Annotated in this window: 46 protein-coding genes (2 of these 46 cut by a window edge); 15 read left to right on the forward strand and 31 right to left on the reverse strand. The window is 57.8% G+C overall.

Annotated elements, in window-relative coordinates; all coding sequences use genetic code 11:
- The 11 genes from MUN82_RS11945 to MUN82_RS11995 all read right to left on the reverse strand — a co-directional run.
- A protein-coding gene (locus MUN82_RS11945; protein WP_245090591.1) for an Ig-like domain-containing protein crosses the window boundary here: on the reverse strand, positions 1-446 show its 5' end (the start). The gene continues 2,857 nt to the left of window position 1, outside the view; only the first 446 of its 3,303 coding nucleotides appear in the window; the start codon lies at positions 444-446; its stop codon lies off the left edge, out of view.
- Between the two features lie 736 nt (positions 447-1,182).
- Positions 1,183-2,361 carry a hypothetical protein gene (locus tag MUN82_RS11950; protein ID WP_245090593.1) on the reverse strand — a complete coding sequence of 393 codons (1,179 nt, stop codon included), beginning with the start codon at positions 2,359-2,361 and terminating at the stop codon, positions 1,183-1,185.
- A gap of 61 nt (positions 2,362-2,422) precedes the next feature.
- Positions 2,423-3,262 (reverse strand): glycosyltransferase family 2 protein, encoded by an 840-nt coding sequence (locus MUN82_RS11955; protein ID WP_245090595.1) that lies wholly within the window; start codon positions 3,260-3,262, stop codon positions 2,423-2,425.
- Between the two features lie 137 nt (positions 3,263-3,399).
- Positions 3,400-4,653 carry a glycosyltransferase family 4 protein gene (locus MUN82_RS11960; protein ID WP_245090597.1) on the reverse strand — a complete coding sequence of 418 codons (1,254 nt, stop codon included), beginning with the start codon at positions 4,651-4,653 and terminating at the stop codon, positions 3,400-3,402.
- The gene (locus MUN82_RS11965; RefSeq protein ID WP_245090599.1) at positions 4,650-5,687 is read right to left on the reverse strand and encodes a nucleotide-diphospho-sugar transferase; all 1,038 of its coding nucleotides are present in this window, start codon (positions 5,685-5,687) and stop codon (positions 4,650-4,652) included. The genes MUN82_RS11960 and MUN82_RS11965 overlap by 4 nt, the downstream gene beginning before the upstream one ends.
- A gap of 53 nt (positions 5,688-5,740) precedes the next feature.
- Positions 5,741-6,949 (reverse strand): glycosyltransferase family 4 protein, encoded by a 1,209-nt coding sequence (locus tag MUN82_RS11970; protein WP_245090601.1) that lies wholly within the window; start codon positions 6,947-6,949, stop codon positions 5,741-5,743.
- 30 nt (positions 6,950-6,979) lie between these two features.
- Positions 6,980-8,272 (reverse strand): O-antigen ligase family protein, encoded by a 1,293-nt coding sequence (locus MUN82_RS11975; protein ID WP_245090603.1) that lies wholly within the window; start codon positions 8,270-8,272, stop codon positions 6,980-6,982.
- A gap of 24 nt (positions 8,273-8,296) precedes the next feature.
- On the reverse strand, positions 8,297-9,523 hold the full coding sequence (locus MUN82_RS11980) for a glycosyltransferase family 4 protein (protein ID WP_245090605.1): 1,227 nt from the start codon (positions 9,521-9,523) through the stop codon (positions 8,297-8,299).
- The gene (locus MUN82_RS11985; protein ID WP_245090606.1) at positions 9,520-11,100 is read right to left on the reverse strand and encodes a lipopolysaccharide biosynthesis protein; all 1,581 of its coding nucleotides are present in this window, start codon (positions 11,098-11,100) and stop codon (positions 9,520-9,522) included. The genes MUN82_RS11980 and MUN82_RS11985 overlap by 4 nt, the downstream gene beginning before the upstream one ends.
- A gap of 92 nt (positions 11,101-11,192) precedes the next feature.
- Complete coding sequence (locus MUN82_RS11990; RefSeq protein WP_245090608.1) at positions 11,193-13,580, reverse strand: polysaccharide biosynthesis tyrosine autokinase; 2,388 nt, start codon at positions 13,578-13,580, stop codon at positions 11,193-11,195.
- Between the two features lie 56 nt (positions 13,581-13,636).
- On the reverse strand, positions 13,637-14,419 hold the full coding sequence (locus tag MUN82_RS11995) for a polysaccharide biosynthesis/export family protein (protein WP_245090610.1): 783 nt from the start codon (positions 14,417-14,419) through the stop codon (positions 13,637-13,639).
- 523 nt (positions 14,420-14,942) lie between these two features.
- Between MUN82_RS11995 and MUN82_RS12000 the strand changes: the two genes are divergently transcribed.
- Complete coding sequence (locus MUN82_RS12000; RefSeq protein WP_262922817.1) at positions 14,943-16,220, forward strand: flavin monoamine oxidase family protein; 1,278 nt, start codon at positions 14,943-14,945, stop codon at positions 16,218-16,220.
- A gap of 9 nt (positions 16,221-16,229) precedes the next feature.
- Here the strand turns inward: MUN82_RS12000 and MUN82_RS12005 are convergent, their stop codons facing one another.
- The 3 genes from MUN82_RS12005 to MUN82_RS12015 form a co-directional block, all read right to left on the reverse strand.
- A complete protein-coding gene (locus MUN82_RS12005) occupies positions 16,230-16,652 on the reverse strand; it encodes a hypothetical protein (RefSeq protein WP_245090613.1) in 423 nt (140 codons plus the stop codon).
- Between the two features lie 99 nt (positions 16,653-16,751).
- Positions 16,752-17,198 carry a hypothetical protein gene (locus MUN82_RS12010; RefSeq protein ID WP_245090615.1) on the reverse strand — a complete coding sequence of 149 codons (447 nt, stop codon included), beginning with the start codon at positions 17,196-17,198 and terminating at the stop codon, positions 16,752-16,754.
- A 107-nt stretch (positions 17,199-17,305) separates the two neighbouring features.
- Positions 17,306-18,025, reverse strand: a complete 720-nt coding sequence (locus MUN82_RS12015) for a PD-(D/E)XK nuclease-like domain-containing protein (RefSeq protein ID WP_245090618.1) — start codon at positions 18,023-18,025, stop codon at positions 17,306-17,308.
- Positions 18,026-18,237: 212 nt separating this feature from the next.
- Between MUN82_RS12015 and lysA the strand changes: the two genes are divergently transcribed.
- Positions 18,238-19,386 carry a diaminopimelate decarboxylase gene (gene lysA / locus MUN82_RS12020; protein ID WP_245090625.1) on the forward strand — a complete coding sequence of 383 codons (1,149 nt, stop codon included), beginning with the start codon at positions 18,238-18,240 and terminating at the stop codon, positions 19,384-19,386.
- 153 nt (positions 19,387-19,539) lie between these two features.
- Here the strand turns inward: lysA and MUN82_RS12025 are convergent, their stop codons facing one another.
- The 3 genes from MUN82_RS12025 to MUN82_RS12035 all read right to left on the reverse strand — a co-directional run bounded on the left by MUN82_RS12025 (position 19,540) and on the right by MUN82_RS12035 (position 26,290).
- Positions 19,540-21,069, reverse strand: a complete 1,530-nt coding sequence (locus tag MUN82_RS12025; protein WP_245090628.1) for a SusD/RagB family nutrient-binding outer membrane lipoprotein — start codon at positions 21,067-21,069, stop codon at positions 19,540-19,542.
- A 29-nt stretch (positions 21,070-21,098) separates the two neighbouring features.
- Positions 21,099-24,092 carry a SusC/RagA family TonB-linked outer membrane protein gene (locus MUN82_RS12030; RefSeq protein WP_245090631.1) on the reverse strand — a complete coding sequence of 998 codons (2,994 nt, stop codon included), beginning with the start codon at positions 24,090-24,092 and terminating at the stop codon, positions 21,099-21,101.
- 545 nt (positions 24,093-24,637) lie between these two features.
- Positions 24,638-26,290, reverse strand: coding sequence for an ArnT family glycosyltransferase (locus tag MUN82_RS12035; RefSeq protein WP_245090634.1), 1,653 nt, complete (start codon positions 26,288-26,290; stop codon positions 24,638-24,640).
- Positions 26,291-26,459: 169 nt separating this feature from the next.
- On the opposite strand from MUN82_RS12035, the gene MUN82_RS12040 reads away from it, so the two are divergent.
- From MUN82_RS12040 to MUN82_RS12050, 3 genes are all read left to right on the forward strand, one after another.
- On the forward strand, positions 26,460-27,959 hold the full coding sequence (locus tag MUN82_RS12040; protein ID WP_245090637.1) for an SDR family oxidoreductase: 1,500 nt from the start codon (positions 26,460-26,462) through the stop codon (positions 27,957-27,959).
- Positions 27,960-28,298: 339 nt separating this feature from the next.
- Positions 28,299-30,179: a prolipoprotein diacylglyceryl transferase gene (locus tag MUN82_RS12045; RefSeq protein WP_245090640.1), complete on the forward strand. Its 1,881-nt coding sequence runs from the start codon at positions 28,299-28,301 to the stop codon at positions 30,177-30,179.
- A gap of 178 nt (positions 30,180-30,357) precedes the next feature.
- Positions 30,358-31,476, forward strand: a complete 1,119-nt coding sequence (locus MUN82_RS12050) for a mechanosensitive ion channel family protein (protein ID WP_245090642.1) — start codon at positions 30,358-30,360, stop codon at positions 31,474-31,476.
- 143 nt (positions 31,477-31,619) lie between these two features.
- Here MUN82_RS12050 and MUN82_RS12055 read toward each other — a convergent pair whose 3' ends face one another.
- From MUN82_RS12055 to MUN82_RS12065, 3 genes are all read right to left on the reverse strand, one after another.
- Positions 31,620-31,889, reverse strand: a complete 270-nt coding sequence (locus tag MUN82_RS12055) for a hypothetical protein (protein ID WP_245090644.1) — start codon at positions 31,887-31,889, stop codon at positions 31,620-31,622.
- A gap of 44 nt (positions 31,890-31,933) precedes the next feature.
- Positions 31,934-32,572 carry a sce7726 family protein gene (locus MUN82_RS12060; protein ID WP_245090646.1) on the reverse strand — a complete coding sequence of 213 codons (639 nt, stop codon included), beginning with the start codon at positions 32,570-32,572 and terminating at the stop codon, positions 31,934-31,936.
- A gap of 93 nt (positions 32,573-32,665) precedes the next feature.
- The gene (locus tag MUN82_RS12065) at positions 32,666-35,200 is read right to left on the reverse strand and encodes a type IA DNA topoisomerase (protein WP_245090648.1); all 2,535 of its coding nucleotides are present in this window, start codon (positions 35,198-35,200) and stop codon (positions 32,666-32,668) included.
- A gap of 237 nt (positions 35,201-35,437) precedes the next feature.
- Here MUN82_RS12065 and MUN82_RS12070 point away from each other — a divergent pair, with 237 nt between their 5' ends.
- The 4 genes from MUN82_RS12070 to MUN82_RS12085 all read left to right on the forward strand — a co-directional run bounded on the left by MUN82_RS12070 (position 35,438) and on the right by MUN82_RS12085 (position 38,524).
- Positions 35,438-35,935: a glycine-rich domain-containing protein gene (locus MUN82_RS12070; RefSeq protein WP_245090650.1), complete on the forward strand. Its 498-nt coding sequence runs from the start codon at positions 35,438-35,440 to the stop codon at positions 35,933-35,935.
- A complete protein-coding gene (locus tag MUN82_RS12075; protein WP_245090652.1) occupies positions 35,932-36,762 on the forward strand; it encodes a hypothetical protein in 831 nt (276 codons plus the stop codon). Before MUN82_RS12070 ends, MUN82_RS12075 begins: the two co-directional genes overlap by 4 nt.
- Before the next feature lie 121 nt (positions 36,763-36,883).
- A complete protein-coding gene (locus tag MUN82_RS12080) occupies positions 36,884-37,504 on the forward strand; it encodes an alpha/beta hydrolase (protein WP_245090654.1) in 621 nt (206 codons plus the stop codon).
- An 84-nt stretch (positions 37,505-37,588) separates the two neighbouring features.
- A complete protein-coding gene (locus MUN82_RS12085) occupies positions 37,589-38,524 on the forward strand; it encodes a ring-cleaving dioxygenase (RefSeq protein WP_245090656.1) in 936 nt (311 codons plus the stop codon).
- Positions 38,525-38,607: 83 nt separating this feature from the next.
- On the opposite strand, the gene MUN82_RS12090 is transcribed toward MUN82_RS12085, so the two are convergent.
- Together MUN82_RS12090 and MUN82_RS12095 are read right to left on the reverse strand one after the other, a co-directional pair.
- A complete protein-coding gene (locus MUN82_RS12090) occupies positions 38,608-38,889 on the reverse strand; it encodes a hypothetical protein (RefSeq protein ID WP_245090659.1) in 282 nt (93 codons plus the stop codon).
- A gap of 154 nt (positions 38,890-39,043) precedes the next feature.
- Entirely contained in the window at positions 39,044-39,415 is a 372-nt protein-coding gene (locus MUN82_RS12095) for an SPW repeat domain-containing protein (protein WP_245090661.1), read from the reverse strand.
- A 330-nt stretch (positions 39,416-39,745) separates the two neighbouring features.
- Here MUN82_RS12095 and allE point away from each other — a divergent pair, with 330 nt between their 5' ends.
- Complete coding sequence (gene allE / locus MUN82_RS12100) at positions 39,746-40,492, forward strand: (S)-ureidoglycine aminohydrolase (protein WP_245090663.1); 747 nt, start codon at positions 39,746-39,748, stop codon at positions 40,490-40,492.
- Between the two features lie 61 nt (positions 40,493-40,553).
- Here the strand turns inward: allE and MUN82_RS12105 are convergent, their stop codons facing one another.
- The 3 genes from MUN82_RS12105 to MUN82_RS12115 form a co-directional block, all read right to left on the reverse strand.
- Positions 40,554-41,498, reverse strand: a complete 945-nt coding sequence (locus MUN82_RS12105; protein WP_245090665.1) for an NADP-dependent oxidoreductase — start codon at positions 41,496-41,498, stop codon at positions 40,554-40,556.
- 546 nt (positions 41,499-42,044) lie between these two features.
- Positions 42,045-43,442 (reverse strand): HAMP domain-containing sensor histidine kinase, encoded by a 1,398-nt coding sequence (locus tag MUN82_RS12110; protein ID WP_245090666.1) that lies wholly within the window; start codon positions 43,440-43,442, stop codon positions 42,045-42,047.
- Positions 43,443-43,629: 187 nt separating this feature from the next.
- Complete coding sequence (locus MUN82_RS12115) at positions 43,630-44,310, reverse strand: response regulator (RefSeq protein ID WP_245090668.1); 681 nt, start codon at positions 44,308-44,310, stop codon at positions 43,630-43,632.
- Between the two features lie 73 nt (positions 44,311-44,383).
- On the opposite strand from MUN82_RS12115, the gene MUN82_RS12120 reads away from it, so the two are divergent.
- Positions 44,384-44,812 carry a BLUF domain-containing protein gene (locus tag MUN82_RS12120; RefSeq protein ID WP_245090670.1) on the forward strand — a complete coding sequence of 143 codons (429 nt, stop codon included), beginning with the start codon at positions 44,384-44,386 and terminating at the stop codon, positions 44,810-44,812.
- A gap of 3 nt (positions 44,813-44,815) precedes the next feature.
- Here the strand turns inward: MUN82_RS12120 and MUN82_RS12125 are convergent, their stop codons facing one another.
- A complete protein-coding gene (locus MUN82_RS12125; RefSeq protein ID WP_245090673.1) occupies positions 44,816-45,373 on the reverse strand; it encodes an RNA polymerase sigma factor in 558 nt (185 codons plus the stop codon).
- Between the two features lie 111 nt (positions 45,374-45,484).
- On the reverse strand, positions 45,485-45,910 hold the full coding sequence (locus MUN82_RS12130; RefSeq protein WP_245090675.1) for an STAS/SEC14 domain-containing protein: 426 nt from the start codon (positions 45,908-45,910) through the stop codon (positions 45,485-45,487).
- A gap of 388 nt (positions 45,911-46,298) precedes the next feature.
- Between MUN82_RS12130 and MUN82_RS12135 the strand changes: the two genes are divergently transcribed.
- Complete coding sequence (locus MUN82_RS12135; RefSeq protein ID WP_245090687.1) at positions 46,299-46,673, forward strand: 4-fold beta flower protein; 375 nt, start codon at positions 46,299-46,301, stop codon at positions 46,671-46,673.
- An 18-nt stretch (positions 46,674-46,691) separates the two neighbouring features.
- Here the strand turns inward: MUN82_RS12135 and MUN82_RS12140 are convergent, their stop codons facing one another.
- The 3 genes from MUN82_RS12140 to MUN82_RS12150 form a co-directional block, all read right to left on the reverse strand.
- Positions 46,692-49,169: a glutaminase family protein gene (locus MUN82_RS12140; RefSeq protein WP_245090690.1), complete on the reverse strand. Its 2,478-nt coding sequence runs from the start codon at positions 49,167-49,169 to the stop codon at positions 46,692-46,694.
- A gap of 189 nt (positions 49,170-49,358) precedes the next feature.
- Entirely contained in the window at positions 49,359-50,948 is a 1,590-nt protein-coding gene (locus tag MUN82_RS12145; RefSeq protein WP_245090693.1) for a family 43 glycosylhydrolase, read from the reverse strand.
- Between the two features lie 112 nt (positions 50,949-51,060).
- Complete coding sequence (locus MUN82_RS12150; RefSeq protein ID WP_245090696.1) at positions 51,061-52,164, reverse strand: LacI family DNA-binding transcriptional regulator; 1,104 nt, start codon at positions 52,162-52,164, stop codon at positions 51,061-51,063.
- Positions 52,165-52,451: 287 nt separating this feature from the next.
- On the opposite strand from MUN82_RS12150, the gene MUN82_RS12155 reads away from it, so the two are divergent.
- The 3 genes from MUN82_RS12155 to MUN82_RS12165 all read left to right on the forward strand — a co-directional run bounded on the left by MUN82_RS12155 (position 52,452) and on the right by MUN82_RS12165 (position 56,100).
- Complete coding sequence (locus MUN82_RS12155; RefSeq protein WP_245090698.1) at positions 52,452-53,429, forward strand: arabinan endo-1,5-alpha-L-arabinosidase; 978 nt, start codon at positions 52,452-52,454, stop codon at positions 53,427-53,429.
- Between the two features lie 127 nt (positions 53,430-53,556).
- A complete protein-coding gene (locus MUN82_RS12160; RefSeq protein ID WP_311136398.1) occupies positions 53,557-55,107 on the forward strand; it encodes an alpha-N-arabinofuranosidase in 1,551 nt (516 codons plus the stop codon).
- Positions 55,108-55,128: 21 nt separating this feature from the next.
- Positions 55,129-56,100 carry a glycoside hydrolase family 43 protein gene (locus MUN82_RS12165; RefSeq protein ID WP_245090701.1) on the forward strand — a complete coding sequence of 324 codons (972 nt, stop codon included), beginning with the start codon at positions 55,129-55,131 and terminating at the stop codon, positions 56,098-56,100.
- Positions 56,101-56,369: 269 nt separating this feature from the next.
- Here MUN82_RS12165 and MUN82_RS12170 read toward each other — a convergent pair whose 3' ends face one another.
- Positions 56,370-57,671, reverse strand: partial view of a glycoside hydrolase family 32 protein gene (locus tag MUN82_RS12170; RefSeq protein WP_245090703.1) — the 3' portion only. It continues 288 nt past the right edge of the window; only the last 1,302 of its 1,590 coding nucleotides appear in the window; the start codon falls outside the window, past its right edge — the gene reads right to left on this strand; it ends in the stop codon at positions 56,370-56,372.

Genomic DNA, 57,671 nt, shown 5'->3' on the forward strand with positions numbered 1-57,671 from the left:
TAGCGCACCAGCAGGGGCTGGCTCACCCCCGACACGCCCGCGCTCTGGCTCCAACGGTCGATGTTGAGCCCGCTGGTCTGCTCGAAGTAGTTGTGCTCGATCCACAGGCGCCGGGCCCGGAAGCTGTTCACGAACCGGCCCCGGCCCACGCCCGTGCGGCTGGGCTCCAGCCCGTAGCCACGAGAGTTGCGCACGACCAGGTCCGCCCCCTCGCCCGAGACGATCAAGTCGCCCGCCCCGGCCAGCGTGCAGTTCACCAGCTGCACGGGCTCGGTGGTGGCAATGCGAATGCACGGCACCGAGCTGTCCAAGCTCCGGTATGACCCACTGTACACGCCGCCCTTCGTGATTGTAATAGGACTGCTATATGTTATATTCGGAGCTTGTGCCTGTGCTGCTGCTGGCAGCAACGTCATACAGGTGATGATGGCCAAGCCTAGCGACATCAATTGAGTGGACCAGCTCTTAAGGCTTCTTTGTTTGGCAGAGAAAGTAAATTGCTTTCGCATCTGTCAAGTATAAAGTTCAACAAGTGTAGAATCTTAAATAAATTATATTATTCAGCTTCTACAATTGTAAAGATAGTGCTGGAGATGTTATTTGTATAAATCTAAAACATAGCAATAGATATATATCGAGGAGAAACGCGAGGCATTTAGACTAAGTATTTCACGCATAATAATTCCTTAATAAGGGCGACTTATATATAAATAAAACCTAATATTCAAAAATGTATCTACATCTAAAAACAGCCAAATAGGTGATGTTGACGCAGTAAGTACCATCTTTTGCGACGGCAGGGAACTTATTTTTGCAAAATAAAAATCAGTAAAATCTAAAATATAATTGCACTATTACCTGTTGACCTTTTGAGAAAAGTCGGCTTTTTGAACGTGTTTTTTGGAGAAATCACCCTCTCCAAATGACCAAATTTTATTACTAACTATTTCGTCCATTAAACCGTAGCGAGTCGATAATTAGGCAATTGATATGCGTAAATCCGAATACAACAGTTTGCACTGAGCACGGTAATTTATTATCTAATCCTGCACTTATTATATTCTTCAAAAAACGGTAAGGCCCTACCCTATTTTATGAAGACCATTAGCTTATCACCTATAAGCCTAATGAGATAGGTTGCACAACCTGTAACGAGCACTATCTATACCGTATATATACAGCTTATTGGCTACCCTTTTCTGGTCCGATAGTGATGCCATTTTGTTGCAGCTTTTGCTGCCAGCGCACGTCCTCGGCCCGCTCCGTGTCCACCGTCACCGGGTTGGGCAAGGCCTGCACCGAGCAGCTCGCACACGCCCCCGGGCTCATGTCCAGCCGCCCGTTCTGCCCCCCCTTGCTCATGTAGCCCACCACCGTGCGCTCCACCCGGTTGTTGAAGAACACGTTGCCCGGCAGCTTGTAGTAGTTGAAGATAGAAGTCGCCGCCCACGTGCTCGGCAACCGCGTGCCGTCGGCCAAGAGCCCGCTGGTGACCAGCCGGTTGTCGTGGTAGTAGATGTCGTGCCCGGCGGCAATGTTCATGGCCGCGTTGCAGGTGCTAATGAACTGATTCTCGTAGGCCTCCACGTACGCCGTCACCTCCGAGGCGTTACCGTTGCCGTCCGTGGTCATGCCCGTGCCCGTGTAGCCCGTGGCCGTGGCCGGGAAGGGGTAGGCCCCGAACACAAAGTTGTTGTGCACCCGGATCGGGCTGCCGCTCGTGCCCGAGCTGGCGTACAGGTTGATGTTGTCCTCCACCAGGCTCTGGTTGGCCGTGTTGCGCACCTCGTTGTAGCTGATCTCTACCCCCGGCAGGCTGCGCACCGTGTTCAGGATCACAAAGCTGGCGCGCGTGCTGCCCTGGTTGCCGCGCCAGCGCCCGTCGATGTTGCGCGCCTGGTTGTAGCGCACCAGCAAGGGCTGGCTCACCCCCGACACGCCCGCGCTCTGGCTCCAGCGGTCGATGTTGAGCCCGCTGGTCTGCTCGAAGTAGTTGTGCTCGATCCACAGGCGCCGGGCCCGGAAGCTGTTCACGAACCGGCCCCGGCCCACGCCCGTGCGGCTGGGCTCCAGCCCGTAGCCACGAGAGTTGCGCACGACCAGGTCCGCCCCCTCACCCGAGACAATCAAGTCGCCCGCCCCGGCCAGCGTGCAGTTTACCAGCTGCACGGGCTCGGTGGTGGCGATGCGAATGCACGGCACCGAGCTGTCCAAGCTCCGGTATGACCCACTGTACACGCCACCTTGGGTTATGACCAGGACCTTTTCTTCCCTATCCTTGCTAGCCGAGCTTTGGCAGCGCGCCAGCAGCAGGCTGCAGCTCACGGCAAAAAGTAGGCGTTGTAGGCGTAGGTAGGACATGAGCGAGTAGATCAACTAGCAAAAAAAGAAGGGATGGTGCTACCATCCCTTCTCTACTCTTTTAATGGAGGAAGTACCCTACCACCCGCCGAGCATAGCCATTAAGCAGGAAATATGGCAGGTAGGGTGCTGGGCAGTTTTTTAGGGCAAAGTGCGTAAAATTCACCATGTTGCCCCCGCCCCTGATACCAAATAGGTGTTGGTAATACCCTTTCAGGCTGCGGTGCTTGCGCGTGAGCGTCTGGCCGCTTTCTTCGGGGTAGGTGCTCAGGATGGCGTTGTAGTTGAGGTAGTTCGGAAAGCCGTTGCGGCGCGCTACGCTGGTGTAGTCAAAGTCGGCCAGATAGTGGGGTAGGCGCTTTTCGTCGAACAGACCTATTTTGTCGATGACAGCCTTCGGAATCAGCAGGCCGCGACCGGGCAGGTAAGTTACCTCGTGCAGGCCGGTACGCTTTTCAGGAGGAAGCACTTCTAGCAGGTCACGGCGCATGTTAGTGCGGAAGTTCAGTGTTTCGCCGCCATAGATAGGCTCACCGGTAGCGGCGTCCAGCTCTAGCGCACCCAGTACAGCGTTGGGGTTGCGCTCGGCATCGAGCAACATCTGCTCCACAAAGCGCGGGTCGGTCACCACATCATTGTTGAGGGTCATGACGCGAGTAGCGCCCAGCTCCAGCGCCCGCCGGATGCCTAGGTTTACACCCGCCGTCCAGAACAAATTCCCGTCGCCCTTTACTACTATCACTTCCGGAAACTCCTCAGCCAGCATCTGGTCGGTGCCATCCGTCGAGCCATCGTCCACCACAATGGTACGGAAGGACTGGTTGGTTTGAGCCCGCAACGAGAGCAGGCACTCGCGCGTGTATTCTTTGCGGTTGAAAACGGGTATAACGATGTAAAGCATTGCAAGAGGGGTAGTAAGCAGTAAGGAAAATAGCTACGCTTTGGGCAGCTTCTGGATAGACAGCCGCATAGCTGTTGGGCCGAAGAACTTCGGCGGCGCAGGTTTTATATTCGTCTTGAGAAGCTGAGCGTCCTAGATCAGGCTTTCTGTAGTACCGTTGCATGAGGCACTGCCTCTTCAATCAGGTGCAACATGCGTTGGCTCCGGGCCGGCCAGCTTTGGGTGCGGGCGAAAGCGTAACCAGCCCGGCCCATGGCCAAGCGACGCTCCGGGTGGTCGTAGCACTCCTCGACAGCGCGGGCCAGCGCCGCCACGGTTTCATCAGGAGTCGTGACGGGTACCTTAATGGCAGCCTCGGCGGGTATAAAGTCGCGGGCGCCTTGGTGATTGAGCGTGATGATGGGTAGGCCGGCGCCCATGGCCTCCAGAAACTGCGAGGCGAAGGAGTCGCGCAGACTGGCAAACAAGAATGCGTCGTGCGTCAGAAACACCTCCCGCACTTCGGCCCAGGGCAGGCTGCCGCGCCAGGTCACGCGGTCTGTTAGGCCGCGCTGCCGTAGCAGTTCAGGTAGCTCTGCTCCTACTGGCCCATCGCCCACAATGGTTAGATGAAAGGGCACCCGCGCCGCTACCTTCGTCAGGGCATCGAGCACCAGGGGTAGGGCTTTGCGGTGAATCAGTCGGCCCAGCCACAGCAGACGCAACTGATCAGCTGGCTCGCGCACCGGAAACTCAGCGGGCAAAAAAGACTCCGGCAGCCCCGAATCCAGAAACAGCTCTACCCGCCGGGCACCCAGCGCCCGGACTTTCGCGGCAGTTTCCTGGTTAGTAGTCAGCACCAGCGCTGCGTGGCGGATGCTATGGCGCACGTTCCGGTCTCCGGCCATCAGCACCCGGCTGATGGTATTACGCATGGTTTCCGATTTGAACCAGTCGGGAATGTAGGACTGGAACGAACGGGGCGTTTGCTGACCACCGCCCAACGGACCGATAATCAACGGCTTGCCTACACGCCACAGCCACGATGCCATTTGCAGACTGCCGTAGGTAGCGTGGTGTATCAGATCGAACCCAACCGTAGCCTCCAGCTTACGCGCTGCACGCCACGCCTGGTACTGCCACACCATATAGTGTAAGTACACGCCAAACTGCCACCGGTAGAGGTAGTCTACCCAGCCGGGCACGGCTACGTACACAAAATGCAGCTTAGCCCGCCCTTCGGGCGAAACGTGCTCAGCCAAGTAGGCTTCTATGTCAGCCCGCTCATCGGGGCGTGTGAAGCACCACACCTCATGGCCATGTTGCAGCCACTCTTGTGTCCAGCTATAGCCAATGCCGCTTTCCCCGCCTTTCGTGGGATTGCAGGCATACGCGGAGAGCAGCACCTTCATGACGACAGCGAATTGGCGGGCACTACCTCCGGCGCTGATGCCGCCGTTTTTGTTTTAGGGCTTTGCAAACCCGAAGCCACTGGCTTCTGCCCGGCAAACACCCGCCGCACGATGGCCGACAAGCGGCTGCGCAGAAACTCGTTGAAGCGCTTCCGGTCGCGGGGCCGGTCGAGGCGCACGTAGGCGGGGTGGCGCAATGGGAAGCTCAGCTCCTGCGCGGGTAGGGCGCCCATCATGTCGCCGTCGTCGTGGGTGTGAGTGGAGTTGTTGCCGAAGCCAATATTGCCCACCAGGTTCACGGCCGGCACAATATACAGGCCCGAGTTCATAGCAATGGTGTACTCCCACTGGTAGTCCCACACATCAGGCGGCGAGGGTAGGGCCAGTACGCCGCGCATCTTACCCAAGCGGTAGCGCCGTTCCAGGGAGCTGCTGAACACGCCATCGAAAGCGCCACTGGCAACGGCCTCCCGGAAACCCGAAAGATGGTAATCGTACATGTCCCAAGCACGGCGCCAAGTGGCCCAACCCCAGCTGTTGCGTTGCTCCGAGAAGTAGTAAGAAGGCGCGTCGGGCCCCAGCGGTCGTTGCGCTTCGGAGCCAAAGTTGTTGCCGCCAATGTGCATCACGCGGGTATCGTCGCGGTAGCGGGCCAGCAATTCCTGGCAAAACTGGAAGAAGCTGGGCGAGGGCACGCAGTCGTCTTCCAGAATAATGCCTTCCGTTTCGTGGCTAAAAAACCAGTTGATGGCCGTGACGGGCCCTACCCCACAGTTCAGGTTTTTCTCTTGAAACAACGTGAATACTTCACACGGCCAATCCACTTCCTCCACAATGGCGCGGGTTTCGGCGCAACGCACAGCGTCGGTAGGGTGGTTGGGGCGCGGGCCGTCGGCGGCCACGTAGAGCCGGGTAGGCCGCGCCTGGCGGATGGTATCAAACACGCGCCGGGTGGTGTCGGGCCGGCTGAAAATCAGCAGCAGCACCGGCGTATCTAAGGCCGTAGCAGCAGACAGGGTAGCAGAGGGGGTCATAGTAGATCAAATAGCAATGGCAGCTGCCCTTAGCAGAGCGACGTCGGCAGTAGTTAGGCGGTGGCCGCTACGGCAGGCGCAGCGGCGGCCGTTGGTACCGAGTCGCGTACGGCCTCGTACATGGCCAGGGTACGCTGAATAATAGTATCGGGGTTATGCCGCTCGCGGGCTACGGCTTGTGCCTGGGTGACAACTCGCTGGTATAGGGCCGGGTCGTGATAGAGACGCAGGGTCTGACGAGCCAGGCTGGCGGGCGTCAGGTCGCAAAGCAGGCCGGTTTCGCCTTCGGTGATGAGGGAGGCTACCCCACCTACGTCGGATGCCACTACGGGTAGGCCCATTAGCTGAGCCTCGCACACGCTATTGGGGCTGTTGTCGATATACGACGGGTGCAGCAGACAGAACGACTCGCGGCACAAGCGGGCCAGGCCGGCACCTGTCTGGAACGGACGGCACTCCACGTGCTCGGGGCCGATGTGCTGTAAGTTGTATTTAGCAGCCACGGCAGCTACGTCGGCGGGCTCCAAGCGGCCTACAATCACGAGGCGCATGTCGGGGGCTTGCTGGCGAATGAGGTCGAAGCCCATCAGCATTTCCTTGAAACCCTTGATTTCCTGCTTGCCCCCTACAAACAGCGCCTGCGGGCGGGCGGGTTGCGTCGGCGCGGGCTTATCAGCCTCCTCGAAAAACTCGGGCCGAATCGTCTCCCAGTTGTGGAAGATGCGGGCGCCGGGGCTCAGGCGCTTCGTGTGGAACTTGTCCCAATCGGTACGACAGGAGAAGTTGTGCACTGTGGGCAGGTAGCGCTTCTCATAGAAGCCCGCCAGCGTCCACAGAAACTTCAGCATCGAAAACTTCTGGGGCACTACCCTGGCGTACTCCGATACGATACCCTGCACTGATAGCACCATAGGTGCGGGTAGGCTGGCCGTCATGGCGGGTAGTTGCAGCTCCGAGCCGTGCAGGTGCAGCACGTCGTACTCTTTGTAATGCTGCCGCAGGTACTTCTTCACAATGGCAATGCGCCACTGGTAAAGCGTCAGAATATCGGTGCGCACCTTAGGCACTTTCAGGTAGATGAAGTGCATGCCATCGCGGTCAAACTCATCCACGGGCTTGTCGATGCGGTGCGTCCAGTTCAGGATGGTTAGCTCCACGCCGGGCTGCTGGCGCAGCAACTCTGCCAGCGTGCCTACCCACGGAACGGGGTGCGCCGCGGGCTCAGAAGGGTGAGGATAAGGGGCAAGCCAGAGAATTTTCATATAGAGCTAAATAACAGGCAGACAGCAGAGTTAGATAGGCAACGCCGGAGCCGATACCCGGCGCGCGTGTGCCGCAGACCGCGGCTGTAGTAGGAAGGGGTCTGTCATGGGCTCGGCCAGGGCGGCCAGCATCAGGCCAATCAGGCCATAGTGGTAGGTAGACCAGTCGTAGGATGTGCCGAACACAATCAGACTGATGAAGAAGGCGACTAAAGCAGCCGTATCGGCATCGAGGAAACGTGAGCGAAGCAACCGCCGCGTAACCAACACAATCGGCACTAACACCACCAGCAGAATGCCCAAAATGCCAAAGTAGAAAGCCCGGTCGAGGTAGAAGTTGTGGAAGTGGTGGCCGGTGCGGTCTTTCCACATAGGCATGTCGCTGCTGGGGTCGTAGAACTGCATGGGCACTTCGAAACCTTCGAGGCGCCAGCCAGCTACGGGGCGTTCTTCTACCAACGGTAGGTAGGATTCGATCTGCTTGAGACGCCAGCTACCGGTGCCTTGCTTGTCGGCGTTGGCAATGTCGTCGATACTCTGCTCGAAGCGGGTGACTACCTGCGGATTATCCAGCACCAGCATAGTCACGCCCAACGACCCTAGGATGAAGGGAATGACCAAAAGCATTACCATTTTTACAGGTGAGAAGCGTGCCAGCCGTGCCCGACGCAACAGCAGCACGTCAATCGGAATGGCAATGAACATGGCAATCCACACCGAGCGGTGTTGCAGAAAAATCACCAGCGGCATGCACACAAACACGATTAGCAGGGAAGTAAGCGAATTGCGCAGCAGGTAGTTGTTCAGGCTAAGCAGGATGACCAGCACAAACAGGTAGGCTGAAGCGGCGTTGAAGCCTCGCGTATTTTCCACGAAGGCGCTCAGGCTCAACGATTCCCGGTGAAATAGTAGTAGGTTGCCCACGGACACTAGTAGAATAACCGTACTCAGCTGCTGCATAGGCGGCAGCCCGTGCCGCCGGTAGAAGCCATAGATGCCGAAAATGGTGAGCAGCACAAACAGCTTGTTGAATACGTGAGCGTATTCCAGTACGGAGCCCCACTCGGCATACGATTCCAGCATCATCCCTCCTATCACCAGCAACACCGCTATCAACCACTTGCGCATCAATGGCTCGAAGTAGCGCCAGTAGAACCAGATGCTAGCCAGCGAGCCAGCCAGCAAGGCATACACCAGAAACTTCAGCTCACCTGGCTCCTGGTCTACCCGATCAGCCCCGAACGCAAACTCCCAGAAGGCTTTACTGGTAGCCAGTATCGCCAGGAAGGGAATGAGCGCCAGAAAGTTCAGCTTGATTTTCATGAAATGCGGGAGTATACCGGCGGTTTAGCGCGCTTGCATAGCGGGTTGGGGTCGCGCCGGGGTAGGCACCCTTGCCGGGTGGGTAGGCGTTGGGGCAGGCAGTTGCCGGGCCTGCTCGAAGAAAGCCAGCGTATTCGCCAGCATCACGTGGGCATCGAAGTGCGTGCGCCCGAAGGCGTGCTGCCGCTGCCGCAGCTGCTCCACTCGTGTCGGAGTTGTGAGGAGTTCTTGTAGATAGTCTGCCAGCTCGACTGGTGGCGTAGCAACTGGTATCAGTGCTTCGGGGGTAGGCGCCAGTAGCTCCGGGATGCCGCCCACTGCCAGCGCCACGGCTGGGCACTCGGTGGCCATAGCTTCGAGCAACACCAGTGGGCAGTTTTCGCGGGTGGCGGCGTGCACGTAGAGGTTGGCGGTGCGCAGCAGGGCCATTATCTCGCGGTGGTAGCCTAGCAGCACCACGTGCTGTTCCAAGCCGGCCGCGGCAATTTGCTGGCGCAGATGCTCCTCGTCTTCGCCCTTACCTACTAGCACCAACACAAAATCAGTGTATTGTTGCCGGAGCGCGGCGGCTACCTGTACTAGGTACCGCTGATTTTTGCGCGGCTCCAATTGCCCTACGTTTAACACGATAGTCCGATTAGGAAACATCGCCCGCAGATCGGGTACGCTGGCTGGGAGAGTAGGCTCAGCGGGAGGCGTCATGTCCACGCCGTTGTATACAACGGTTGATTGGGCATCGGCCGGTAGCCAGGGTAGGGTGCGTTGCAGCACGTAATCCGATACCCCAATGAAAAACTGCGTTTTGCGCAGCAGAAACGTGTACCAACGGTGCAGAAAGCGCGCCGACAGGCCTGAAAGGTGCAGTTGATGCACCAGTTCCTCGGCCGGGTGGTCGTTGAAGTGGCCGGTTACGATTACGGGTGCCTGGTCGCGCAGGGCTAGCCGGGCAGCCCAGCCACTACTTACGTCCTGTGCATTCACCACATCGTAGCGGGCGGTGCGGTCGATGGCAAAATATATCTCAGCTACGAAGCCTAGTTCTATCCCTATGCGCGTACCCGATTGGCCAAATAGGCCTAGGGCACGACGGAAAACTCCAATGGCGCGTCGTACCATTGGCCGCAAGCTGGCCTGCGTGATTACCGTCACGGTATGGCCTTCGCGCTGAAGTTGCTCGGCCAGTCGCTCGTAGTGCACGCGCACCCCAGAAGGGGCACCCGGAACCATTAAGGAGGTCAGCAGGATGTTCATGGCGTGAGGGAGCTAGTCAGTGGCTCAAAAGAAGGAAACAGCGGCTGTCGGCGCTCCAGAAAAGCAGCATAGCGGGCCAGGCTGGCATGCAACGGGGTAGGCAGGCCCGCTACCTTGCGTAGGCGGTTTAGTCCCTGCTGCAAGTGCGGGTGCAACTCGCTAGAAGGCCAGCGTAGCACCACAACGCCCAGAGCCAGGCCACCCATAGCAATCTGCGCCACAAGGGTAAGCAGGGCCGGACTGCCTACGGAGCGTAGACCCAGCGACACGGCCATAATCCCTACCCCTACAGCGGCGGCGTTCAGAAGACCTGGTAGGTACATAGCTAGCAGCTGCCGGTACCGAATACCAATGTCGTTGTGAGTGATGCGCATGTATAAGAAGGTGCGCACCACCTCGCCCGTGCCGATAGCGGCCGCAATACCCAGCAGGCCATAGTCGCGCAGCAGCCAGAACAAGCTGGTCAGCAGCACCATGAACTCCAGGTTCAAAATCACTTTCTGGCGCAAATTTGCCCGTGCATCAGCCACAATACCAGCAAACATAGTGGTCATACTCAGCGGAATAGCGAAGCACAGCATCCGCAGAATCGGAACCGAGTCCATCCACTTGGGCCCAAGTAGCACCTGCACCATCTCGGGGGCTGCCACAGCAACGCCGGCGCACATAGGCAGGATGACGGTAGCTACCAGCGTGCTGCTTTTCAGGTAGAGCGCCCGTACGCGCGGCACATCTTCCTGAATTTTGCTAAATGCTGGGAAGGCCACCCGCGCCAAACTATTAGTCAGGAAATACATGGGCAGGTACAGCAGCATGTAAGCACGGTTGTAGATACCCAGCAGCGTACTCCCCAACAGGCGCCCGATCAGCAATGTGTCGAGGTTGCCATTCACAAACTCCAGGAAACTGATAACCGATACCTTGCTCCCGTAGCCAAGCAACTTGGCATATGGCTCGCGGCTGAAGATGAGCTGAATAGAGTGGCGTACCAGCGCGTAACTCATCAGGGTTGCAAACAACTGCTGCGCCAGACTGGCCAGAATTAGGCTCCACACGCCCATACCAGCCCAAGCCATGGTGATGCCTACCCCGCCATAGCCCAGAATATAGGCTAGCACATCTATTTTGGCAATGGAGTCGAAGCGCATTTCGCGCCGGAGCAGGCTGGCGGCGGTAGTACCGATGCCCACCAGCACAAAGCCTAGGGCTTGCATTCGCACGATGGGTACCACCGCTTCATTTTTCAGGAAGAATACTGACAGTGGCGCCAACAGCCAAGCTAACCCAGCCACCACAATGCTCAGCCCAATGCTGGCCGTGAAAGCCGCTCGAATATCCGTTTTACTGATTTCTGGTCGCTGCACCAGCGCGTGGCCCAGGCCCATTTCGGCGAAATAGCTACCGAAGCGCAACACCACGCCCGACATGGCCACCAGACCAAACGCGGCAGGGTCCAGCAAACGCGCCATCACCGCCGTGTAGCCAATCTGCATCAGTGCATTTGCCACGGTGGCAGCGGTAGTCCACTGCACCCCGCGCACAGCGGCCGATGCTACATTGCTAGAGGTTACTGCCATTTAGTTGTGCGTTAAATAGTTGTCAGTTAGTAGCTACCTATTGGGAGTTGCCATTAAAATCAGACAACTCCCAATGGGCAGCTACTAACTCACTAGCTGCCGTAATTATAGGCTTTGGTTTTATAGCGGTACTCGTAGGTATTGGCGAAGTGCACGTCGTTGATGACAGTGTACAATTGCTTCACCTTCTGGTCGCGATACAGCTCGTCGATTTGCCCTACCATTTCGCGGTCGGTGTAGTTTTGGCGCACTACATATAGGTTAGCATCCAGGTGCTGGAGCAGCACAAAGAACTCTGATACATAGCCCATGGGCGGAATATCTACCATCAGGTAGTCATACTCCTCCTTGAGTAGCATAATCAGGTCTACCAGGCGCTTCGACTCCAACAGCTCCGTGGGGTTATGCGGAATCGGGCCGCAGGCCAGCACATCCAGGTTTGGAATGTCGGTCACAATGCGGGCTTCTTCCAGCGTGCTTTGGCCGCTCAGGTAGGTGCTCAGGCCTTGGGGTGCCTTGTGGTCGATGCCCAGGTAGGGCGCCACAGCCGGGCGGCGCATATCGCATTCCAGCAAAATCACGCGGCGGCCGCTGCGGGCCAGCTCGGCGGCCAAGTGCACCGAGCAGAAGGTTTTGCCCTCGCCCGGCACCGACGACGTAACGCCGATAACGCGCTTGTCGAGGCCAGCCGAGAGGTATTGCAGGTTTACCCGAATTGAGCGGAAGGCTTCCACAATGGGGCTACGTGGGTCCTGGGTCTGCACGCGGCGGTCCTTGCTGGTACCGTGCGGAATCACGCCCAGCAGCGGAATATCTGTAATGCGCGCTAGGTCTTCTTTGCCCTGCACGCGGCGATTAGTCTTGTCGATCAGCAACACCAAACTGGTAGGGATGGCCAAGCCAGCCAGCAGAGCCAGCAGCGCTACCAGCGGCGGCTTAGGCGCTGCCGGACCAAGACCAGTTTGCCGGGCTGGGTCCACGATTTTCTTATCCGTAGTGTTGGTAGCCAGCGCAATGGCGGCTTCGTTGCGCTTTTGCACCAGAAAGCTGTAATTCTTCTCGGTGGATTCGCTCGTAGTTTGCAGCGAGTTCAGCTGACGCTCGTTTTCGGGGGTGCTGCTCAGCTGGCTACGCACAGCGCTCAACTGCTGGTCCAAATCGCGTAGAGCAATTTCCGAGGTGCGGGCCAAGCTACCCAAGGTCTGAATCAGCTGCTCCTTGGTAGTGCTGATTTTTTCGTCCAATGCCACCACCTGGGGGTTTATGTCGCTGGCATTCACGGCCAATACGGCGCGCTCGTTGTTCAGGTCCGTGAGCTGCTCAATCAAATGCGTAACCGTAGGATCGGAAACGCCGGCGCTGCTGAGGGTCGCTACCTGCGACTTGCCGCGGTGCTGCCGCAAGTAAGACAGCATGCTTTCGTAGAATTTCTGATCGGTGGCCACACGGGCGCGCATGGTGCCCAACTGTGCCTGCTGCTGAATGTCTACACCCGACTGCACGCCTACGTCTACCACGTTGCGGGAAGCCCGGAAAGAGCTGAGGTTGGCAGTGGAGCGGGAACGAGAATTTGACAGTTTGCCAATCTCATTGTCCAGAAAAGCAATGGTCTTGCGGCCCGTTTCATTTTTCTGGTTCAGGTCATCCTGTACGTAGGTGGTCATCAGCGTATTCAGGAAGCGTTGCTCCTTTTCAGGCACACTGCCCCGAATGCTCAAGAGCAGAATCCGCGACTCATGCTCAGTGGGTTGCACTTTCAGGCGCTGCTGATAGTCAGCAGTCAAGCTGCTCATATCATTGAGTCGGAAGAAGTACTGCTCACTACCAGTAGCGGGGTAGCCCGGCTCGGTATTAATGACGACCGACAGCAAAGGCGTGCGGAGCGTGTCGCCTGCCGCTATGGTCTGGTCAAACTGCACATCTTCTACCTCGCGCACCAGTTCGCCCGAGAACAACTGGCGCAGCTCGCCCTTGTCGGCCTCGGCGTGCACCCGGAAACGACCATTAGCTAGAGGCTCTACATACACGGGTACTCCCGTCAACTGTGGCTTATCAGCTAGGGTTTGCACCTGAAATGGCACGCCCCCTGTGGCCCGTTCGCGCACTTTCAGCTTGCGAACCGAGTTCAGCCAAGAGTTAGGCACGGCGTAGTAGCTCACGGAAAAAGGCAGTTGCTCCAGCGTGCGGCGCACCATGTCGGCTGAGGTGAGCAGCCCTACCTCATCCTCAATCTTTACTCCACGCTGCTTGTTGTTGTCCAGCAATTGAAGCAGTTCTTGGGTTTGCTTGGAGCCGGTAGACTGGTCGCCAATAAGCATGGTCGACTGGTAGTCGTATACCGGTGATTTTACAGCCAGATACAGCCACGCGCCTAAGCCCGCGAGTAGCAGGCAGCCCACAAACCACGGCCAGCGACGCCGGAGCTTAAAAAAAAGCTCGTGCAAATCTATTTCCTCTGAAAAAGCAGAACGGGTTTCCATACCAGATAGTCCTTAATTAGGTTAGCAGCAATAAGCAGATCGTCTATCCGACCGTTCTACTTGAGAATAAAGCCCAGCAGCAGCACAATAGATGACACGCCTGCAAAAACCAGGGCCAGGTTGCCAGCATTGGCGCGGGTAGTGCGGGCTTTCAACGGCTCCACATACAATGCGTCGTTGGGGAGCAGGTAGTAGTAGGGCGATTGGAGCAGCTTGGGGTCGGTGAGATTGATGAGCACAACTTCCGAACCATTTAAAGTTTGCCGCACCAGTTTCACGTTTTCGCGGTTGCCAAATTCCGTTAGGTCGCCGGCCATACCCAGGCCTTCCAAAATGGTAGCCTGTGGGTTGTAGATGAAGTAGCGTCCTGGCGCGCGAACCTCGCCCAATATTGTCACTTTAAAGCTCAGCAGCTTCAGCAGCACATTCACATTGAGTACGTAGTTGCTAATGCTTTTCTGCACCAATGCCTGTGCTTGGTTGATATCTAGCCCTTGCACTTTCAGCTTGCCTACAGTGGGTAGGCTAATGTTGCCATCCTCCCCAATAGGGTAGCCTGTCATATACAAAGTGCCAGGGTCACCAGAGTTCATAATCTGGGTTCCGGTGATGTTAAATGGCTCCGTCAGCTTTGGATCGGCGCCTTGCACCCGAATGCTAAGCACATCGCCAGGTTGCAGCCGGTAGTTGGGCCGAGGGTTGGGTACCGCCACCGGCGCTTTCACAGAATAGCTGCTACTCTGCAGGTAGGGCAACTTTTCTTGCACCACGCAGCTTTGCAGACTTACTGCCCAAACAACCAGAAAAAAAAGCAGACGTGAGCGGAGGGGTAGACGCATAAACGCGGGGTAAGAGAATTGCAAGAAGAAGGAATGATTATGGACGTACAGTGGGAGTAGTAGGATTTTTTTGAATATAACGATGTTTATCCTATATCCGTCGATTAGCAAAGTTAAGACACAAAAGCCTGTAATTTATTGTTAATCGTATAAATTATATGTATATGCTAAGTTAACAAAGTGATAATATGTTTATGTATCAGCTTGTATAGCTGCACAACATAAGTACATAATTTTAGCTATTTCCAAGACCCATACGTGACATAAGAAATAGCGTTACATAAGATACGTTTTACTTTTAACACCCAGATTTCGGGCAGACACGTATACAGCTGGCAAATTTTGGCTACCTGACTTCATTCGATACTACCGGTACGCTATTCATTATATATGATAAATACTTGTATATCTGATAGAAAGCTAAACTATTATCAGTTTATAGCTTCCTCTAATAGCGAGTAAGTATAGCTACTTCCTTTTACTCCTGTTAGCAGCAGATTAATTTTATACTGCTGCTTTGCTTATGGATTCTACCGATGTTGTAATTGTGGGCACTGGTGCAGCCGGCCTAATGGCGGCCCGCACATTAGCCCAGGCCGGCCGCCAGGTGCTGGTGTTGGAAGCCCGCAACCGGGTAGGCGGCCGGGTGCATACCTACACGCCCGCCGGTTTTAGCGCCCCTATCGAAACAGGTGCTGAGTTTTTGCATGGCGCAGTGCCTCTCACGCGGGCTTTGCTAGCCGAAGCAGGCCGCACGTGGCACGTCTCAGAAGGCCGGGCCTATGCCGTGCGGGGTGGACAACTGCAGGAAGACGACAACTTCTTTAAACACCTGCCGCAACTACTCGATAAGCTACAGGCGCTGCCGAACGATCTGCCACTGGCTGATTTTTTACAACAGGAATTTTCGGGAGAGGAGCACCGGACTCTGCGCGAGATGGCCCTGCAGTTTGCCGAGGGCTACGACGCAGCTGACCCGACCCGCGTGAGCGCCTGGGCCCTGCGCGACGAGTGGGCCAGCGGCGACGCTGACGACTCGCCAAGACCGGTGGGCGGCTACGGCCCGCTGCTGGACTGGCTGGCCCAACAAGCTCAAGCTGCCGGCGCTACGCTGCAACTCTCGCGGCCGGTACAGGAAATCCAGTGGCAGCCAGGGCAAGTGCTGCTTATTGATCAGCAGGACCAGCGTTATCAGGCGCGCCAGTTGTTGCTCACAGTGCCCTTGGGCGTGTGGCAGCAGCCAGCAGAACAACCGGGGTATCTACGCTTCACGCCCGAGTTACCCGAGTACCGGGCAGCGGCGGCGGCGCTGGGCTTTGGCATGGTTACCAAGTTCGCGCTAGAATTTAAGGAGCCCATTTGGGAGGTCAAAATGCCCGAAATGGAGTTTCTTTTCTCCGATGCTACGGTGCCTACCTGGTGGAGTCAACAGCCCGATGCACGCCCCTTGCTGACAGGCTGGCTGGCCGGCCCGGCTGCCGAGCGCCTACGACAGCACTCAGAGGAGCAGTTGCTGCAGCACGCGCTGGAGTCCTTAGCGTATTTGCTGGACACTACGCCTACTGCGCTCCGTGAGCAACTCCGGGCGTGGCACGTAACCAACTGGGGCGCCGACCCACTGGCAAGAGGCGCCTACTCCTACCCTACCGTACAAGCGGCTCCAGCCCGCGCCCTGCTGGCTACACCCATTGCCAACACCTTGTTTTTTGCGGGCGAAGGTCTTTACGAAGGCCCAGCTACGGGCACCGTTGAGGCGGCGCTGGTAAGTGGCCAGGAAACAGCACGCGCTATGCTGGCGTAATGTGGTCAGTTACTCGATACTCTGCAGCCAAGCATCAGCCTCAGACATCAGCGAAAAGCGCTTGTACAGTAGCTGGTTGGGTGAAATTGAAATGATAGATTGCGTTGCCAACCGATGCACTGGGTCTTCGCCTTCTACAATGGCGCAAAATCCGAAACCTGCTTCGGCTATGGCACGGGGCACCCAATTTGTGGCAATCCATTGCTGCGCCTCAGCCGAGAGCGGGCGCCGTCCACCGTGCTCCGACAAAATTTTAGAGGCACCTGTACGCAGCAATAGTGCTAATACCTGCTCGTAGAAGGCCTCCAATGCCGTTTGGGTGATGCGCTCAGCACTCCAGGCCAGATGTACGTACCCGATTGTATTGTAGAGTAGGCGCCCCGCCTCGTTCTGATAAAACTGAGTTTCGCGCGCTCGTATCAGTGTATTCATAACCAACATCTACCCCCTACCAAAACGCTAAGGATGCGGCCCCATGTGCAAGGAGCCTGCCACCTTTGTGGATAGTGTTTATGCTGGTGAGAGTAGCTGCTATTCTGACAGTACTGGCTGCTGCAAGATCTTGTGCAGCCAGCCTTTCGCCTCTTCTATGGTAGGCTGAGTTACAGGCTGAATCTCGTACTCCTTGTTAGCTAGCGTTTTGGTACTATAGCTGGCCGCGGCAATCTGCCCAAATACATTTTCCGACTGCACAATGCAAATGTGGCGGATACCGGCAGCGTAGGCCCGCGGGTTCCAGTCAGTATTCAGCCAATGTTGGTCGTCAGAGGTAAGGGCACTCATCTGGCGCGTATCGGCCAGCCAGCCCAATAATGGGGTGCGCTTGGCCTCTTCTTGATAACAGGCCAAGGCCTCGTTCATCATGGCCTGAAACTGCTGCCGATTGGCGAAAGAGTGCCACTGGGTGATGATGCAAGGCACATTCGGGTCGAACAAGATAGAGCCGTAGGTGTAAGCAGCCAGTGTAATATCAGCCATGAAAAGAGTAAGCAATAAACCGGCCTTCGCAACCAGATGGGTAGGACAAGAATACAGTGCGCAGAAGCGCTACCTACGTTTGCGTTTGCAAAAGGTTGCGCCCAACTCTATTTCGTCTTATACTGCGCACCCAAATTATCAGAAATCGTACGTACGGTTTCGCTAAGATATGAGGGTAGCTCGGCAGTAGGTTGTAGCAGGCGCAATAAATACAGATACTTGCGACGACCATCGGCCAACATGTCGGGCGTCACTTCTACCGTGAAGACGCCAAACGGCTCAAATTTCTGCACCCCTACCAACAGGAAACGGTCAGCATGCAGGGCATCGAGGTAGAAGGCGGCCTGGCGGTCGTAGTCGAAACCGGTGCACTGGGCACGGAAATGCTCGTAGTCGCGGGCACCAGTGGTTTTAAAATCGACAATAGTATACGGCTGGTCGGGCTGGTCTACCACCAAGTCGGCGCGGAGCTTACACAGCGTGCCGGTGGTAGGCTCCGTGAACAAGCAACTGGGCTCGGGCACCCCTACCTCCAACAGCTGGCGCAGCTCGGGTTGCAGCTTTACGCCCTCCACCAGCCACCACACCAGCGTATCGTTGAGGCCGGGCTGGCCGGGTTGATACTGCTCGGGCTCCAGCAGGGCCGTATGAAAAGCCGTACCGAAGCTAAGGGCATTCTGGTTGCCGGGTGTGCGAGGTAGGCGGCCATTCAGCGCATCGCGCAGGCGCGACAGGTCGGAGTTGGCCACGGCCGGCAGGGCGCGGTAGTCGTCGTAAGGTAGGCGGAGCAGGTCGGGGCGGCGCGCCGGGTCGGTTGGATAAGTCACGGGGAAAGAACGCGAATCGGCGGTAAATAACTCCGCCGTACTTGATAAACTCCTATGTATACGCAACAGTTTTATCCTAGCGTTTCCGTGCCGTTCTTTGCGTTGCAAGTTGTGAGTTGCCAGCTGTAAGTTTTGAAGTTTTCACCAGAGAATCTACACCTAGTAGCCGGCAACTCATAACCCGCACTCACAACTCGCAACTCACTGACCTGATGTCATTTCACCTACCGGCGGATTTGCTTGACCGCCCTACCCCCTACTACCTCTACGACCTAAACCTACTAGAGCGGACGCTCCACATGCTGCAACAAGCCGCCCAGGCGCACAACGTGCAGGTGCACTATGCCTTGAAAGCCAACGCCAACCTGCCCGTGCTGGAGCGCGTGCAACAGGCTGGCTTCGGGGCCGACTGCGTGAGTGGCAACGAGGTGCAACGGGCCCTGGACGCCGGCTTCGCGCCCGATCATATTGTGTTTGCTGGGGTAGGAAAATCCGATGCGGAAATCAACCTGGCGCTGACCGCCGATATCTGGTGCTTCAACGCAGAGTCGGGGCAGGAGCTGGAGGTCTTGAACGAGCTGGCCGGTGCCCAGGGCCGACGTGCCCGCGTGGCGCTGCGCGTGAACCCCAACGTGGACGCGCACACCCACCACTACATCACCACGGGCCTGGATGCCAACAAGTTCGGTATCAATCTATCTGATCTGCCGGCTACCGTGGAGTTGCTGGAATCCCTACCCCACCTGGAGCTGGTAGGCCTGCACGCGCATATTGGCTCGCAGATTACCAACCTGAGCGTATTTGAGCAGCTCAGCCACAAGATCAACGAGCTGCAAACCTGGCTGGAAGACAAAGGCTACCAACTCCCCCACCTCAACGTGGGCGGTGGCCTGGGTATCAACTACGACGACCCCGATACGGATCCTATCCCTGATTTCGAGGCCTATTTTGCAGCCTTTGGCCAGCATCTGCACCGCCGCGCCGGCCAGCAGGTGCATGTGGAGCTGGGCCGCTCGGTGGTGGCGCAGTGCGGCACGCTCGTGAGCCGGGTGCTCTACGTGAAGCAAAGCCAGCAAACCAACTTTGCCATCCTCGATGCGGGCATGACGGAGCTGATTCGCCCGGCCCTCTACGGCAGCCACCACCATATCCAGAACGTAACCAGCACTGCCAAAACCGATAAAACCTACGACGTGGTAGGCCCTATCTGCGAGTCGTCGGATACGTTCGGCAAAGGCATCCTACTCCCCGAAACCAAGCGCGGCGACCTAATTGCCCTGCGCTCGGCTGGTGCCTACGGCGAGGTCATGTCCTCGGAATATAACCTCCGCGAAAAAACCACCCCGGTGTATGTGGGGTGACTTTGTCGAGTGACTGAGTGAAAAGACGGCTGTCATCCTGAACGCAGTGAAGGACCTTATGCTAGTTGAACGACTATCGTAATAACGACTCGTTCACACGTGATAAGGTCCTTCACTGCGTTCAGGATGACAGCCGTCTTTTCACTCAGTCACTTACCGGTCCCACCATACCCGGTCGCGCAGGCCGTCGAGGGGGCCTTGTTCGCTGATTTGCGTACCGTTGGTGGTGCGCTCGGTTTCGGGGTAGAGCAGGCGGAGCGGGCGCGCCGTGGGGGTAGGCGCCTGGGGCGAGTTGGGCAGCGCGGCGGGGTAGCCCAGGCGACGGTAGTCATTCCAGGCTTCTATGCTGCTGATGCTGTTCAGGGCCAGCCACTTCTGGGCAATCAGGCGCTCTATCTTGTTGGCAGCCTGCTCGTAGCTGACGGTGGGCTGGGCCAGGTAGGTAGTCGTAGCGGCAGTCGGTACGTCGAGGTACTTAAACGATTCGCTGATGGCTGCGTCGTAGAGGCTTTTGGCGGTAGTGCCCGTTAGCCAGCCCCGCTCGGTGGCTTCGGCTTGCAGGAACAGGCTTTCGAACGAGCTGAGTAGCACCGAAGGCTGCTGGGCGCTTTTGAACAGGCCGCCGGGCTGGTTGTTGTTTTCGCGCGGACCGAGGAACGTGGACGTATTGGCGCGGTTGTAGGTGGTGCCGCTGTTGGCCGGCGCCCCGAACACTACGCCGCGGTACTGCCCGGCGCTGTTACGGGCATACAGCCGGGCCAGGCGAGGGTCGTTGAGGCGTTGGTACTCACCTAGCACAAACTCAGTGGGGCGCAAATCGGTGAAATTGGCTGTGACTACGCCCGCGGCGGTGCGGTAGTATGCTTCCCAGAAGGGATTCTGCTTGCCGGCTGTTACGAGGTAGCCGGGCTGCACGTAGGCATTTTCGCCTACCCCCAGAAAGCCGCTGCCTTCGGTTTGAATCTTGGCTAGCTCTGCTTGCACATAGGAGCCAGTGCCGGCTTCGCTCTGGCGTAGCAAGGCTCGCAGCTTCACGGTGTTAGCCAGCTTGATCCAGCGTGTCATGTTGCCTTGAAATACTACATCGTCGGCACCGGGCTTGGGGGCCGTGAGGGGCGCCTGCTTGATATCGGCAATGCCTTCGCTGATGAGGTTTACGGCTTTTTCATACACCTGCTGGCCTGGTTCGTAACGGGGCGTCAGGCGCACGGTGCCTTGCAGGGCGTCGTCAAATGGCACGTTGTTGTAGAGGTCGACGAGGCGCAGGAAGTGCCAGCCCTGCATAATCTTGGCAATGCCCGCGTAGTTGGGCGAGTTGGTGCCCTCGGCTTCCTGGCGCAGCAGTTGGTAGGTGAGCAGCGTGGTGTAGCCATTCTCCCAGAACGGAATACCATCGCGCCCGTCGGTGATGGCTACCAGGCTGTAGGCTTTTTCCTTGGTGAAGAGGTTGGCGCCCTCGTTGGTGGTGCCCCAGTAGCCGCCCCACAAGGCCCCTAGCTGGTTGAGGGCCACGGTTTCTTCGTTCACGGTGCTCACCAACGCGGCCGGCAAACGCAGGTCGGCGGGGACTTCTACCGCTTTATTCGGGTTGTTATTAACGTCGAGAAAATCTTCGCAGCCGGTGAGCGCTAGGCTGCCAACGGTTGCCAGCGCCAGGGAAAGCGTATAAATAGTACGTTTCATACAAGCAAAAAACAAGGAAGGCTAATCGATTAAAGTGTCACGTTCAGGGTGAAGCCCACGTTGCGGTAGGGCGGTACCTGGCGGAAGCTGAGGTAGCCTTCGGTGTTGTTGTAAGAGTATTCTGGGTCGCCGTAGTCGTTGTCTTTGGCCCGGATGGTAAACAGGTTCTGGGCTATTACCCCCACCGTGGCACCTTTCACCAGCTTCTGGCGGCCCAGCAAAACGGGCGGCAAGGAGTAGCTCAGGTTCAGCTCGCGCAATTTCAGGAAGTCGGCTTTGGCGGCGTAGTTCACTTGGTATGGCGCCACGTAGCCGTTCCAGTAGGCCTTGCCCCCGCTCTGGGTTTTCACTTCCGTGTTGGGTGTGAATACGCCGGGTGCGGTTTCAATCACCGAGTTGGGAATCACGAAGGGCTGCCGGTCATACTGTACCGTGAGCGGGCTGGTGCCGCTGGTAATCATGCGGTTGGCAATTTCCGAGTACAGGTGCGCGCCCATCCGCCAGTCGAACTGCGCGGCCAGCCGCAAGCCTTTGTAGTCTACCAACGTATTGAAGCCCATTTGGTAGGGTGGCACCATGGTACCACGGTAGGTGTCTTGGCTGGCTGAGGAGGGGTAGCCGGTAGTGCCGTCCACGATGACGCGGCCCTGCGGGTCGCGGCGGTAGTCGCTCAGCTGGAGGCTAGGGTAGGGTTTGCCCTGAATGGCATAGGCCTGCCGGAACTTGTTGACCGAGGTCAGGTCGCCGTATAGCTCCTTCACTTGATTGTTGATGTGGGCAAAGTTGAAGCCCAGGTTCCAACGCAGGTTTTCTTTGCGCACCACGTCGCCGCTGATGGTGGCCTCGATGATGTTGTTGGTGAGGCGCGCCGCATTCACGCGGGCCGAGCGGTAGCCGGTAGCCGCCGAGGTAGTAGCCGTGAAAATCTGGTCGCGCGAGTCGGAGTACACGTAGCCGGCTTCCAGGTTCAAGCGGTCCTGGAACAAGCCCACCTGGAAGCCCGCCTCGTAGGAAGTCACGAATTCCGGCTTGATATTCGGGTTAGGGTACACCGTGCCGGGCAGGTAGCCGGCCAGCCCACCAAATGGGAAGCCGTTGCCCTGGCTGTACACGTTTTGCAGGGAGTAAGGCGCCAGGTTCACGTTGCCGGTCTTATTATAAGAGGCAAATACCTTCCCAAACGACAGCACGTTGCTGTTGCGCAAGGCCGGAATGGCCTCGTTGAACACAAACGAGGAACTCACGCCGGGGTAGAAGTAGGAGCGGTTTTCCTCGCTCAGCACCGACACCCATTCCTGCCGCCCTGTTAGGGTCAGGAATAGGTAGTTGCGGTAGCCAGCCGTCAGCTCGCCGTAACCGGCCAGCTGCCGGTACTCCGTAATGGAGGAGCTACCGGTTAGCTCGCCTACCCGGTTTTCGGGGTTGAACAGGCCAGGCACTACCAACGCCGAGGCGGCAATACCGGTGGTTTTGGTGTTGTCGGCGCGCAGGTTCTGGCCAGCCAGCAGGCGGAAGTTGAAGTCGCCGAACTTCTTCTCGGCATTCAGAATCAGGTCGCTGTTGAGGCGACGGAAAGTTTCGCTGCCATCGTTCACGCTGCCAGCAATGTTGCGGCGACCAGTGCCCAAAAACTTGCCTACCGTGCTGCGCGTGTCGGTATTGGTATTAAATAGGCCAGCCCGGTAAATGGCGCTCAGCCAGGGCAGCACCCGGTAGTTGAATTCTATCTTGCCGTTAAGGGTCTGCTGCTCGCTGGTTTGGCGGTTGTTGGCAATCTGAAAATACGGGTTTTGCTGCATGTCGGTGAAAAACGCCGACGGGTTTGCAAACGGATTGCTCAGGTCTTTGAGTTGATGGAATGGCACGTTGGCCGGCATCTGGTAGGCCGTAATCCAGGGGCCATCGGGCGTGGTTTCGGTTTTGCTGAACACGTAGTTCAGGTTGTAGCTAGTAGTGAGCTTGCCGAACGTGCGCGACCCATTGAAGCGGCCACCCGTGCGACGCGTTTTGTCGTCGGGGATGATGCCCTTGGTGTTCACATCCTGCAACGAGAAAAAGTAGGTGCTTTTCTCGTCGCCGCCCGAAAATGACAGGTCGTTTTGCTGGGTGGTGGTCGTCTGGAATAGGTCCTCCTTCAGGTTGTCAACCGGCGAATAGGGCAGTTGCCAGCGCGTACCGTCGGCCAGGGCGGGCCCTACCGGGCGTACCTCCCCATCGAAGCGCGGCCCCCACGACTCGAACTGCGTGGGGTTGTACACGCCATCCACGCCCATACCGAACTCATTCTGGGTAGGCGGAATCAAATACACCTGCCCGAACGTACTGGTGTTGGTGTACGACACCCGCGCCTGCCCACGCTGCCCAGCTTTGGTGGTCACAATCAGGGCGCCGTTTACCCCTTCCGAGCCGTAGAGGGCCGCCGCGTTGGCGCCTTTCAGCACGTTGATGCTTTCGATGTCGTTGGGGTTGAGGCGGTTGATGTTGGGCACCGGCACGCCGTCTACCACGTACAGCGGCGCGTTGTTGCCGCTGATGGAGCGGGCCCCGCGCAGCAGCACCTGCACTTGTGGGTCCACTTTGCTGTCCACCAGATTGATGCGCAGACCGGCCACTTTCCCCGAAAGGCCCAGCACCGGGTTCACTACCCGGCCTTGGTTGAGGCGTTCGGATTCTATTTGCTGGTTGCCGCCACCCAGTTCCCTAGCCGAGCGCTTGATGCCCAGCGCCCCCGTCACCACCACTTCCGACAGCTCCGTTGGGTTTTCATTGAGCGATAAACTCAATGGCGCCGTGCTGGTGTTCACCGTTACTTCCTGCTGTCCGTACCCCAAAAAGGAGAGCCGTAGTACCTGCCCAGGTTGTGCAGGGATGCTAAACTGGCCATTGACGTCGGTGGCTGTGCCTACCGATGTTTCTTTCACCACTACCGTTACGCCCGGTAGCGGCTTACCCGAAGCTTGTTCTATAACAGTGCCCGTTACCAAGCGCTCCTGCTGAGCGCTGGCCGTAACTGCTCCCAGCATAAGAAGCGAAGTCAGCGAAACCGGTTGCCAAGCTGCAAAGCCGGGCCGCAAGAAAGAATAAAGATGCCGCATAGAAAGTGGAGAGATGCTCGCCGGAATGCAGTAAGCATTGATGAGATAGGGCTTATGCTAGTGAACAGCAGCGGTACAAATGAGACCCACCACTATTTAGAAGCATTTTAAACTACCGCAAACTTACACCCCAACTGATATACCTCCTACAGTATTTATATTAAATCTAAATTAAAATAAGCATTCCTTTCGTAGTCACGCGATTAGCTCTACACGTCATACTGGCGCCTCTATTATCCCCACGAAAAACACGACCAGTCACACTCGCTTCAGGATATAAGAAGATAGGCCTAGCTGACTAGGATGCCGCTTTTCTGAGTCCGACAGGGCTAGTTATAAGAATAGCTTCGCCCTATTTTCTGCTTTCTACCCTACTTATGCTTTACCGCAAGCACTCCATTTTCTCAACGCTGGCTTATTACACTACGCAAGCGTTGATGATGCACAACTTCACAAACTCACAAGTTTACCACTTACCAATACAACGTCCATTTGCCAGCTTTTCTCTGGTATTGCGTGTAGCGAAGCAGGGACTTGCGGTGGTTGGGCAAGTCGCCTTTCACGAGGAGGACGGGGCGCTGGCGAAGGAGGCTGTCGAGGGTAGGCTCCTGCTGGGCGTCGCGCAGGTTGAGGAGATTCTGCCGCCAGGCGTTGGTTGGCTCGAATTGAGTTTCGCGGGCCAGGGCGTCGTTGCCGTCGTAGAGAGACACGGGTAGGCGGCCCGTAGCAAAAGCCAGCGACGGCAACAACTCATTGTATATCAGCACGGGGCGCTGCGTGAGGCGACGCTCTTGCAGCAGTTCGGCCAGGGGGCGACTACCGTTGAACAGCAGTTCGTTTTGCCGCAGAATGGGCTTGGCGGACAGCAGCAGTACCACCGTAAACAGGGCCGGCAGCATCAGCAGGCGCGGCGCCATACGCACCTCGTCCCACAGCACCAGGGTAGCCACAATCAATACCACGCCTGCGGCCGGCCAGATGGCCGTGAACGGCGTAATTTCCAGCGGAAACTTACCGTCGATGGCCAGCAGTGGCAGCACGCACAGGGCAGCTAGAATCAGCCCGTACAAGATGCCAAAACCACTGTACCAGCGGTGCAGTACGCCATCGGTGCAGCGGCCCAGGTAGTAGGCCGTGAGCAGCGCTACCCCCGGAAACACCGGCAGCACATACAGCAGCAGCTTGGAGCTGGACAGTGAGAAGAATACCATCGGCACCACCACCCAGAAAATGAACACGTTGCGCCACTGTTGCGGCACCGTAGCCCAAGGTGTACGCACTGCCTGTGTAATTAGGGCCGCCGACCACGGCAAACTGGTAGCGGGCGCCAGCACCAGGTAGAACCACCACGGCTTGCTGCGGTGAAAAGTGGCTGCATTGGCAAAGCGCTCCACGGTGTGCTCGTAGAGGAAATAGCGCACAAACACTGGGTTTTCAATTACCAGGTAGATATACCAGCTCAGCCCTACCAGCACAAACAACCCGATACCCACCGCGTGGTGCCACGTGAAAGGCCGCCGGGCCTGCTCCCGCTTGAAGTAAAACCCAATCACCGCCATCAGCGGCAGCACAAAGCCCACGGGGCCTTTGGTGAGGAAGGCCAACCCTAGCCCTACCCAAAACAGGTACAGCGCCCAGCGGCGGCCATCGTGGTAGTAGCGCAAGATGCCGTAGGCGGCGGCCAGCTCCAACGTGGCCAAGTAGGCATCGGTGGTGACATTGAGGGCCGAGATAAGTACTACGGGTAGGGTTCCATAAATAACAGCGGCGCCCAGGGCACGGGCACGGTCGCCTGCAAAGAGCAGCAGCCCCACGGCATACACCAAGTACACCTGTAGCAGCACAGCCAGCACCGGTAGCAGCCGCGCGCCCAGGGCAGAGTGGTTGGCCAGTGCCAGTCCCGCGGCTGTAAGCCAATAGGTGAGCGGCGGCTTATGAAAGTGCTGAATGCCCAGCAGGCGTGGGTGCAGCCAGTCCTGCCCCGTCAGCATCTCCCGCCCGATTTCGGCGTAGCGGGCCTCGCTGCTTTCCAGCGGCCCCCAGCTGTTCAGCCCTATCAAAAAGGCCAGGCCCAGGGCCACGATAAACAGCCAAAGCCAAAGGCGGGAAGTAATAGAGCGCGGCATAAGCAACAGAATCAGACTGCAATGTTACCCAAAAAGCCGCGGGTACAAGTGCCTATAGGCGCTAAGGCAGATATCACCCCACCTACCCCAGCAACCGCGACTGGTATTTTACACCAAACTAACTATTTGGCAATTCGTTAGTTCAGTGTCATCCTTTCTGATTCCGCCCATGAAAATTCTTCTCACTGGTGCCACCGGCTACATTGGTCAACGGCTGCTACCCCTGCTGGTGGATGCGGGTCACGAGGTAGTGTGCCTGGTGCGCGACCCGCGCCGCTTTGTCCTCCCTGAGTCGTTGAAAGACCAAGTGGAAGTGGCCGCCGGCGACCTGCTCCAGCCTGATTCGCTCACGGAGTTACCCCTCGATATCGACGCGGCCTACTACCTGGTGCACTCCATGAGCGGGCACGACGCCAATTTTTTCCGAGCCGAGCAGCAGTCGGCCCAGCACTTTGTGGGCTACCTCAACCGCACCACGGCCCGGCAGGTTATCTACCTCTCGGGCATTGCCAACGACCGGGCCCTGAGCACGCATCTTCGTTCGCGTAGGGCGGTGGAGAAAGCCCTGAAACGCGCCTGCACGGCCCAGCTTACGGTGCTGCGGGCCAGCATTATCATCGGGTCGGGGTCGGCTTCGTTTGAGATTATCCGCGACCTGGTAGAGAAACTGCCCGTGATGATAACGCCCCGCTGGCTTCAGTCGCGCTGCCAGCCGCTGGGCGTGCGCGACGTGATATTCTACCTCACGGCGGTGCTGGACAACCCGGCCTGCCTGGGCCGCTCGTTTGACGTAGGCGGCCCCGACGTGCTGACGTACCGCGACATGCTGCTGGGCCTGGCCCGCGTGCGGGGCTACCGGCGGCTGGTATTCACGGTGCCCGTGCTCACGCCGCGGCTGTCGTCGTGGTGGTTGTATCTAGTCACCAGCACTACGTTTTCGCTGGCTCAAAGCCTGGTGGAGAGCCTGCGCAACGATACGGTGGTAGACCCCAAGCGCAGCATTGCCGACGCCGTACCGCACACCTGCATGAACTATGAGGAGTCGTTGCGGCTGGCCTTCCAGCGCATTGAGCAGAACGAAGTGGTGAGCAGCTGGAGCGATGCGCTGAGCAGCGGCGTGATGGAACGGCACTTCATGGACCACATCCAGCTGCCCCAGTACGGTGTGCTGCGCGACTGCCAGGAGCTGCGTTTCCGGCGCGACCCGGAGGAAGTACGCCAAAACGTTTGGCGCATTGGCGGTGACCGAGGCTGGTACAAGGTAGACTGGCTGTGGCGCCTACGCGGCCTGCTCGATAAGCTGGTGGGTGGCGTGGGCCTGCGCCGCGGCCGCCGCTCCCCCACCAACCTGCGCGCCGGCGACCCGCTGGACTTCTGGCGGGTGCTGGTGGCCGACCGCCGGGCGCGGCGCCTGCTGCTCTACGCCGAGATGAAGCTCCCCGGCGAAGCGTGGCTTCAGTTCCGCATCCTCCCCCACGACGACGGCACGCACACCCTGGAGCAGCTGGCAGTGTTCCGGCCGCGGGGGTTGGCCGGGCGCCTGTATTGGTACGCGCTGGTGCCCTTTCACTTTATCATCTTCAAGGGCATGATTGAAAACATTGTGCAGTACGGCGATACTGCACCGGCCACGCAGCCTACCCCGCGCCTGCTGCCGCAGCCGGGCTAGATCGGCACCAAGCAAAGAAAAGCTTAATGTCCTTTCATTTGCTTACAACGCCTTGTATTACAATTTACTACGCAGCCAGATCAGCTTTTTTAAAAGTCTGATCTGGCTGCTTCTTCGTGTGGGGATGCGCTACCTAGCCGGTAGCTTTACTCCTGTTACCTTCCTATCCACTATCGGGTTAGCTTGTGTTGCGGCCAGCACCCACGCGGGGCCCCGCTCATTCTTACGCACGATGCAGAAGCGCCCCGGCGGGCAACCGTCCGGGGCGCCGTTATTTTCTGCTGTTGCCGCATCGGGTTGGTAGCCGGCTTACTGCATTCTCTCTTATCCTATATACTTATGCCTCCCTACCCGCTGCCGGCCCCGGTGTTGCCCTCCCCACACGGGCACACCTATTATATGTTGTTCTATATCCTGGCTTTTGCGCTAGGGCAGTTGCTGCTGCTATGGGCCGGTTACCGACGCGGCTATGCTTGGCGGCCGTGGCTGGTGCTGCTGGCGGCCTCTACGCTGGCTTTCATCTTAGGCACCAAGCTCATAGCCCTACCCCTGACCGATTGGCCAGCCATCCTGACGGGGCAGCCCTGGCCTACCGACCCTGCTCGCTCGGTGCTGGGTGGCGCCGTGGCGGGTACGCTGGCCCTACTGGTGCTACGCCGCTGGCTGGGTTTTTCCTGGCACGTGTTTGATGTGTTTGCCCTACCCATGTGCCTCACGCTGGCGGTACAGGGGGTAGGATGCCTACTCACGGGCTGCTGCTTCGGTGAGCTGGCCGAAGCCGGTCCCGCCATCCGCTACGCCCCCGACACCCTCCCCTACCTCTGGCAGCTGCACCGGGGGCAGCTGCCAGCCGATGCTGTCGCCTCGCTGCCGGTGGTGCCTACTCAGTTGTATTCCCTGTTGCTGTACGTGGGGATAGGCGTGGTGCTGCTGGCTACGCGGCGGCGCGTGTGGCCAGGTGGTAGTCGCTACATGTTGTATCTGGGCTTGGTATTGGCAGGGCGCTTCGTACTCGAATGCTGGCGCGACCCCGCCGGCGAGCAGGTGGGCAGCGCTACGCTAGTGCTAGCGGGGGTGGCCCTCAAGCAAGTGCAGTGGGTGCTGTTACCGATGGCGCTGGTAGCCTTGGGCTGGTGGGCCCTCCGTGCGAGGCAAACCGACGATGTAGCTCCTACCCCGCCAACCGTGCGGCCTTTGCGAAACCTGCTGACAGTAGCGGGGCTGCTACTGCTTACGGCATTGCTAGGCCCCGGCGCACTTACCTCCCCAGAGCTGCTGGCCGTGAAGGCCACGTTGTTTTCTGTAGTGGGGCTGGAGGCCGTTTGCCTGCTGAGAGGGTATCAGTCCCGCGTGGCCTACCTGCCGCTGGCATTGGTACTGCTGATTGGTATGCTCACCAGCCAGAAAGCCGCCCCCGACAGCACGCGGCAACAGTATTTCACGTTCAGCCCTGCATTCATGCAGGGCAGGTACGACCAGGATTTGCAGGACGCAGCCAGCTCAGGAGGCTGTTCTGGTGGTAGCAGTCCAGCCATCCGACGTGCCTATTACCACCGCTACCAGGTAGCCGGCGGCGGCATTTCGTATACCGATGTCGATAACCCGGATGGCAACCGACGCCTGTTTGGTGCCGAAGTGTTGGCCGGCACCGAGCGCATTGGGTTTCGCGAGTTACCCTTAAATGGTTCTTTTCTGACCTCCGGTGAAACCGACCATGCTCAAAAGTCCCTATTTGATTTGCACATGTTTGCCGAGCGTGACCGGGTGCTGAGCAGATCTGGCAAGCTAGGTGTGGGGTTCCGCTTTGGCCTGCACGCGGGCAACCTAGGTTACCGAGCCGACGATGCCCGCGACGTAACCTTCAAAGAACGAAGGATGCTTCTGGCTCCCGACCTGATGCTCTGGCTTGGGCGGCGCGACATCTTATTTGTGCAGGCAGACATGGGACGCGGCGTTAATGGCTTGGGTACCATCGGTAGCACCGTTAGCCTGGGTTCGGGATTTGGCCAGACCCGCGGCAGCTTTGCGCAAGGCGGCGTAGCGTTCAATGAAAGCGGTCTGGGTATCACCCAAAAGACTACGCTCTTTGTGAGCGGCAATGTGCGCCTGGGTGGCAGCGGCCTGTGGGTAGAGCCCTATGCGGCCACCAACTTTGGCCGGACGCAGCGGCTTAGCCTCCGCCTGCACTACCGACTACCCATGCAGGGAAGCAGCCGCTAAATCGAGGTTTTTGCCAACCCCTACCCATGGCCCTGCGTACGTTGGGGCTATACCTAGCGGGAGTACCGCTGTGGCAAGGACCCTATTGGCACGTTGCCATCCCTCCCTCTCCGCTCTGCTTTCTGCCTTCCATTGCCGAAGCCCCACCCGCGGCCCCGCGTTCTAAAACGGCTTTTTGATGCAACATTTTCAAATCCTTCTGGATACCCTACCCGCCTGGCTCGGCAATGTGCTACTCGCCGCGGGTGCCATTGCGGCCGGCTTATTGCTGCGCTGGCTGCTCACCAAGACCCTGCGCTACTACCGCAGCTTTTCGGATAGCTTTCTGGTGAATGCGCTTATCCGGCGTCTGCAGCACCCCCTCAACTTCTTCATTCCGGTTTTAATCCTGGTTCTGATTCTGCCCCTGATGACGCTGGAACCGCCCGCTCACCGCACGGCCACGCGCCTACTGGGTATTCTGGCCACGGCGGGCTTTGCCTGGGTGCTCATCCGGCTGGTGTACGTGGGCGAAGAATTTGTGTACCACAGCTACGACCTCACGAAGGACAACAACATCAAGGAGCGCAAAATCCGGACGCAGCTCCAGTTTATTCGTCGGCTGGCCGTTATTGGTATTGGGTTGCTAGCCGTGGCGGCCATTCTGCTTAGCTTCGATAGTGTGCGCCGCATTGGTGCAGGTCTGCTAACGGGGGTAGGAGTTGGCGGTATCATCGTCGGTTTTGCGGCCCAACGGTCGTTGGCCAACCTGCTGGCCGGCTTCCAGATTGCTTTCACCCAACCCATTCGCATTGATGATGTGCTAGTGGTAGAGGGAGAGTGGGGCCGGGTAGAGGAAATCACGCTCACCTACGTGGTGCTTCAGATATGGGACCAGCGCCGCCTGATTCTGCCTATCAACTACTTCATCGAGAAGCCTTTCCAAAACTGGACGCGCATCTCGGCCGAGATTTTGGGCACAGTGTTTATTTACGCCGATTACACATTACCCGTACCGGCCCTGCGCGAAGAGCTCACGCGCCTGCTGGAATCCAGCCCGCTCTGGGACCGGCGCGTGAACGCGCTGCAAGTCACCGACTCCAAGGAACACACCCTCGAAATCAGGGCTTTGATGAGCGCCCGCAACTCCTCCCAGGCCTTCGATCTGCGGTGTTTTATACGCGAAAGCCTAGTGCAGTTCATCCGCGAAAACTACCCGGAGGCCCTACCCCGCACCCGCGCCGAGGTGTCGTACACCGACCAGGGCCTACTGGGCCGTCGCCCCGATTTCTTACCAACTACCGCCAATCAGCGGTAGCAGGCTGCTTCACTCTATTTTGTCATCCTGAGCTTGCGAAGGACCTCCTCACCGCAGAACGAGTCGTTGTCACGATGGTCGTTCTGTGGTGAGGAGGTCCTTCGCAAGTTCAGGATGACGATATTGATCTATTCGCTTATTCCCTACCCTCCTGCTTGCAGTAATAGCAGCATAGCTACCACCACGGCCACATAAATGCCCAGCGCCAGCCATTCGGCGCGGTTCTTAAAATCGTACGGGAACAGGGTACGGGCGCGCTGCTGTACCCAGTAGGAAGCCAGGAAGCCAAAGGCCGTTAGCCCCAACCCTAGCCCCTGCGGAATCACCTGCCGGAACATCAGTAGTAAGGCCACTAAGGGCAGCAACCCGATGAGGTAGCCCAGCAAACGAGCGGCAAAAAGCGAATTGGGCATGATAGGGGAAGAATTGTTCTAGTTTGAAAAAGGAGAACGTTCGGCTACGGTAAGCCGCGGGGCCGCTTGCGCCGTTTGATGCGCTTGATGGTTTTTCGCCAGGGCTCCCTAGGCGGCTGCGACTCGCGCAAAGCTTTGCGCTCGGCCCGCTTTTGCGTGCGGACGGGTAGGCGGGCTGTGAGCCGCTCGCGCGTGTAGCGCGCCCAGTGCGACACCGGAATGTTGTGCGCATGGCGCATGATGTGCAGCACCTCGCGCCGTTGCATGGTGCTCACGCCCCGCAGCCCGCGTGCCAGCATAAACTGCCGCAGCTCATCCACCATCAGCAGGCCACCCAGGGCTGTGCGCTCCACGGCCGAGTTGTAGCCCGCGGCCCGGTGCGTGATGAGGCCTTCGGATGTGGCTACCATAACGCCCACCCATTCCGGCAGCAAGGGCATCAGCCGGGGCACGTGCCTTTCAGTCACCACAAACGTTACGAAATCGTAGACCCGCATGTAATGCCCCAGCTGGTTGATGACCCGCTGCATGGTGTCGCCGGCGCCTTTAATTTCGTAGCAGTGCATAAACTGCTCGGTCACATGCACAATGTCGGCCCGGCTGCCGCCAGTGGGCAATTCTTCAATATACACGCCTTCGGTGAACAGCGGATACAGCAGAGCACGGATGGCAGGATCATTCATTAGAAAAGCAAAAAGTTAGTTGCCGTAATGTACTAAACAGAATTATTCGGGTTGCAACGCACCACTTTTATACGGCAGGCGTGGTCCGTGCTCCTACCCTTTTTCAAATACAGGCTCTATCCTACCCTCAGCGTTGAGCTGCAACGCCGCCGCGTACCGCTCGCCGGTCCGGCTCGACACAAACCCGCGAATCACGCCGGTTTTGCCTTTGCGCAGCAACTGGTTCATCTGCACGTCGCTGAGCTTTTTGCCCCCCCATTCAAACGGCGCCCGAAACTGGCAATCCTCGCGGAAGCGTGAGCAACCCCAGGCGGCGTTTCCGCGCAGCATAGTGCCCAACTTGCACACGGGGCACGGAATCTGGCCGGGGTCGGTGGGGGTAGTGGGCTTACTTTCGGCAGCGCGCACCAGCTCTAGCTGGTACTGAGGCGTAAGTCGTACAGCCGCGTCAAACTTCTGCCCGTCATCATCCAGGTAGCCTTTGATAACGGGTGTGCGGCCTTTGGAAAGTAACACGCTTACCTGCTTGTCGGTGAGCTTCTTACCAGCAAACTCAGTTGGTATACGAAACTGGCAGTTCTCGCGGAAGCGTGAGCACCCAAACGCCGCTTTGCCGCGCAGGATACCGCCCGTCTGGCACTTCGGGCACGGGCCGAGGCCGATGGTTGGCTGTTGGCTGCTAGCTGTTGATTGCTGACTTCTTGCCGACGGCTGGCTTCCTCCGGAGGCTGGGGTGGTAGGGTCGGCTATGAGTCGGCGCGAGCCGTCGTGCTTCACCTCATGCACCACCTCGCGCACCAGGTTTTTCAGCTCGTCCAGGAAATGGTCGGGTTGCAGGTCGCCGCCCTCAATCTGGCGCAGCTTCTTCTCCCATTGCCCGGTCAGCTCCGCCGATTTCAGAGTAGGATTCCGAATCAGACCAATCAGCTCGACGCCGGTGGGCGTGGGCACAATGCGCTTCTTCTCGCGCCGAATGTAGCCGCGCTTAAACAGCGTTTCGATGATATTGGCGCGGGTACTAGGCCGGCCGATGCCGTTTTCCTTCATCGCCTGGCGCAACTCGTCGTCGTCGATGTTGCGGCCAGCGGTTTCCATGCCGCGCAACAACATGGCCTCGGTGTACTCGCGCGGAGGCTGAGTCATTTTCTGGTCGAGGCGTGGCTTGTGCGGCCCGCTCTCGTCCTTCACGAAGTTGGGCAGCACGGTGCTCACTACATCGTCGCTGTCGGCTTCGCCGGGTGCTTTGGGGGCGCTGGGCGCCTGCTGCTTTTCCGGGTCGCCGTACACCACGCGCCAGCCGGGGTTCAGAATCTGCCTACCCCGCACCCGGAAAGGGTAGCCTGCCGCCTCGGCCGTTACGGTGGTATTCGACACCTCGCAGTCGGGGTAGAACGCGGCTAGAAAGCGACGCACGATGATGTCATATACGCTGTGCTCCTGGCTGCCCAAGCCACCGGCGCTGGCCCCGGTCGGGATGATAGCGTGGTGGTCCGTCACCTTCTGGTTGTTGAACACCTTGGTGCTCTTGCGAATTTTGGCTGCCAGCAGCGGCTGCGTAAGGCTGTGGTAGGCACCCAAGCCTTTCAGAATACCAGCAATTTTGGGGTACTGGTCGTCGGGTAGGAACGTGGTATCCACGCGTGGGTAGCTCACTACCTTTTTCTCGTAGAGGCTCTGCACGGTGCGTAGCGTGTCCTCGGCCGAAAGACCCAATTGGTTGTTGCACTGCACCTGCAACGAGGTCAGGTCAAACAGCGCGGGCGGCGACTCGTAGCCTTTCTTGATTTCGACGCCCGTGATGGTCAGTGGCACGCCCGTAACGGCGGCCATGGCCGTGTTGGCTTCCTCCTCGCTCACAAAATAGCCGCGGGCTTTCAGGCGGGCCTTTTCGTCGGGCTCGTCGTCCTCGGCTTTGCCTTTTTTGGGCGGCGCCACGTGGCTGAACATGGTGCCGCGGTACTCCGTGCGCAGCACCCAGTACGGCTCGGGCCGGAAGTTCTGAATCTCGTGGTAGCGGTCGACCAGCAGGGCCAGGGTAGGCGTTTGCACGCGGCCCAGGCTGAGTACCTGCCCACGGCCGGGCGCATATTTCAGCGTGAACAAGCGGGTAGCGTTCAAGCCCAGCAGCCAGTCGCCCACGGCGCGGCTCTTGCCAGCCTGGTAAAGGCGGTCGAACTCTGCACCGTCGCGCAGGTTGGCAAAACCTTGGCGGATAGCCTCTTCCGTGAGTGAGGAAATCCAGAGGCGCTTGAAGGGCTTGCGGTACTTGGCCTCGGTCAGCACCCAGCGCTGGATCACCTCCCCTTCCTGCCCGGCGTCGCCGCAATTAATCACCTCCTCGGCTACATCGAGCAGCTTCTTAATCACGTTGAATTGCCGCACCACGCCATCGTCGCGGCGCATGAGTTTGATACCGAAGTTGTCGGGCATCATGGGCAGGTCGTGGATGCTCCAGCGCTTCCACTCGGGGCGGTAGTCCTCGGGTTCCTTGAGTTGGCAGAAGTGTCCAAACGTCCAAGTGACCTGGTAGCCGTTACCCTCGTAGTAGCCATCCATCTTGCGGTTGGCGCCTAGTACGTTGGCAATTTCGCGGGCCACACTGGGCTTCTCGGCAATACAAACCTTCATCGTCAATTTTGCAGATGTTGCTGAGGTAATTTCAGCGAATAATCAACAAAGATACGGCGCAGAAAGGTCGATTATGCAGTTGGGCTTTCCCGAAAGGCCCTATACACCTGGGCTAGCGGCCGCTTCTGCCTGCCAGGCAACGCGTTGCGCAATACGCTCCCGTTAGTGGCTTGCAACTTTGGAAAGACTCGCAACTTGCGTAGCTTTCCAACGAGTATTCTACTATTAATTTTCTACGTGACAGCTATTCTACAAAATGACCTTTGGCAACGCATTCAGCATTTTGAATTAGACGATCCAACTGCTTCTTTTTCCTTTACAGACCGTTTAGCGCGTGAAAATGGCTGGTCGTTGGAGTTTGCCGTGCGGGCTGTATCAGAATATAAAAAATTCATGTTTCTGCTGTGTGTGGCGTCGCACCCTCTCACCCCTTCCGACCAGGTAGACCAGGTATGGCATCTGCACCTACTTTATACCCGGTCCTACTGGGAGGATTTCTGCGGGCATACCCTTGGCCGCGCCATTCATCACGGCCCTACCAAAGGCGGCACCCACGAGCAAGCCAAGTTTGACGACTGGTACGCCCGCACCAAGGAACTGTACCACGCCACTTTCGGCACCCTACCCCCACCCAACTTGTGGCCTGATAGTGAGACGCGCTTCCGCGACGTCAATTTCCGCCGCGTGAACCTGGATGCGTATTGGCTGCTACCCAAGCCCCGCCGGCGCTCATGATACATTTGCTACCCAACTGCTCGCCCGCTGAGTTGTTGTTTCTGCTGCACCGACCAGAAGCCACTGCACGTAGGCCTCGTATTCCGCAACGGCGCAAGCTCTTACGCGTTACGTTTCTGGATTTGCTTCGTCAGCAGGTATTGCAACTGAAACCGCTCCTCACGCGGCCTCACCCACGCGACCCCGCTTCTCAACATCTCTACGTGATGGCGGGAATTATGCTACCCACTTATGTGCCGCTACCCCATGAACGCATATTTGTGCAAGCACTTCAGCGCGATACGACGCTCTGTATACCCTTTCGCCAGTTCGTAAAAATGGTAATAGAGTTACTGCCTAGCCCGGCAGCTTATCATCGGCAGATTCTACAAAACCCGAACACAGGACGTTTTTTCCACCATGAGGCGTGGTGGCGACGTATTTTTTCCTGTTGGACGTTGACTAGTGAAGGGAAGATAATGCGAGATGAATTGCAGAATCAAATCAACAGAATAGACTTACAGCTGTATGAAGCCGCCAAAAACGACATATCGCAAGCTCAACACTTGATGCGGGAGATAGGCGGCTTCCTGTTCGTGCTCCCTACCTACGCTTCCGAGATTGGGCGGGAGATAGATCGGGAGATTCAGGCGACACAGTTGCCACCGGATACGTTCGCAAATTTTGGCGGGGCTGACTTGTCCTGGCACGACTGCGCCGACAGCTTCGATAGCCACTGCGGGCACGCCGACGCCGACGGCGGCCACGGTTGCGACGGTGACAGTGGCTGCTCTGGCTGTGGTGGCGACGGCGGCTGTTCGGGCTGCGGGGGCTGCGGCGGAGATTAAGCTTTGTTATTCATAGTCTGAATGAAGCATACTATCGCCTTAAAGTAAGGGTAGGACGATACGGGCACGTTTTTCAGTGCTAGCGGCAGAGTTTTTTGCTTGTACTTTTTATCTTGGCCGCATGCATCAAGAACCTATTCGCACGGCGGGACAACCGCTGGGCACCGCTACCAAGGCCCTGATTATGCTGCACGGCCGGGGCGGCAGCGCTGCCGATATCCTGTCGCTGGGCCGCCACTTGTCCGTTGGCACCTATGCCCTACTTGCTCCGCAGGCCACGCAATACACATGGTATCCGCAGTCTTTTCTAGCCCCTACCACACAGAATGAGCCCTGGCTTTCTGCCGCCCTGGCTGCCGTAGACCGTGCAGTAGCAGAGGCGGTAGATAACGGCCTCAGCCCGGAGCAAATCTATTTTCTGGGCTTTTCGCAGGGTGCCTGCCTTACCCTGGAGTATGTAGCCCGCCACGCCAAACGCTACGGCGGGGTGGTAGCCTTCACGGGTGGGTTGATTGGCGACAAAGTGAATCCTGCTACCTACACGGGCGACTTTGGCGGCACACCCGTGTTCATCGGCAGCAGCGACCCTGATTTTCACGTGCCCGTAGAGCGCGTGCGCGCCTCCACAGCGCTACTCACCCAGTTGGGTGCCCACGTCACGGAGAAAATCTACCCCAACATGGGCCACACTATTACGCAGGAAGAAATAGACCTAGCCAACAAGCTAATATTCAACAAGTAGGATATTAACCCAGGCTTCAGCCCTAGGGCCAAGGCAAACAAATTGCACCTTTTCTAGTCTTCTGACTATAAAAAACACTTTTCCATGGAACCACGCATCCTCGGCCTGCACCACGTGACGGCAATTGCGGGCAACGCCCGGCGCAACTACGACTTCTACACTAATGTACTGGGTCTGCGCTTCGTGAAGAAAACTGTCAATTTCGACGACCCCGGCACCTACCACTTCTACTTCGGCGACGAAACCGGCTCAGCGGGTACCATTCTCACGTTTTTTCCCTGGGAACACATCACGCAGGGCCGGCGCGGCACCGGCCAGGCCACGGAGGTAGGCTACTCCGTGCCTGCGGGCAGCTTCGATTTCTGGATAAAGCGCTTTGAGCAATACGGTGTTACGTACAACAAACCCAGTGAGAAGTTCGGCGAACCGTACCTTACCTTCTTGGACCCCGACGGCCTGAAGCTGGAGTTGATTGTGTCGAAAACGGAAGATGCGCGCACGCCTTGGACCACTGCCGAGGTAGGCGCTGAGGTAGCCACCAAGGGCTTCCACACTGTCACACTCACGCTGGCCAGCATCAAAGCCACGGCCGACATCCTAACGGAAGTCTTTGGCTATACACTGCTGGAAAGCCACGTAAACCGCCACCGCTACATGACCGACACCGTGCAGGGCGCCGCCTACATTGACTTGGTAGAAGCACCCGGCGAGGCACGCAGCGTAACGGCCGGCGGCTCGGTACACCATATTGCCTTCCGTGTGAAAGACGATGAGGCCGAGCTATACTTCCGCAAAAAGTTGCTTGAGAGAGGCTTGCAGCCTACCCCACAAATTGACCGCGACTACTTCCACTCCGTGTATTTCCGCGAGCCGGGCGGCGTGCTCTTCGAAATTGCCACCGAAAATCCTGGCTTCACTGTAGATGAGCCTCTGGCCGAACTCGGCACCCACCTGATGCTACCCAAGCAGCACGAGCACCTGCGCGCCCGCCTCGAAACTCACCTACCCCCCATAGGGTAACACTGAGCGGCGGCCACTACGCAAGCACAAAAAAAGGCGCTTTCCATTATGGAAAGCGCCTTTTTTTGTGCAGAAAGTACGAGTTACAGCTTATCCTGCTCAGGCTTGGGCAGTACTTGCTTGTGGTCGTCGCCGTTGAGGTAGTCTTCGTCGCCTTTGGCGGCGCTGTGCAGATGCAGCGGCGCAGCACCCATCTCAGCGCTTTCCCCCTGATCAGTTTTCAGTTGGTAGCTGCCATTGTTTACGAGGCCGGTAGTGCCGTCGCCACGCTCCTCACTGGTTACCTGCTGGCTGTCCTGGTCTATGCGGATGGTAGGGTTGGCGGGCGTGCTGTTGTTATCGGCGGTTTGCGGTTCTTGGTCCATGAGAGTAAGGCTATCAGCTGAAGCTCAGCTGGTGATACTGGAAGAAATAACGCAGGCTATCTATTCGTAGCCACGTGCAGGCCAGTAGCCGGCTTGCTTTCCTGCTATACGCACGACTACGCCCACGGTTCTTTTCTCCAGCCGCTGCGGGCTGTTACTCCTCGTCGTGCAGCATTTCGGCCGGCTGCGACAAGGTTCCTGCCATGATGCCAAAGGCTCCTAGGAGCAGAAAAGAATTACGGGCTGCTTTGTTTTTAGCAAAGCCAAACAACCAGGGCGAGCTGGCCGCCAAGACGCCCACTGCCACGTCTAGCACCAAATGTGTCTTAAAAGGAAGCTTCTTGAATAGGCCCCACTCTGCCCGCGTGAACAAGCTAGAGGCAAGGATGTTGCCTGCCAGCACACGCGTTAGGGTTGTGGCAGTTTCTTCCTCCTCGAAGCCAGCGAGTTTTGGGAGCGCGAGGGCCAGGGGAATGTAGCTGTAGTCGGTGAAGCCGTGCTGACGGCGGGAAATAGGCTTTTGCATGATGTGGTGATGAGTGAGGTACTAGATTGAGTCTGCCAGCGCCGATGTATTGGGTTGTATGCTTATGGCTGTTAAGCCATAGCGCTACATACTCGCCAGCTGGTATTTTCTAGTCTTACGGCACATTTGCGGCGGCTGCCGCGTGCAGGCCGTATAATCCGTATTTACCACGGTAGCTGTTTACCCAGCTGCTCCCTACCCTCTGTATTTTCACGGAGTAGGCTACCCTGCTTTGGTGACAGGCACTGCGCCTACTTCCATTCCTCCCACGTTACTTGCCCGGTGCGAACCATTTTGGTGTGCCCTGTTGGCCTCTTGCTTTCCTACCCTATGCAACTTCCTGCTTTCACGCGCTCTGTGGTGGCGCGCACCCACGCCATTCTTACCCCCAACGGCTTCAGCAATAGCAATGTGCCCAACTGGACTGGCTGCACCGTCAACGTACTAGTGAATGAGCGCCTGGGAGCCGGTTTTGGTCAGATGCTGATTACAGCCCGCGAAAACGGCCAGGTAGCAGGCCGCACTACAGCAGCGCAGATTTTCTTCTACGTGGTGCGGGGCGAATGCCAGGTGGCTGTGGGCGGTACTGTGCGGCTATTGAAAACCGGTCAGTTTGTGTATGTACCTATAGAGCAGGAGTACCTGTTCGATCGTTTCGATGCAGGTACGCAGCTGCTCACCTTTCATAAAAAGTACGAGCCGCTGGCCGGCCACTTGGCGCCCGAGGTACTATTTGGCGAACAGGACGAAAACGAAGCCCGCCCCCACATGAGCGACGAAGGGCTGCGCATACAAGAACTGCTACCGCAAGACCCCGCCTTTGATATGGCCGTGAACATCTTCACCTACGACCCCGGCGCCTTTCTGCCGACGGTAGAAACGCACAGCACTGAGCACGGTTTGCTTTATCTGCAAGGCCAGGCCATTTGCCTGCTCAACCAGCAGTACTACCCCGTGCAGCAAGGCGATGCCATCTGGATGGCACCTCACTGCCCGCAATGGGTAACTTCGATTGGTAAAGAACCTTCCGTGTATATCTACTACAAAAACGTAAACCGCTTCCCGACAGTGGTATAACTCACTATCAGAAAGCGGTTTTATGCATGAGATAGGGATGCAGCGTGGTGCGCCTCTACCTCTACTCTACTGTCAGCACGATCTTTCCTTTCGACTCACCTTGCTCGCCGTATTCTTGCGCGGCGCGGGTTTCGGCCAGCGAAAACGTGCGGTCGATGATTGGGTGAATAGTGCCGGCTTTCAGCCAAGCTGAAATGAGGGCCATATCGGAACCACTATTTTTAGCCATAAAGGCCGCTTGCTTTTTGCTCGAAAAGGCCGCCGCTACCGCTCCCGCGGCTATTGCTTTGGGGTCGGGGGTGGTGGTTACGTAGCGGCCGTTGTTGCGCAGGCAGGCCTTGCTTTCCGAGAAGGAGCTTTTGCCAGCCGCATCAAACACCACATCATAGCGGCTGCGGTCTTTCGTAAAGTCGCGCTCTTTGTAGTTGTATACCTGCGAGGCGCCCAGGCTGCGCACCAGCTCCACATTGCTGGGGCCACAGGTACCTACCACCTCGCCGGCACCCAGTGCCCAGGCCAATTGCACGGCCATGGCCCCTACCCCACCCGAGGCTCCGTTGATGAGCACCCGGTCGCCGGATAGCAGGGAGGCGTGGTCGCGCAGGCCCTGCAGGGCCGTGACGGTTACCAGCGCCACTGCCGCAGCTTGCTCGAAGCTTAGATTATCGGGAATGAAAGCGGTTTCCACCTCTTCCAGCACTGCATACTCGGCGTTGGCGCCACCCAAACCGGCCACCATGCCATAGACCCGGTTGCCGGGCGCAAACCGCACTACATCGCTGCCCACGGCGACTACTTCGCCAGCTACGTCGCGGCCCGTTAGCTTCGGAAACAAGGGGCTCATGATCAGCTTCATGTCGCCTTTCCTGATTTTCCAATCCACAGGGTTGACGCTGCTGGCCCGCACACGCACTAAAATCTGGTTGGCTTTGGGTTTCGGCGTAGGCTGCTCGCCGTATTGGAGCACGCTGGCGGGGCCGTACTCGTTGAAATATATCGCTTTCATCAGAAGTAAATTACGTGGTAAATACTTCCTGATGGATACGCACGGGGCCTACCGCAAAGTTGTCGGCCAGAAAGTATTGACGAATATCTTATACCAAAAAGCCACCGTATCAGTGTTGATACGATGGCTCTGGTAGCCGTCGGCATTCTCCCCTCCAAGGTAGCCGACAGCAAAACGGGTATGGCCTGTGTGGCGCAGTTCGCAAGGGCCTTCGTCGGTGTCAGCTTGGGCATGCCTACCCTTTGGGAGCTGCCTGCTGACCTTTCGAGGCCACGTGCGAAGTATATATCTCTATACTAATGCTGTTTTTAATAACTCTCCGTGTGCCGCCGTTTGCGACATCCATTTGGTACTGGCAACGCAGTTACACGAATTATTATGCTACAAGAATACAGCGAGGCAATTAAGAGGGAGTTAAAAGAGAATTAAAAAGAAATTAAATCGGCCGATACCTATTTAAATTACTGATTGTAAGTTATTTATATTTTGATACTCTATGGTGGTGCTGTAGAATATCCAGCTAGCGAATCGAAACAGCGCCCATTTTTAACTCACGGGCAAAATTAGCTCTACTTCGGTGCCTTCGTGCAGACGGCTGCGCACTTGGATACTGCCCCCGTGCAACTCCATAATTTTGGCCGTGAGTGGTAGCCCAATGCCGTGCCCAGGCACCGTACGCACGTTCTCGGCCCTGAAAAACGGTACGAACACCTGCTGCTGATCTTCCAGGGTCATGCCTACCCCTTGGTCGCGCACCAGCAGGCGTATGGCGTGGGGGGTGGTCAGCAACGTGGCCACAATAGGCTGCGGGGGGTCGGTAGAAAACTTGCAGGCGTTTTCGAGCACGTTAAGCACCGCCGACAACAGCAGCGCCTCGTTGCCGCGCACCACAAACGGGTCGGTGGGTTGGCTGGCATCGGCTTCGCTGAATTCCAGGTCGACGCGGTGGGTAGGGTGGCGCCGCCTGATTTCCTCGTGGGCCTGTAGCAGCAGCTCGTCGAGGTGTATCTGGGTAAGGGGCACCTGTGAGGGGTCGTCGGAGGCGCGCGCAATTTGCAGCAACCCGTTGGCGAGGTCCTTCAGCAGGCGGGCCGCATCGAGGGTGCTGCGCAGCACCCGGTGATACTCAGCGGGCGTACGCTCTTCTTGCATCAGAGCCACTTCCAGCTCCCCAATAAGGGCCGTGAGGGGCGTGCGCAGCTCGTGAGACGCATCGCGCACGAAGGTGCGCTGGCCGGCAAACGCCGTTTCGAGGCGGTCGAGTAGGCTGTTGAAGCGTTGCGCCAAGTGCGACACCTCGTCTTGACCGTTGGTTTCGGAGAGGCGCTGGTGCAGGTCGGAAGCCGTGATACTATCTACCTCGTTTACGATGCGCTTCATAGGCCGCAGGGCCTGACCAGAAAAAAACCAGCCCCCTACCCCCACAATCACAAACGAGACCAGCAGACCCACTAGCAGAATCAGCCGCAGGTTGCCCAATTCCCGCTCGCTATCCATATCTACGGAAGACGCTATTACTACGAATGTACCGCGCTGCGCATCGCGGTAGCGCAGTGCCACCGTTTGATGATAGGCAGCATCATGCCGAACGCTCCAGCCCAGGCGGCGCGCCTCGGCTAGCAGCCTTCCTGGTGAAGCCTTGGTGCGCAGGACACCCTCATAAAAAACGATAGAATCCTGGCTGTTATACACCCGTGCTTCTTCCTGGGGCAACGTACGATAGAACTGGCGCAGATAGCGCCTGTACGATACCCGGCTCGCATCGGCGCGGTTCGTACCATCCAGATACACGTGCCCTACAATCTGGGCGCGCCCGAGCAGACTCTCGGTGAACAGCGTCCGCCGGGCCTGGTAGGTGAACGCATAAATCACCAGCGAAAAGATCAGCAGCGTGCAGCCCACAATCAGCCCGAACTGCAACGCCAACCGAAGACGAATAGACATGGTTTTGGTGTGATGATGTGCTGGGGCGGTGATTGTTGATGCGGTAATGACCCGTGACGCTGCGTTTGCGACGTACTTCCCACGCTGGCACGAGTCGTTGTTGTGCCTGTTGTTCTTACCTCATAAGGTCCTTCGCAAGCGCAGCATCACGGGTCATCACCGCTTCAACAATCACTGCCTCAGCCTATTATTCTTCCTTCATAATATAGCCCATACCTACCAGGGTGTGGATGAGCTTGGGGGTGAAGTCGCGGTCGATTTTCTTGCGCAGGAAGTTGATATACACATCAATGACGTTGGAGCCGGTGTCGAAGCTGGTTTCCCATACCTGCTCCAAAATATCTACCCGCGACACCACCCTACCCTTGTTGCGCAGCAAAAACTCCAGAAGGGCAAACTCGCGGGCAGTGAGCTGAATCGATTGTCCGGCCCGCTGCACCAGCTTGGTCACGGGGTCGAGGGTGAGGTCAGCGAGGTGCAGCACCACGCCAACTGCGCCGGGGGCTTCCTGGTAGCGCCGCGTGAGGGCCCGAATGCGGGCCAGCAGCTCCTGAAAGGCAAAAGGCTTCACCAGATAGTCATCGGCGCCGGCATCGAGGCCACGGATTTTATCGTCAGTTTCGCCCAGGGCCGTCAGCATCAGAATAGGCACCGAGGAGTGGCTTTCGCGAATGCGGCGGCACACTTCTATCCCGCTCAGGCCGGGCAACAGGTTGTCCAGAATCACCAGATCATAGCCATTCACCAGCGCCAGGCGCAGGCCCAGCAGGCCATCGGAGGCAATATCAACGGCGTGTGTTTGCTCGGTGAGGCCTTTATGCAGGAAGGCCGCTACTTTGGGTTCATCTTCTACCAGCAATATTTTCATAAGCAATGATACGCAGCCAAAACCGGATGAGAAATCTATTTTTCTACCTTTGGCTTGATCCTACCCTCCGTTCATGCACCATTTGATCTACATGAGTACAGCCGTGCAGCCGCTAAGCGATGCAGAGCTAAGCACGCTGTTAAGCCAGTCCCGTCGTCGCAATCAACTGGGCAATATCACGGGGGCACTGGTGTACGGCGACGGACGCTTCATGCAGATTATAGAAGGCGATAAAGCAGCGTTGGATGAGCTCTACGCCCGCTTGCTAACCGATGAGCGCCACATAGGCCTAGTGAAACTGGCCGATAAAGAGGTAGCCGAGCGCAGCTTTGCCGACTGGTCGATGGCTTTCCGGCCCTTATCTGACGAAGAGTTTCTGAGCCTAGAAGGCTACGTTCAACCCACCCGCTTGAATTTGCAGCCGCTCAATATGAGCGCCGCCGATGCCCTGCTGCTGCAAATGATGCGTAGCTTTATTATGCATCCTCCGGCCGCCGGGTAGCCCCTACCCCTCCGTGCCGCGCAGGCGCCGTGCCAGAACACCAAGCGCGGCGCGGGCGCGCGATTTCACAGTACCCAGCGGCTCGCCCAGTGCCTCGGCAGCCTCCTGCTGCGTGTAGCCCTGGAAATACAGCATATCCAACAGCTGCTGTGCTGCCGGCGACAGGTCCCGAATCAGCTCCCGCACGCCTACGTGCTCGGGGTGGAAGGCGGTGGCCACGAGCTGTTGTGCTGCTGGTAGCCGGTCGGGTAGTGCGGTAGTGCACTCGGCGCCACGGGCACGCAAGGCACGCAGCTCGTCGATGGCCTTATTGCGGCAGATGTTGAGCGCCCAGGTAGAGAGTCGTCCCCGCGTAGGGCTGTAGCTTGGGAAGGCGTGCCAGATCTTCAGCATGCTTTCCTGCAACACGTCCTCGGCCAGGTGGGCATGCTTCACAATCCGCAGAATAACGCCGTAGAGCATGGCGCTGTACTGGTCGTAGAACAGCAGCATGGCGGCTTCATCGCGCTGGTATAGGCGCTGTACTAAGGCAGCCTCCACGGACGTCGGTTCAGAAATCATACAGGCTTCGGCAGTAGAGGCAGACATTGTAGCAGAACAGAGCCGTGCAGACCAACTACTACCCGCACTGAGGTGGTGGGGTTGCCCGTGCAGAGGCGGCAGAGAGGGTGATTAATCGGGTTGGTGCATGAGCCAGGCTGCGGCCGCTGTTTCTTCCTCAAACGTCTGGTAATTCATGGCTTGCTGCTGGGCTTTGTTGGTGAGCTGGCTGGTGGTGAGGCGGGCAGCGGCCTGCTGCGGCAGCACAATAGCCCCGTGCCGATAGCCGGCTTCGTGCATGGCGTGTGGTAGCCATTCCTGCAACATCCAGTTCAGTTCTTCTTCGTTCAGCGGCTGCATAACCTGCTGGATGGCCAGCACCTTGCTCCACTTGTGCCGTACCAAGGCCCGTGCCACATGATTCAGCAGCGCCCGAAAAGTTGCGGTATCCCGCTCATTTGCGCTCCATTTCAAGTATAAATACCGACCAGCAGCATTTTCCAGAATACGGCCCGCGGCATTTTCGAAATATATAGGAAGCAAAGAGGCACTACTCATGGGGAGGGAATCGGGTAAATAGCAGTTTGCCGTTACGACGAATCAGCCAGCAGAGTTGTGCGCAAGGTGGAGCTACAACCGCAAAAACAAACGATTACAGGCTAGTTTACCTGCTTGCCTCTTCCCCCTACCCACCTTTGCCAGCCGTGTTTGGTTTATAGAATAATTTTAATATGCCTCTTCCTGACACCTTATGTGCTGGCCCAAAAAGCACCCTCACACGCAGCTGCTCTGCTGAATCCTGTTTGCAATACTTTAACATATTGCAAATCAAATAATTAAAACAAATTACTACTTCTCTTAATGCAAAACGCAATCCGATGAACCATCGGATTGCGTTTATCTATTCGACTTTATTTTATCACTATTTTAGTTTTGTCTCTGCGCCATGATTTCGCTTTATGACACCACCGGGCAACCCGTTGTGTACGTTGATCCGGCTTGCCAGGGGTTATATGATGCTAAGGGTCGTCTGCTGGCCTGGTTCGAAGAAGACTTCCTGTATGCTGCTAATGGCCGCTACCTGGGCTGGCTGCACCAAGGCTGGGTGTATGACCGCAACGGCAATCCTGCCCTGTTTATGAGTAACGCCATCGGTGGCCCGCGCCGGCCAGCCGTAGACACGTCGCAGCCGACACCGTGCTACTGGCTGAACCGTGCCGCGCCACGCCGCACTGCCACTCGCCGCAAAGCGCGTCCGGCACGCCGCCGTCGGGCAACGGATTGGTCTACCCTATCGGGGCCGGCCTACTTTGCGCAGTAAGCCGGCCCCGCTAGCGCTCTACTTCTTCGTTAGCTTATCCGACAGCATCTTGATAAAGTAGCCGCCCACCACCGAGCGGGCCTGAAAGCCGACTTTACGTGCATCGGTCGTTTCGTGCCAGTCGTTGAGGGGCACCCGGTCGGGCGTATCGTTGGCAAATTGCCACACGGGTGCTACCAGTGCTTTAAACTCTGCATCACTATCGGAAAGGGTAGCCGTCCACATAATCCAGTCCGATTTGGTGTAGGTCTTGCGGCTGTCCAGGGGTAAGCCATAGCGCTGCTGGTGCTTGAGGTAGAAAGCCAATTCTTGCTGGGCCACCTCCTTCGGAAATACATTCAGGTCTAGCACTTTGTCCCACACCAAGTTGTATTTCTGACTCCAGGAGCCGGCGGGCTTATCAAAGGTGAGAGCGTAATGGTCGCCGTCGCGGGCCATGGTTTGCCAGCGCTTGGCCATGTCGCGGGCCAAGGCCATGTACTCGTCGGCGGTTTTCTTATCGCCGAGTTGCTGGGCCATCTGGCCGTAGCAAGCAATGCCCATAATGGCCTTCACCGAGAGGTTGGTGTTGCGGGCCAGGTGACCGGCAAAGTCATCGGTGCTGAGCTGATTGGCCGGGTCGAATCCGTCACGCTTCAGGAATCCTACCCACTTGGTGAGGGTAGGCCAATGCGCGCGGGCAAAGTCAGGCTTGCCATCCATCTTCACGGCGGCAGCGGTCAGAATCAGCATGTTGCCGGCTTCTTCCACGGGCATATCCTCGCCGTAGGTCTGGCCGTTGGCCAAGGGGTAAGTGCCAATATCGTGCGCCGGAAAGTCCTTTTTCCACCGGCCCGACTCGCTATAGTCGAAGATGAAACGCAGTAGTCCTTTGGCAAGCTCATTATTATAGAGCAGGAACATAGGTGCCGAGGGGTAGGTCACGTCCACAGTGCCGATAGAGCCGTTGGAGAAATTCTCTTTCGACAGAAAGAACACCTCCCCTTTCGGGCCGGCTACAATCTTGTGGGCGGCAATGGCTTGCCGATACGCCAGTTGGCAGAGGTCAGCGTACTCTTTACCGCCGGCGGCCTGCGCATCGGCGTACAGCTTCTGATCAAACTCCGTGCTCTTGCGGCGCAAGCGAGTGTACTCCTTCTCAGCTGTTTGCAAGGCCTTCGCCATGGTCATGGCTGGGTCGCGGCGCCACCAGCCGCGCAGGTTCTGCCCAAAGTACTGCACAGAATACAGGTCGTCGTAGCCCAGCAGCACGTGCTGCTCTGTGGGCTTGGTCACGCGGCCCATGTCCAGCACCGTGGCCACGGCCACACGCTGGGCTGCCCCGGTTTGTGGCTTGCTGGCCGCCGCAAGCTTGCCCGATTGCGCAAAGGCGCTCTGCAAGGCCGAGGGGGTACCGCTGGTCGTTTGTGCACTTTTGGGCGCGGCCAAGTAGGCGTAGCCCCAGTCAATGCGGACGTTGTCGCCGGCCTGGCCTAGCACGGGTTGTGCCGTGGTACCCACTGCCTGCCAGGTTAGGGTAGCGTCGTTGCCAGCCTGGGTTTGCACATTTTGATAGGGCGTGTTGGCGGCGGTGGTGCCGGCTTCGGTGAGCAGTACCTGCACGGTGTGAGGCTTGCCATCGGTAGCGGCAGCGCCCAACGTGATGTAGCTCACCGGTCGGGCCACAGTTTCCAGCTCATCCAGCAGCAGCGGCGACAAGAAATTAGCCGTGAGCCGCACCGGGCCAGCCTCAAAGGTGTAGTTGGTTTGCGTAGCCGTGAGCGTCACGCCCGTTTGGCGGGCGGCAGGTATGCGCTGCTGAGGCAGCTCTACATATAGCCCAGCGTCCAGATGCTCGCCCCCCTGCGGACTCACGCAGTGCATGGCCAGCACGTTTTCGCCGGTGCGCAGGGCTTTGCGGGCCGCTTCGGGCACGGCAAAGTGTTCGTATTTGCCGTTGTATTCGCCCTGCTTGGTCAGCAGCACACCGTTCAGATATACTTCCACATCATCGTCGTGCCAGAGCAGCAGCGTGAGCTTGCCCGTGGGCAGTGGCGCGGGCACCGATACGGTGCGGCGCACCCAGATGTCACCTTCCGTCCAGTTGGTACCTTTCAGGCTGCGGTTGTCGGTGAAGGGCGCGGGGCCGGTTTTCCAGCTGCTAGCGGCGGCAAAGGTTGGTTTTTCCCAGCCTTCGGCGGGCTTCGTGAAGGTGTAACGCGCCTCGTAGGGCTTTTCCTGCGCCGTCGGAATCACGGCGCGATATTCGGGCGCGGCTTTGCCTAGGAACTGATAGGTTTTGCCATCCACCCGCACCAGGCCTTCCAGGGTCTGCGGCTCACCGGTCCAGTGGCGGGTAGGCGCGGCCGTCAGCGTATCATTGAAGGACCAGATACTGAAATAGGGGTCGTGGGTGATGAGGGGGTAGGCGGGCGGGCGCAGGCTTTGGGCCAGCAGGCTGCCGATACTGAGCCAACTGCTCCCCAGCACTAAGATAATCCGGGAAATACGCATCATACAGATAGAAAGAAGGTTAGGTAAGGTATTAGTTGTGAGGTGTGAATTGCCAGTTGAAAATCGGCTGTCCTCCTGCGCAGCGCGAAGGACCTTATCACGCTGGAACGACAGGCGTACCAACGACTCGTTCGACTGGCATAAGGCCCTTCGCGCTGCGCAGGAGGACAGCCGATTTTCAACTCACCAAACTCACTGATTGACTAGCGTGAAGTTTTCGAAGGTGCCGGTGGCCGATGCCGGTCCTTGGGCCACCACTCCCACGCGCACCCCTCGGTCCCAGGGCGGCAGGTAGGCGCCGTCTACGGTGGCGTTGGTTGGCGGCGCCTGCCAGGTTTTACCCGCATTGGTACTCCAGCTGAAGCGGTACTGGCTGCCCTTCTCCACTTGCATGCGCAATTGCAGGGCTTTGGCAGCCGGCAGGGGCACTTCGGCCAATACTTTTTGCTGACCTTTGATGCGCTGCCACAGCTGCACCTGCCCGCCGCCGGCCGTGAGGGCCAGTGCGTTGTCGGGGTCACCGTGGGCGGTGAGGCCGGCCGTGGTGCCGGTGGGTAGAGCAGCAGGGTTTAGCAGCGTAGTTGTAGCGGTGTAGGTGGCGGTGTGGGTAGGCTGCCCCAGCACGGCACCGCTACCGTCGGGACTGGCCATGAGGTGCAGCTGGCCGCCTTGTACCCGGAATGCGGGCTTGTTTTGTACTGGCCATTGCCAGGTAGGCAGCAGGGTAGCGCGGTTAAATTCATCGGTCAGATTGTGAGCAGCCACAGCCGGCGCAGCGCCTACCGTCGTGCTGCGCCCCTGAAACTCGGGCCAGCCCTCGGCGTTCCAGGTGAACTCGCTGAGTACTCCCTGGCGGCCTACGTTCTGAAAGCCTTGGCTGTCGTAGGCGTGATGCAGCAAAAACCAGCGGCCATTGCGCTGCACCACGGTGCCGTGGCCGGGGCACTTCCAGGTGTCGTTGTTCACCATAATCGGGTTTTTGCTGTACTTCTCCCAGGGGCCCAGCAGGTTGCGCGAGCGGGCCACGCCAGTAGCGTAGGTGCAACCGTTGCCGCAGCAGCCGTTGCCGGCATAAAAGGCGTAGAAATACCCTTCGTGGCGCACCATGCTCACGCCTTCTACCAAGCCGGCTTCCCAGGCCGCATCATTGCGAAACAGCTCTTGTTTTTCGCCCAACAACGCCGTGCGGTCGTCGTTGAGACGCTGTGCCCAGATGGGGGTAGGCTTGCGCACGCTGTTGCCGTCTTCCTTCCAAATCAGGTAGAGCTGGTTGTTCTCGTCGCGCATTGGGAAGGCGTCGATGGAGCCATCGGGCTGGCCTACCAACGGGCCGTGGTCGTGGTAGGGGCCGGCCGGCGTATCGGCCGAGGCCACTCCTACTGCCAGGTTGCCGCCGCGCTGGTGCGCCGTGTAAAATACATAGGTTTTGCCGCCCTCCTGACTGATTTCGGGCGCCCAGAAGTAGTAGTCAGCCCAATCTGGGCGACCATCCGGAAACACGTGCCCTACCAGCTCCCACTTGGCCAGATCTTTCGATTTCAGCAACGGGAAAACCGGCCCCCAATTGGAGGTGGTGGCCGTAGCCCAATACGTGTCGCCCACCTGCACCACCGAGGGGTCCGGAAAATCGCCGGGCAGGATGGGGTTGGCGATGGTGGCGGCAGGCGCCTTGGTTGTGGTGGTGGTTGGGGCTGTTGCCTGCTGACAAGCACCTGCACTCAGGCAGCCTATCAGCAACAGTGTGGTGTGCTGCCGGGTAGCGGAAAAGATAGAAAATGTCACAGCGAAGAGAATATGAAAAGCAATAACCAGAGCATTCGTCATGCTCTGGGGGCAATATATGCAAACGTTTGCATACACTGCAAGCAATTCATTTACTCTCTGCTAAAACAATTTAGCAAGATACTTCGCTTGACTGCTCTGTTATGGTATCTATAACAGGTGTACCCTGCAAAGACGACTCGCGGATGAAAAGCCGGGGCTGCAGGATTACCTGGCGTTGCAGGAAAGCGCTGTCCTGCGACTCTACCAACTCTAAGAATAAGCGCACGGCGGCCTGCCCCATCTCCTCGCAGCGCTGATCAACAGAAGTAAGCATGGGTTCGGTAATGGCCGTGAAGGTTTCATTGCTGAAGCCTGCCAACGCTACCTGCTGCGGCACCAGCACCCCTTGGCTTTTCAGCAGCTGCAGGGCACCCAGCGCGGCCGTGTCGCCGGCCGAAAACACGGCATCAACTCCGCCATCCGGCAAGGCCAGCAGCTGGCGCATGCTTGTTGCACCGTTTTCCAACGTCATATCGGAGTATACAATCAGCTGCTCGTCGGCGGGCAGCTCATAGCTGGCCAACGCATCGAGGTAGCCCTGGCGACGGTTGCGGTAGATGTTCAGGTGCTGCGGGCCGGCAAAGTGGCCGATGCGCCGGCACCCCTGCTCCAGCAAGTGGCGCGTCACCTGGTAACCGCCATCGTAGTCGTTGAGCACCACGGCATTCACCGTGTCACTTTCCAGCACCCGGTCGAAGAACACCAGCGGAATCCCGCGCTTGCGCACTTTCTCGAAGTGCCGGAAATCGTTGGTGGCCCGCGAGAGCGAAACCAGAATACCGGCTACTTGGGCGCTGAGCAGGGTTTCCACGTTTTTGCGCTCCTGCGCCACATCCTCGCTCGATTGGCAAATAATCACGTTGAAGCCCGCCTTGCTGGCGGCCGTTTCGATGCCGTGCACCACGGTAGCAAAAAAGCGTCCTTCAATGTAGGGCACAATCACACCAATAAGCTTGCTTTGCCCCTTGCGCAACGCCGCGGCCAAATGGTTGGGTTGGTAATTGAGCTTTTTAGCCAGCTTCAGCACTTTTTGCTTGGTAGCAGGCCCAATGCTATGATGGTCGCTCAGAGCACGCGAAATAGTGGTCATGGATACACCCAGCTCACGGGCCAGATCGGCCATCGATACAGGACTACTGGTAGCATCCACAGGTTTCTTGGAGCGAGGGGCCATAGGTCTTGGTCTGTTCTACTTATTTGTACTTCCAACGCTTAGCTAAAGCTATTGCGTTTTATGCTTCTACAACATGCGCTACGCTTTAGTGCGTGAGAGCAAATGCAGGGGTATACTCAGTTGTAGCAAACAAAGATAGGTACGCGGGGTAAGCTACCCGGCGGATTTTGATACGGTATCTGCTACTAGCCATCTGGTGTGCTGGCAGTAATCCAACTGGTATTCCCGGCCGAATTTACTTAACTAGCACTCCCTACACAATCGTTTATGTAAACCTCGTTCAATATATGAAAAGGCAGTTACTCTGGCTGTTTATATTGCTGGGCTATCAGCTGAGAGCCCAAACGCCCCTCATTCCGGCCCACGACCCGGTGATGATTCAGCAAAACGGCACCTATTACATGTTCTGCACCGGGCCAGGCATTGCCGTATGGACGTCGAAAGACCGGCAGCACTGGCAACCGCAGAAGCCGGTGTTTGCCACAGCACCCGCATGGGCAGTAAAGGCCATTCCGGGTTTCAAAAACCACATCTGGGCGCCTGATATTTCGTTTGCCAATGGGCAGTATAGCCTATTTTACTCGGTATCAGCCTTCGGGAAGAACACTTCGGCCATAGGGCTGGCCACCAACAAAACGCTGGACCCTACCTCACCCGATTTCAAATGGGTGGACCACGGGCTAGTGGTGCAATCGGTGCCGGGTAGGGATATGTGGAACGCCATCGACCCCAATCTGGTGCGCGACGCAGCCGGCACGCCGTGGCTGACGTTTGGCTCTTTCTGGGATGGTATTAAGCTGGTGCAGTTGCGCCCCGACCTCACGGGTCCTGCCGAGCCGCAGCAGTGGCGCACTATTGCGCACCGCCCCCGCGACCCCAAGCTGAATGACTCCCTACCCGGCGACGGCGCCATTGAGGCACCGTTTATCTTCAAGAAAGGCAAATATTACTACCTGTTTACTTCGTTTGACTATTGCTGCCGCGGTCCGCAGAGTACCTACAAGATGATGGTAGGACGAGCCGAAGACGTGCGGGGCCCCTACCTCGACCGCACCGGCGCCCGCCTCGACCAGGGCGGCGGCACGTTGGTACTGGAAGGCGACAAAAATTGGAACGGTGTAGGACACAACGCAGTAGCTACCTTCGACGGCACTGATTATCTCATCTTTCACGGCTATGATGCCGCGGACCGTGGACGCTCGAAGCTGCGGCTAGAACCGTTGCGCTGGGACGCAGCCGGCTGGCCAGTGGTCAGTGCTAAGTAACAACCGGCTACCTGGTTGTTTTTTACACAATCGATTGCGTAGTTACAAAATCATTCTACCTTTGGCGAGTTACGAGTATTGCCTGAAAGCTCGCAACGCATCATCCTTACCATCACCAACCCACCACATGCGCTATAAACACCTATGGTTAGCCGCTGGCATTCAACTAACTGCACTTTCTGCTTCTGCTCAAACTGTGCAGATGACCGTGCAACCCGGCGACCCCAAACTCATTGTCAGCAAGCATATTCAGGGGCAGTTTGCCGAACACCTGGGCCGCAATGTCTACGGCGGATTCTGGGTAGATAAGGACCTGAACGTGCCCAAAAAAGGCCGGATTCGGATGGATATTGTGGAGGCGTTGCAGAAAATCCACGTGCCCAACCTACGCTGGCCCGGTGGCTGCTTCGCCGACACCTATCATTGGCACGATGGAGTAGGCCCTGCCGCCCAGCGACCCAAGATGCTGAACCTGTGGTGGGGTAATACCCTGGAAGACAACAGCTTTGGCACGCACGAGTTTCTGGAGCTGTGCGATATGCTGGGCACTGAGCCCTACCTGGCTGCCAACGTGGGCAGCGGCACCGTGCAGGAAATGAGCAACTGGATGGAGTACCTCAACTCCGACGAGGACACGCCCATGGTGCAGGAGCGCAAAAAGAACGGCCACGCCGACCCATATAAGGTGAGCTGGTGGGGAATCGGCAACGAAAGCTGGGGCTGCGGCGGCAACATGACGCCCGAGTACTACGCCGACGTGTACAAGCGCTACGCCACCTTCGCGCACGACTACCCCGGCACCAAGCTGAAGAAGATTGTGAGCGGTGCCAACGGCGACGATGCCAACTGGACGGAGGTGTGCATGAAGAAAATTCCTCGCAACATGATGTGGGGCCTTACGCTGCACTACTATACCCTACCCACCGGCAGCTGGACGGGTAGCAAGGGCGCGGCTACAGGTTTTGATGAACAGCAGTACTTCAACACTATGCGCAATGGGTTGCAGATGGACGCCATTGTGACCAAGCATGCGGCCATTATGGACAAGTACGACAAGGAAAAGCGCGTGGCGCTGCTGGTAGACGAGTGGGGCATCTGGACCGACGTGGAGCCCGGCACCAACCCCGGTTTCCTATACCAACAAAATACCTTGCGCGACGCGCTGCTGGCAGGCACTACCCTCAACATCTTCAACAATCACTGCGACCGGGTGAAGGGCGCCAACCTGGCCCAGGCCGTGAACGTGCTGCAGGCCCTGATACTGACGGATAAGGAAAAGATGCTGCTCACGCCTACCTACCACGTCTTCGACCTGTACCAGGTACACCAGGATGCACAGTATATGCCCCTCGATTTCAAGAGCCCCGACTATGTGATGGGCAGCGAGAAAATTCCGGCCCTGAACGCTTCGGCCTCCAAGGACAAGAACGGGGCAGTGCACATTTCGCTGGTGAACCTCGACACCAAGAAAACCATCAACCTGGAAACTGCCCTACCCGGTGTGAGCTGGAAAAACGTGTCGGGCCGCATTCTGACTTCAAATAGCGTGAGCGACTACAACACGTTTGAGAAGCCCAACAACCTCAAGCTGGCCGAGTTTAAGGGCGCCAAGAAAAAAGGCGGCAACCTGACCGTGGCCCTCCCCCCCAAATCGGTGGTGGTGCTGGAGCTGAAGTAAGAACCGTCTCAAAACAACCGCATGAAACTTACCTTCCTACCACTGCTGCTGGCCGCTACCAGCGCCTTGGCGCAGACTCCTATCACAACTACCCTACCCACGCGCCAGCCCGGCAGCAACCCCATCATCCTCGACAAATATACCGCCGACCCGGCCGCGCTGGTGCAGGGCAACACCGTGTACCTCTACACCGGCCACGACGAAGCCCCACCCCGGCAGGAGCGCTACGTGATGCACGAGTGGCTGTGCTACTCCTCTACTGATATGGTAACCTGGAAGGAGCATCCCTCGCCGCTAAACGTGAAGGAGTTTGCCTGGGCCAAGGATGATGCCTGGGCCTCGCAGGTGATTGAGCGCAACGGCAAGTACTACTGGTATGCGGCCGTGGAGCACGGCACCATTCCGGGCAAGGCCATTGGAGTGGCCGTAGCCGATAGTCCGCTGGGGCCCTTCAAAGATGCCCGCGGCTCGGCGCTGATTGCCAACAACATGACGGAGAGCAAAATCTCTTGGGACGACATCGACCCTTCCGTATTTATTGACAAAAAAGGCCAGGCCTACCTGTTTTGGGGCAATACGGTGTGCCGCTACGCCAAGCTCAAGCCTAACATGACGGAGCTGGACGGCCCCATTCAGACCATTGAGGTGCCGCAGTTTACGGAGGCGCCCTGGGTGCATGAGCACAACGGGTGGTACTACCTGAGCTACGCCACCGGCTTCCCCGAGAAAATTGCCTACGCCATGAGCCGCAGCCTAACCGGGCCGTGGGAGTACAAGGGCATCTTGAACGAAGTAGCCGGCAACTCCAACACCAACCACCAGGCTATCATCGACTTCAAGGGTAAATCCTACTTCATCTACCACAACGGCGGCATCAACACTGGCGGCAGCAGCTACCACCGCTCCGTCTGCATCGACTACCTCTATTACAACAAGGACGGTACGCTCAAGCGCGTGCAGATGACTTCGGAAGGCGTGCAGCCGGCGAAGTAGAGCATCATAGCAAAAGGCCCTTTCTTCTAGTAGAAGAAAGGGCCTTTTGCTGTACGAGACTATTACACGGCGCGACCGGAGCGCCTCCCCCCCGGCCCCCTCTCCGAAAAGGGAGAGGGGGAGCTGAGCGACAAAATGTTAAGTGTTGAGTGTCGTTCAACAGGCATAGTTCCCTCTCGGCTCCCCTCTCCCTTTTCGGAGAGGGGGTCGGGGGTGAGGCCCTCTTAAGAACGATTGTGCGCTCAGTTATGCACCTCTATTTAGATCATTTACCGCGCGCCAACGGTAGGCGCTTCACCGGCAGCTTTAGTAGTCAGTGGTGTGCTGCTAAGTTGCTGAAACGTGATTCCCGACGCCGAGCGTAGCTTAGCGGTAGTAAGCGGCTGGGTAGGGAAGAAAATGCTAGTCATCACCGTCAGGCCGTTATCAGCGAACAGCTCTACCGAGGCCGCATCAAAGTATAGCGTCAGCTCAGTGCCGGCGGCCGTGCTCAGGCGCGGGGCCGTGGCCCTACCCTTGAACTTGGCGCTAAAACTATTCTTGCCTGCCTTACTGCGGTCGATGAAATACTGCTTGGCCGTTTTATCGTAGCCCAGTACCAGTTCTTCGCCGGCCGCGTTGCCTAGTACCAGCTCAAAATCCTGCAGCTGCTGGGTATTGAGTGTGAGCTTGCGCTTGGCAGTAGCGCTACCAAGGCGCGCCGTGAGGTCGATGGGCTCTTTGGCCGTTACGTTTTGTAGGGTAGTGGCCTGGCCAGCTATGTTGCGTAGCTCGGCGGCGGGCTGCGAGGTGAGGTAGACTTCGCCGTTTTCTTGGCGTAGGCCAAGCTCGCGCGGGATGGTCATGGCGCTGCGCCAGGGCGAGGTAGGCACTTCGTTGGCGTATTCCCAGTTGCTCATCCAGCCCATAAACAGGCGGCGGTTGCCAGTATTGTCCCACGTTACACCGGCGTACTCATCGGGGCCGTAGTCAGCCCATTTGGTTTTGTCGTTGAGGGGCGTAAACGTCTTGCCATCAAACTGACCCACAAAGTATTGCGTAGCCGAGCCGCCGTTGGGTCCGCCGGGGTTCAGATTGACGATGAGCACCCAGTGGGTTTTGCCGTTGAGCGTGAGTGGAAATAAATCGGGGCACTCCCACACGCCACCGTGGGCCCCTAGCTTCTCGCCAAACTCGCTGAGCTTGGTCCAGTCTTTCAGATTGGGCGAGGCGTAGAACGTGATGCGGTCCAGGGTAGCCAGGGTCATCACCCACTGCTTCGTGGCTTCGTGCCAGCTCACCTTCGGGTCGCGGAAGTCCTTGATGCCGGGGTTTTTCAACACCGGATTTTGGGCGTATTTCTCCCAGGTTTTACCTCCATCGAGGCTGTAGGCAAGGCTTTGATTTTGGTAGGTGTTGGTGCCGGCTTTTTCGCCCTTGGGGTCGTGATGGGTGAAGATGGCCACCATGGCGTTCTTGCCGAAGCCGGCCGTATTGTTGGCATCCACCACGGCCGAGCCCGAGAAGATGTAACCCAAGCTATCGGGGTAGAGGGCAATGGGCTGCTCCTGCCAGCGCACCATGTCGGGGCT

Origin of the sequence: Hymenobacter aerilatus (assembly GCF_022921095.1) — a bacterium.
GTDB classification, from domain to species: domain Bacteria; phylum Bacteroidota; class Bacteroidia; order Cytophagales; family Hymenobacteraceae; genus Hymenobacter; species Hymenobacter aerilatus.

Excerpts from the sequence above, each read along its gene's own strand:
- MUN82_RS11950 (WP_245090593.1), bottom strand. The coding sequence starts at position 2,361 with ATGTCCTACCTACGCCTACAACGCCTACTTTTTGCCGTGAGCTGCAGC.
- MUN82_RS11955 (WP_245090595.1), bottom strand. The coding sequence starts at position 3,262 with ATGCTTTACATCGTTATACCCGTTTTCAACCGCAAAGAATACACGCGC.
- MUN82_RS11960 (WP_245090597.1), bottom strand. The coding sequence starts at position 4,653 with ATGAAGGTGCTGCTCTCCGCGTATGCCTGCAATCCCACGAAAGGCGGG.
- MUN82_RS11965 (WP_245090599.1), bottom strand. The coding sequence starts at position 5,687 with ATGACCCCCTCTGCTACCCTGTCTGCTGCTACGGCCTTAGATACGCCG.
- MUN82_RS11970 (WP_245090601.1), bottom strand. The coding sequence starts at position 6,949 with ATGAAAATTCTCTGGCTTGCCCCTTATCCTCACCCTTCTGAGCCCGCG.
- MUN82_RS11975 (WP_245090603.1), bottom strand. The coding sequence starts at position 8,272 with ATGAAAATCAAGCTGAACTTTCTGGCGCTCATTCCCTTCCTGGCGATA.
- MUN82_RS11980 (WP_245090605.1), bottom strand. The coding sequence starts at position 9,523 with ATGAACATCCTGCTGACCTCCTTAATGGTTCCGGGTGCCCCTTCTGGG.
- MUN82_RS11985 (WP_245090606.1), bottom strand. The coding sequence starts at position 11,100 with ATGGCAGTAACCTCTAGCAATGTAGCATCGGCCGCTGTGCGCGGGGTG.
- MUN82_RS11990 (WP_245090608.1), bottom strand. The coding sequence starts at position 13,580 with ATGGAAACCCGTTCTGCTTTTTCAGAGGAAATAGATTTGCACGAGCTT.
- MUN82_RS11995 (WP_245090610.1), bottom strand. The coding sequence starts at position 14,419 with ATGCGTCTACCCCTCCGCTCACGTCTGCTTTTTTTTCTGGTTGTTTGG.
- MUN82_RS12000 (WP_262922817.1), top strand. The coding sequence starts at position 14,943 with ATGGATTCTACCGATGTTGTAATTGTGGGCACTGGTGCAGCCGGCCTA.
- MUN82_RS12005 (WP_245090613.1), bottom strand. The coding sequence starts at position 16,652 with ATGAATACACTGATACGAGCGCGCGAAACTCAGTTTTATCAGAACGAG.
- MUN82_RS12010 (WP_245090615.1), bottom strand. The coding sequence starts at position 17,198 with ATGGCTGATATTACACTGGCTGCTTACACCTACGGCTCTATCTTGTTC.
- lysA (WP_245090625.1), top strand. The coding sequence starts at position 18,238 with ATGTCATTTCACCTACCGGCGGATTTGCTTGACCGCCCTACCCCCTAC.
- MUN82_RS12025 (WP_245090628.1), bottom strand. The coding sequence starts at position 21,069 with ATGAAACGTACTATTTATACGCTTTCCCTGGCGCTGGCAACCGTTGGC.
- MUN82_RS12030 (WP_245090631.1), bottom strand. The coding sequence starts at position 24,092 with ATGCTGGGAGCAGTTACGGCCAGCGCTCAGCAGGAGCGCTTGGTAACG.
- MUN82_RS12035 (WP_245090634.1), bottom strand. The coding sequence starts at position 26,290 with ATGCCGCGCTCTATTACTTCCCGCCTTTGGCTTTGGCTGTTTATCGTG.
- MUN82_RS12040 (WP_245090637.1), top strand. The coding sequence starts at position 26,460 with ATGAAAATTCTTCTCACTGGTGCCACCGGCTACATTGGTCAACGGCTG.
- MUN82_RS12045 (WP_245090640.1), top strand. The coding sequence starts at position 28,299 with ATGCCTCCCTACCCGCTGCCGGCCCCGGTGTTGCCCTCCCCACACGGG.
- MUN82_RS12050 (WP_245090642.1), top strand. The coding sequence starts at position 30,358 with ATGCAACATTTTCAAATCCTTCTGGATACCCTACCCGCCTGGCTCGGC.
- MUN82_RS12055 (WP_245090644.1), bottom strand. The coding sequence starts at position 31,889 with ATGCCCAATTCGCTTTTTGCCGCTCGTTTGCTGGGCTACCTCATCGGG.
- MUN82_RS12060 (WP_245090646.1), bottom strand. The coding sequence starts at position 32,572 with ATGAATGATCCTGCCATCCGTGCTCTGCTGTATCCGCTGTTCACCGAA.
- MUN82_RS12065 (WP_245090648.1), bottom strand. The coding sequence starts at position 35,200 with ATGAAGGTTTGTATTGCCGAGAAGCCCAGTGTGGCCCGCGAAATTGCC.
- MUN82_RS12075 (WP_245090652.1), top strand. The coding sequence starts at position 35,932 with ATGATACATTTGCTACCCAACTGCTCGCCCGCTGAGTTGTTGTTTCTG.
- MUN82_RS12080 (WP_245090654.1), top strand. The coding sequence starts at position 36,884 with ATGCATCAAGAACCTATTCGCACGGCGGGACAACCGCTGGGCACCGCT.
- MUN82_RS12085 (WP_245090656.1), top strand. The coding sequence starts at position 37,589 with ATGGAACCACGCATCCTCGGCCTGCACCACGTGACGGCAATTGCGGGC.
- MUN82_RS12090 (WP_245090659.1), bottom strand. The coding sequence starts at position 38,889 with ATGGACCAAGAACCGCAAACCGCCGATAACAACAGCACGCCCGCCAAC.
- MUN82_RS12095 (WP_245090661.1), bottom strand. The coding sequence starts at position 39,415 with ATGCAAAAGCCTATTTCCCGCCGTCAGCACGGCTTCACCGACTACAGC.
- allE (WP_245090663.1), top strand. The coding sequence starts at position 39,746 with ATGCAACTTCCTGCTTTCACGCGCTCTGTGGTGGCGCGCACCCACGCC.
- MUN82_RS12105 (WP_245090665.1), bottom strand. The coding sequence starts at position 41,498 with ATGAAAGCGATATATTTCAACGAGTACGGCCCCGCCAGCGTGCTCCAA.
- MUN82_RS12110 (WP_245090666.1), bottom strand. The coding sequence starts at position 43,442 with ATGTCTATTCGTCTTCGGTTGGCGTTGCAGTTCGGGCTGATTGTGGGC.
- MUN82_RS12115 (WP_245090668.1), bottom strand. The coding sequence starts at position 44,310 with ATGAAAATATTGCTGGTAGAAGATGAACCCAAAGTAGCGGCCTTCCTG.
- MUN82_RS12120 (WP_245090670.1), top strand. The coding sequence starts at position 44,384 with ATGCACCATTTGATCTACATGAGTACAGCCGTGCAGCCGCTAAGCGAT.
- MUN82_RS12125 (WP_245090673.1), bottom strand. The coding sequence starts at position 45,373 with ATGATTTCTGAACCGACGTCCGTGGAGGCTGCCTTAGTACAGCGCCTA.
- MUN82_RS12130 (WP_245090675.1), bottom strand. The coding sequence starts at position 45,910 with ATGAGTAGTGCCTCTTTGCTTCCTATATATTTCGAAAATGCCGCGGGC.
- MUN82_RS12135 (WP_245090687.1), top strand. The coding sequence starts at position 46,299 with ATGATTTCGCTTTATGACACCACCGGGCAACCCGTTGTGTACGTTGAT.
- MUN82_RS12140 (WP_245090690.1), bottom strand. The coding sequence starts at position 49,169 with ATGATGCGTATTTCCCGGATTATCTTAGTGCTGGGGAGCAGTTGGCTC.
- MUN82_RS12150 (WP_245090696.1), bottom strand. The coding sequence starts at position 52,164 with ATGGCCCCTCGCTCCAAGAAACCTGTGGATGCTACCAGTAGTCCTGTA.
- MUN82_RS12155 (WP_245090698.1), top strand. The coding sequence starts at position 52,452 with ATGAAAAGGCAGTTACTCTGGCTGTTTATATTGCTGGGCTATCAGCTG.
- MUN82_RS12160 (WP_311136398.1), top strand. The coding sequence starts at position 53,557 with ATGCGCTATAAACACCTATGGTTAGCCGCTGGCATTCAACTAACTGCA.
- MUN82_RS12165 (WP_245090701.1), top strand. The coding sequence starts at position 55,129 with ATGAAACTTACCTTCCTACCACTGCTGCTGGCCGCTACCAGCGCCTTG.